Source organism: Sphingomonas phyllosphaerae (genome assembly GCA_036946405.1).
In the GTDB taxonomy this organism is placed as follows: Bacteria; Pseudomonadota; Alphaproteobacteria; order Sphingomonadales; family Sphingomonadaceae; genus Sphingomonas; species Sphingomonas phyllosphaerae_D.
The window spans coordinates 2,845,102-2,902,772 of record JAQIJC010000001.1 but is presented as its reverse complement, the minus strand read 5'-3'; the positions used below and the strand labels follow the sequence as shown (position 1 = coordinate 2,902,772).

The 57,671-nt window shown below is 67.0% G+C and carries 40 protein-coding genes (2 of these 40 only partly in view); 13 read left to right on the top strand and 27 right to left on the bottom strand.

The annotated features are described in order from the left end of the window. The 7 genes from PGN12_13700 to PGN12_13670 all read right to left on the bottom strand — a co-directional run. Positions 1-1,657: the 5' portion of a molybdopterin-dependent oxidoreductase gene (locus PGN12_13700; GenBank protein MEH3104946.1), read on the bottom strand. The gene continues 941 nt to the left of window position 1, outside the view; 1,657 of the gene's 2,598 nt are visible here — the first part of the coding sequence; its start codon is at positions 1,655-1,657; the stop codon falls past the left edge of the window. A 1-nt stretch (position 1,658) separates the two neighbouring features. Then, positions 1,659-1,991, bottom strand: coding sequence for a nitrite reductase small subunit NirD (gene nirD / locus PGN12_13695; GenBank protein MEH3104945.1), 333 nt, complete (start codon positions 1,989-1,991; stop codon positions 1,659-1,661). A gap of 11 nt (positions 1,992-2,002) precedes the next feature. Next, positions 2,003-4,534: a nitrite reductase large subunit NirB gene (gene nirB, locus PGN12_13690; protein ID MEH3104944.1), complete on the bottom strand. Its 2,532-nt coding sequence runs from the start codon at positions 4,532-4,534 to the stop codon at positions 2,003-2,005. Between the two features lie 297 nt (positions 4,535-4,831). Beyond that, positions 4,832-6,070 (bottom strand): NarK/NasA family nitrate transporter, encoded by a 1,239-nt coding sequence (locus tag PGN12_13685; protein ID MEH3104943.1) that lies wholly within the window; start codon positions 6,068-6,070, stop codon positions 4,832-4,834. Positions 6,071-6,276: 206 nt separating this feature from the next. Continuing rightward, entirely contained in the window at positions 6,277-7,497 is a 1,221-nt protein-coding gene (locus PGN12_13680; GenBank protein MEH3104942.1) for a CmpA/NrtA family ABC transporter substrate-binding protein, read from the bottom strand. Beyond that, a complete protein-coding gene (locus tag PGN12_13675) occupies positions 7,494-8,075 on the bottom strand; it encodes an ANTAR domain-containing protein (GenBank protein ID MEH3104941.1) in 582 nt (193 codons plus the stop codon). Before PGN12_13675 ends, PGN12_13680 begins: the two co-directional genes overlap by 4 nt. A gap of 163 nt (positions 8,076-8,238) precedes the next feature. Continuing rightward, positions 8,239-10,674 carry a prolyl oligopeptidase family serine peptidase gene (locus PGN12_13670; protein MEH3104940.1) on the bottom strand — a complete coding sequence of 812 codons (2,436 nt, stop codon included), beginning with the start codon at positions 10,672-10,674 and terminating at the stop codon, positions 8,239-8,241. A gap of 226 nt (positions 10,675-10,900) precedes the next feature. Between PGN12_13670 and PGN12_13665 the strand changes: the two genes are divergently transcribed. Then, complete coding sequence (locus PGN12_13665) at positions 10,901-11,485, top strand: cell wall hydrolase (GenBank protein ID MEH3104939.1); 585 nt, start codon at positions 10,901-10,903, stop codon at positions 11,483-11,485. Between the two features lie 39 nt (positions 11,486-11,524). Here PGN12_13665 and PGN12_13660 read toward each other — a convergent pair whose 3' ends face one another. Further along, the gene (locus PGN12_13660; protein MEH3104938.1) at positions 11,525-12,910 is read right to left on the bottom strand and encodes a M20/M25/M40 family metallo-hydrolase; all 1,386 of its coding nucleotides are present in this window, start codon (positions 12,908-12,910) and stop codon (positions 11,525-11,527) included. A 273-nt stretch (positions 12,911-13,183) separates the two neighbouring features. Between PGN12_13660 and PGN12_13655 the strand changes: the two genes are divergently transcribed. Beyond that, positions 13,184-14,245: an endo-1,4-beta-xylanase gene (locus PGN12_13655; protein ID MEH3104937.1), complete on the top strand. Its 1,062-nt coding sequence runs from the start codon at positions 13,184-13,186 to the stop codon at positions 14,243-14,245. A 74-nt stretch (positions 14,246-14,319) separates the two neighbouring features. Here PGN12_13655 and PGN12_13650 read toward each other — a convergent pair whose 3' ends face one another. Further along, entirely contained in the window at positions 14,320-17,856 is a 3,537-nt protein-coding gene (locus PGN12_13650; GenBank protein ID MEH3104936.1) for a TonB-dependent receptor, read from the bottom strand. Between the two features lie 226 nt (positions 17,857-18,082). Here PGN12_13650 and PGN12_13645 point away from each other — a divergent pair, with 226 nt between their 5' ends. The 6 genes from PGN12_13645 to PGN12_13620 all read left to right on the top strand — a co-directional run bounded on the left by PGN12_13645 (position 18,083) and on the right by PGN12_13620 (position 26,495). Beyond that, the gene (locus PGN12_13645; GenBank protein MEH3104935.1) at positions 18,083-19,597 is read left to right on the top strand and encodes a tryptophan 7-halogenase; all 1,515 of its coding nucleotides are present in this window, start codon (positions 18,083-18,085) and stop codon (positions 19,595-19,597) included. 2 nt (positions 19,598-19,599) lie between these two features. Further along, a complete protein-coding gene (locus PGN12_13640; GenBank protein MEH3104934.1) occupies positions 19,600-21,066 on the top strand; it encodes a tryptophan 7-halogenase in 1,467 nt (488 codons plus the stop codon). Further along, complete coding sequence (locus tag PGN12_13635; protein MEH3104933.1) at positions 21,063-22,658, top strand: tryptophan 7-halogenase; 1,596 nt, start codon at positions 21,063-21,065, stop codon at positions 22,656-22,658. Before PGN12_13640 ends, PGN12_13635 begins: the two co-directional genes overlap by 4 nt. Beyond that, positions 22,655-24,181 carry a tryptophan 7-halogenase gene (locus PGN12_13630; GenBank protein MEH3104932.1) on the top strand — a complete coding sequence of 509 codons (1,527 nt, stop codon included), beginning with the start codon at positions 22,655-22,657 and terminating at the stop codon, positions 24,179-24,181. The genes PGN12_13635 and PGN12_13630 overlap by 4 nt, the downstream gene beginning before the upstream one ends. After that, complete coding sequence (locus PGN12_13625; protein MEH3104931.1) at positions 24,178-25,194, top strand: cupin-like domain-containing protein; 1,017 nt, start codon at positions 24,178-24,180, stop codon at positions 25,192-25,194. Before PGN12_13630 ends, PGN12_13625 begins: the two co-directional genes overlap by 4 nt. Positions 25,195-25,523: 329 nt before the next feature. Further along, entirely contained in the window at positions 25,524-26,495 is a 972-nt protein-coding gene (locus PGN12_13620; GenBank protein ID MEH3104930.1) for an IS110 family transposase, read from the top strand. 28 nt (positions 26,496-26,523) lie between these two features. On the opposite strand, the gene PGN12_13615 is transcribed toward PGN12_13620, so the two are convergent. From PGN12_13615 to PGN12_13605, 3 genes are all read right to left on the bottom strand, one after another. Then, the gene (locus PGN12_13615) at positions 26,524-27,552 is read right to left on the bottom strand and encodes a cupin-like domain-containing protein (GenBank protein ID MEH3104929.1); all 1,029 of its coding nucleotides are present in this window, start codon (positions 27,550-27,552) and stop codon (positions 26,524-26,526) included. A gap of 74 nt (positions 27,553-27,626) precedes the next feature. Next, positions 27,627-28,640, bottom strand: a complete 1,014-nt coding sequence (locus tag PGN12_13610) for a glycoside hydrolase family 5 protein (GenBank protein ID MEH3104928.1) — start codon at positions 28,638-28,640, stop codon at positions 27,627-27,629. Positions 28,641-28,718: 78 nt separating this feature from the next. Next, a complete protein-coding gene (locus tag PGN12_13605) occupies positions 28,719-29,681 on the bottom strand; it encodes a formylglycine-generating enzyme family protein (GenBank protein ID MEH3104927.1) in 963 nt (320 codons plus the stop codon). 441 nt (positions 29,682-30,122) lie between these two features. On the opposite strand from PGN12_13605, the gene PGN12_13600 reads away from it, so the two are divergent. Both PGN12_13600 and uxuA read left to right on the top strand, forming a co-directional pair. Beyond that, positions 30,123-32,777: a malectin domain-containing carbohydrate-binding protein gene (locus tag PGN12_13600; GenBank protein ID MEH3104926.1), complete on the top strand. Its 2,655-nt coding sequence runs from the start codon at positions 30,123-30,125 to the stop codon at positions 32,775-32,777. A 45-nt stretch (positions 32,778-32,822) separates the two neighbouring features. Beyond that, positions 32,823-34,022: a mannonate dehydratase gene (uxuA, locus tag PGN12_13595; protein ID MEH3104925.1), complete on the top strand. Its 1,200-nt coding sequence runs from the start codon at positions 32,823-32,825 to the stop codon at positions 34,020-34,022. Here the strand turns inward: uxuA and PGN12_13590 are convergent. The 3 genes from PGN12_13590 to PGN12_13580 form a co-directional block, all read right to left on the bottom strand. Next, complete coding sequence (locus PGN12_13590) at positions 33,905-34,927, bottom strand: glycerophosphodiester phosphodiesterase family protein (GenBank protein MEH3104924.1); 1,023 nt, start codon at positions 34,925-34,927, stop codon at positions 33,905-33,907. The genes uxuA and PGN12_13590 overlap by 118 nt on opposite strands. Before the next feature lie 85 nt (positions 34,928-35,012). Continuing rightward, complete coding sequence (locus tag PGN12_13585) at positions 35,013-37,517, bottom strand: TonB-dependent receptor (protein MEH3104923.1); 2,505 nt, start codon at positions 37,515-37,517, stop codon at positions 35,013-35,015. Between the two features lie 72 nt (positions 37,518-37,589). Then, positions 37,590-38,699: an ROK family transcriptional regulator gene (locus PGN12_13580; protein ID MEH3104922.1), complete on the bottom strand. Its 1,110-nt coding sequence runs from the start codon at positions 38,697-38,699 to the stop codon at positions 37,590-37,592. A 93-nt stretch (positions 38,700-38,792) separates the two neighbouring features. Here PGN12_13580 and PGN12_13575 point away from each other — a divergent pair, with 93 nt between their 5' ends. Then, positions 38,793-40,097 carry an MFS transporter gene (locus PGN12_13575; protein MEH3104921.1) on the top strand — a complete coding sequence of 435 codons (1,305 nt, stop codon included), beginning with the start codon at positions 38,793-38,795 and terminating at the stop codon, positions 40,095-40,097. A gap of 107 nt (positions 40,098-40,204) precedes the next feature. Here the strand turns inward: PGN12_13575 and PGN12_13570 are convergent, their stop codons facing one another. The 7 genes from PGN12_13570 to PGN12_13540 form a co-directional block, all read right to left on the bottom strand. After that, on the bottom strand, positions 40,205-41,341 hold the full coding sequence (locus tag PGN12_13570) for a family 16 glycosylhydrolase (GenBank protein MEH3104920.1): 1,137 nt from the start codon (positions 41,339-41,341) through the stop codon (positions 40,205-40,207). 262 nt (positions 41,342-41,603) lie between these two features. After that, on the bottom strand, positions 41,604-42,995 hold the full coding sequence (locus PGN12_13565; protein MEH3104919.1) for a DUF1501 domain-containing protein: 1,392 nt from the start codon (positions 42,993-42,995) through the stop codon (positions 41,604-41,606). Between the two features lies 1 nt (position 42,996). Beyond that, positions 42,997-44,736, bottom strand: coding sequence for a DUF1800 family protein (locus tag PGN12_13560; GenBank protein MEH3104918.1), 1,740 nt, complete (start codon positions 44,734-44,736; stop codon positions 42,997-42,999). Between the two features lie 158 nt (positions 44,737-44,894). After that, a complete protein-coding gene (locus tag PGN12_13555) occupies positions 44,895-45,881 on the bottom strand; it encodes a glycosyltransferase family 2 protein (protein ID MEH3104917.1) in 987 nt (328 codons plus the stop codon). 74 nt (positions 45,882-45,955) lie between these two features. Beyond that, entirely contained in the window at positions 45,956-46,609 is a 654-nt protein-coding gene (locus tag PGN12_13550; protein ID MEH3104916.1) for a hypothetical protein, read from the bottom strand. A 127-nt stretch (positions 46,610-46,736) separates the two neighbouring features. Continuing rightward, the gene (locus PGN12_13545) at positions 46,737-48,122 is read right to left on the bottom strand and encodes a Wzz/FepE/Etk N-terminal domain-containing protein (GenBank protein MEH3104915.1); all 1,386 of its coding nucleotides are present in this window, start codon (positions 48,120-48,122) and stop codon (positions 46,737-46,739) included. A gap of 14 nt (positions 48,123-48,136) precedes the next feature. Further along, positions 48,137-48,943 carry a polysaccharide biosynthesis/export family protein gene (locus PGN12_13540; GenBank protein ID MEH3104914.1) on the bottom strand — a complete coding sequence of 269 codons (807 nt, stop codon included), beginning with the start codon at positions 48,941-48,943 and terminating at the stop codon, positions 48,137-48,139. Positions 48,944-49,588: 645 nt separating this feature from the next. On the opposite strand from PGN12_13540, the gene PGN12_13535 reads away from it, so the two are divergent. Together PGN12_13535 and PGN12_13530 are read left to right on the top strand one after the other, a co-directional pair. After that, positions 49,589-51,118 carry a lipopolysaccharide biosynthesis protein gene (locus PGN12_13535; GenBank protein MEH3104913.1) on the top strand — a complete coding sequence of 510 codons (1,530 nt, stop codon included), beginning with the start codon at positions 49,589-49,591 and terminating at the stop codon, positions 51,116-51,118. A gap of 83 nt (positions 51,119-51,201) precedes the next feature. Next, the gene (locus tag PGN12_13530) at positions 51,202-52,263 is read left to right on the top strand and encodes a hypothetical protein (protein MEH3104912.1); all 1,062 of its coding nucleotides are present in this window, start codon (positions 51,202-51,204) and stop codon (positions 52,261-52,263) included. Between the two features lie 272 nt (positions 52,264-52,535). Here the strand turns inward: PGN12_13530 and PGN12_13525 are convergent, their stop codons facing one another. The 5 genes from PGN12_13525 to PGN12_13505 all read right to left on the bottom strand — a co-directional run. After that, the gene (locus tag PGN12_13525) at positions 52,536-53,774 is read right to left on the bottom strand and encodes a hypothetical protein (GenBank protein ID MEH3104911.1); all 1,239 of its coding nucleotides are present in this window, start codon (positions 53,772-53,774) and stop codon (positions 52,536-52,538) included. Next, entirely contained in the window at positions 53,764-54,882 is a 1,119-nt protein-coding gene (locus PGN12_13520; GenBank protein ID MEH3104910.1) for a glycosyltransferase family 4 protein, read from the bottom strand. The genes PGN12_13525 and PGN12_13520 overlap by 11 nt, the downstream gene beginning before the upstream one ends. A gap of 29 nt (positions 54,883-54,911) precedes the next feature. Continuing rightward, positions 54,912-55,886 (bottom strand): glycosyltransferase family 2 protein, encoded by a 975-nt coding sequence (locus tag PGN12_13515; protein MEH3104909.1) that lies wholly within the window; start codon positions 55,884-55,886, stop codon positions 54,912-54,914. Positions 55,887-55,945: 59 nt separating this feature from the next. After that, the gene (locus PGN12_13510; GenBank protein ID MEH3104908.1) at positions 55,946-56,845 is read right to left on the bottom strand and encodes a family 16 glycosylhydrolase; all 900 of its coding nucleotides are present in this window, start codon (positions 56,843-56,845) and stop codon (positions 55,946-55,948) included. 116 nt (positions 56,846-56,961) lie between these two features. After that, positions 56,962-57,671, bottom strand: partial view of a glycosyltransferase gene (locus tag PGN12_13505; GenBank protein MEH3104907.1) — the 3' portion only. It continues 538 nt past the right edge of the window; 710 of the gene's 1,248 nt are visible here — the last part of the coding sequence; the start codon falls outside the window, past its right edge; it ends in the stop codon at positions 56,962-56,964.

The following is a 57,671-nucleotide window of genomic DNA, read 5'->3' as shown; positions in this document are numbered from 1 at the left end:
GCGTGACGAGGCGCGCACGGCCAGACGGGGTAGGATAACGACCGTCGGCGAATGGCGTGCCGCCCCAGCGGAACGGCGGCATCGCGTCATAGGCGGCGTTGCTCGTGCCGGCCTGTCCCGGCAGCGCGAACAGCCGCTCGCCGCCATTCTGATACAGCGACAGGCGGGCATGTTCGCGCCAGATATCGGCGGGGCGGTCGTAAGCGAAGTGCGACGCCCACCCCATGCGGCGCGCGACCTGGCTGACGATCCACCAATCGGGCTTCGCGTCGCCGGGCAGCGGCAGCACCGCGCGCTGGCGGCTGATCGTGCGATCGGAATTGGTGACGGTGCCGTCCTTCTCGCCCCAGCCGGCGGCGGGGAGGCGGACATGCGCGTGTTCGCTGGTGTCGGTCCGCGTGACCACGTCGGAGACGACGACGAACGGGCACGCTGCCAGCGCCTCGCGCACGCGCGTCGCGTCTGGCATCGAAACGGCCGGGTTGGTCGCCATAATCCACAGCGCCTTGATCCGCCCCTCGTCGACGGCGCGGAACAGGTCGACCGCCTTCAGCCCCGGCTTGGTCGCCATGGACGGCGCGGCCCAAAAGCGGCCGACGCGCGCGACATTGTCAGGGGCGAAATCCATATGCGCGGCCAGCGTCGTGGCGAGCCCGCCGACCTCGCGCCCGCCCATCGCATTGGGCTGACCGGTGATCGAGAACGGCGCGGCGCCCGGCTTGCCGATGCGCCCGGTCGCGAGATGGACGTTGAGGATCGCATTGACCTGATCGGTGCCGCGCGGCGACTGGTTGATGCCTTGGCTGAACAGGGTGACGGTGCGCGGCGTCGCGGCGAACAGATCGAAGAAGCGGTTGAGGTCGGCGGGCGGCACGTCGCAGGCGCGGGCGGTCGACCATAGATCGCCATCGCGCGCGATCGCGTCCCAGAAGCCGTCGGGCACGTCGAGTTGCGCATCGTCGGTCAGGCCGGCGCGGCGGCAGTGCGCGAGCAGCCCGTTCATCAGCGCCACGTCGCTGCCGGGGCGGATCGCGAGGTGCAGGTCGGCGCCCTCCGCGGTTTCGGTGCGGCGCGGGTCGATCACCACCAGTCGGGTGCCGCGCGCCTCGCGCGCCGCCATGATCCGCTGATAGACGATCGGGTGGCACCAGGCGGTGTTCGACCCGACCAGCACGATCAAGTCGGCCGCGTCGAGATCGTCGTAGGTGGCGGGGACCACGTCCTCGCCAAACGCGCGGAGGTGGCCGGCGACCGCGCTCGACATGCACAGCCGCGAATTGGTGTCGATGTTGGCCGAGCCGATGAAGCCCTTCATCAGCTTGTTGGCGACGTAATAATCCTCGGTCAGCAACTGGCCGGAGACGTAGAAGGCGACGCTGTTCGGCCCGTGCCGCGCGATCGTCTCGCGAAAGCGGCGCGCGACGAGATCGAGCGCCTTGTCCCAGCTCGCCGCCTTGTCGCCGATCATCGGGGTCAGCAGCCGCCCCTCCAGCCCGATCGTCTCGCCCAGATGGGTGCCCTTGGAACACAGCCGGCCGCGATTGGCGGGGTGATCGGGATCGCCCTGGATCGCGACCGATCGCTCGCCGGTCCGCGTCGCGAGGATGCCGCAGCCGACCCCGCAATAGGCGCAGGTGGTGCGGACCGGCGCCGACATCTCAGGCGGCGTCCGCGAGCGGGAGCGGGTGGGCGAGCAGGATACGCTCGCCATCGCGCCGCACCGTCAGCGTCGGGGTGCAGCCATGGTCGTCGCCCTGTGCCCGGCCGCTCGCCAGCGCGATCCGCCAATTGTGGAGCGGGCACGCCACCGCATGGCCGTGGACGATGCCCTGGCTGAGCGGTCCGCCCTTGTGCGGGCAGCGATCGACCAGCGCGAAAACGTGATCGTCGACGGTGCGGAAGACGGCGATCGGCGTGCCGTCCAGCGTCAGCGTGCGTGCGCCCTGCACGGGGATGTCGGCCAGCGTGCCGATGTCGAGCCAGTCCTGCATGATCGTCTCCGTCATTGCGCCGCGACCAGCAGCGGCTGGTGCAGATGCGCATCCTCGCCCGTGACGCGCTTCTCCCACGGATCGTCCTGCATGAAGCGCTGCGAGGAGCGGAAGCGCGCGGCGAGCGTCGGGATCGCTTCGGGATCGTCGAGCAGGCTGGATTTGATATGGTCCGTGCCGACGCGTTCGATCCACGGGGCGGTGCGTTCCAGATAGCGCGCTTGCTCGCGGTACAGCTGGACGAAGGCGGCGCAGACCTCCATCGCCTCTTCCTCGGTCGCGACCTTGCAGAGCAGGTCGGTGGCGCGGACCTTGATCCCGCCATTGCCGCCGACGTGAAGTTCGTAGCCGGAGTCGACGCAGACGATGCCGAAGTCCTTGATCGTCGCCTCCGCGCAATTGCGCGGGCAGCCCGATACCGCGATCTTGAACTTGTGCGGCATCCACGATCCCCAGGTCATCCGCTCGATCTTGACACCCAGGCCGGTCGAATCCTGTGTGCCGAAGCGGCACCATTCCGATCCGACGCAGGTCTTCACGGTGCGCAGCGACTTGCCATAGGCGTGGCCGGAGACCATCCCGGCGGCATTGAGGTCGGCCCAGACCGCGGGCAGATCCTCCTTCCTGATCCCGAAGATGTCGAGCCGCTGCCCACCGGTCACCTTCACCATCGGCGCGTTGAACTTCTCCACCACGTCGGCGATCGCGCGCAATTCGCGGGGGGACGTCAGGCCGCCCCACATGCGCGGCACGACCGAATAGGTGCCGTCCTTCTGGATGTTGGCGTGCATTCGCTCGTTGACGAAGCGGCTCTGCTGGTCGTCCTTGTAATCACCGGGCAGCGCGCAGAGCAGGTAATAATTGAGCGCCGGGCGGCAGGAGGAACAGCCGTCGGGGGTCGACCAATGCAGCTTCTGCATCACCTCCGGGATCGAGCGCATGGCCTGCGCAACGATTTCGCGGCGGACGTCGTCGTGGCCGAAGCTGGTGCATTTGCACATCGTCTTGACGGTGCGCTCGCCGCCGTAATCCTCGCCCAGCGTGATCGACAGCAATTGTTCGACCAGACCGGTGCAGGAGCCGCACGAGGCGGACGCCTTGCAGGTCGATCGCACCGCGTCGAGGCTGGTCGCGCCGTCGACGATCGATTGGCACACCTTGCCCTTGGTCACGCCGTTGCAGCCGCAGATCTCGGCATCGTCCGAGAGCGCCGCAACGGCCGCCTTAGGGTCCGCCTGCCCACCCCCGGAGGCAAAGGCTTGGCCGAAGATCAGCACGTCGCGGATGGCGGAGACGTCCTCGCCCTTCTTCAGCAGGTCGAAATACCAGCTGCCGTCTGCGGTATCGCCGTACAGCACCGCGCCGACGATCCGGTCGTCGCGGACCACGACGCGCTTGTAGATGCCGCGGCTGGCGTCGCGCAGCACGATGTCCTCCGCGCCGTCGCCACCCGCGAAATCGCCGGCCGAGAAGACGTCGATCCCGGACACCTTCAGCTTGGTCGAGGTGACCGAACCGCGATAGCCGCTATGCCGGTCGACCAGGCCGTTGGCGAGGCTGCGGCACATGTCCCACAACGGAGCGACCAGCCCATAGACCTGACCATCATGTTCGACGCATTCGCCGACCGCGAGCACGTCGGGGTCAGACGTGACCATATGGTCGTCGACCTTGATGCCGCGGCCAACCTCCAGCCCGGCGGTGCGAGCGAGCGCCGTGGCCGGGCGGATGCCGACCGCCATCACGACAAGGCTGGCGGGGATCAGCGTGCCATCGGCCAGCCGCACGCCCTCGACCCGCCAATCGCCGACGATCTCGGCGGTGTTCGCCTCGGTCAGGATCACCTGTCCGCGCGCCTCGAGCGCGGTCTTGAGCAGCCAGCCCGCCGATTCGTCCAGCTGCCGCTCCATCAGCGTCTTGGCGAGGTGGATCACCGTCACCTTCATGCCGCGCAACGACAGGCCGTGCGCCGCCTCCAGCCCGAGCAGCCCGCCGCCGATCACCACCGCAGCGCCGCCCCCCTTGGCACGACCGGCCTCGGCGGCGGCGAGCATCTGATCGACGTCGTTCATGTCGCGGAAGGTGATGACGCCGGGCAGATCCTTGCCCGGCACCGGGATGATGAACGGGTCGGACCCGGTGGCGAGCAGCAGCTTGTCATAGCCGACGCTGCGCCCCGACCGCGCCGTCACCGTCTTCGCCGCGCGGTCGATCGTTTCGACCGGATCGCCCGCGATCAGCTCGATGCCGTGGTCGGCGTACCAGTCGTGGCCGTTGATGACGATCTCGTCGAACGTCTTCTCGCCCGCCAGCACCGGGGAGAGCATGATGCGATTGTAGTTCACATGCGGCTCGGCGCCGAAGATCGTGACGCGGTAGCGCCCGGCGTCGCGCGCGATCAGTTCCTCGATCGCGCGGCAGCCAGCCATGCCGTTGCCGACGACCACCAGATGCTGGCGATCGGGGAGGGTGGGGCCGTCATCGAACGCGGAGGGCTCCAGCGCCTCCTCGAAATCGACCTTTGCGAAGCCTTCGAAATCCATGGGTCAATGCTCCGGAAACGAAAAAGGCCGCCATGCGGACGCTGGTGAACCCAGCGCCTGCATGGCGGCCTTGCCATCATCGTGAGCGGTAGCGGACGGGCCGCTGACCGAGCGATGCGCCGCCCGCATCCAGCATTGGAGCGGCCAGCCTGTGATCGACGGGCTTCGTCGCCCGATCGAGTGAGAAGATGCCGTGATTCGCTGCGGCCTGCAAGAGGCTTTTCGCAAGCGCAGCATCGTTACGGCGTGCAAGCGAAGACGGGCGGCGGCGTTGTCGCACGCCGCCCATCGATGCGATCAGATCCGGACGCCCGCGGCGGCGCCCCATGTCCGCCGCCACCTCGCCTTGACCAGCGTGAGCCCGGCGAGTGCGACCAGGGCCAGCGCGGCGAAGATCAGGAAGCCGGGCGCGAAGCTGCCCGTCCATTGCTTGGCGAGGCCAAGCGATGAAGCGAGATAAAAGCCGCCGACGCCGCCGGCCATGCCGACCAGCCCGGTCATCACGCCGATCTCCGCGGCGAAGCGCTGCGGCACGAGCTGGAAGACCGAACCATTGCCGGTGCCCAGTGCCAGCATCGCGACGACGAAGAACAGCAGCGCCACCGGCAGCGTCGGCGCGATGCTGACGCCGGCCAGTGCCAGCGCCGCGACGACGAACACACCGGTCAACGCCTTGACCCCGCCGATCGCGTCGGCGAGCGCGCCGCCCATCGGGCGCACCAGCGAGCCTGCGAAGACGCAGCCGGCGGTGCAATAACCTGCGGTGACCGTCGTTAGCCCGAAGCGTTCGGTGAAATAGATCGGCAGGCTTGCCGCGAGCCCGACGAAGCCGCCGAAGGTGACGGCGTAGAAGCCCATCAACCACCACGAATCGGCTTGCCGCAACGGCTGGAGATATTCGGTCAGGCTTTTCGGTGCCGGTCGCCCCGGCGCATCCTTCGCCATTACGAGATAGGCGATCAGGACGAGGAAGAGCGGCACGCAGGCGAGCCCGAGCACCGCATTCCAGCCGAACAGCTTGGCCAGTGTCGGCGCGAACAGCGCAGCGAGCACCGTGCCCGAATTGCCCATGCCGGCCAAGCCCATCGCCTTGCCCTGATGCTCGGGCGGATACCAGCGGCTGGCGAGCGGCAGCGCGATCGCGAAGCTAGCCCCGGCGAAGCCGAGGATCACGCCCAGCGCCACCGTTCCGCCGAAGCTGTTCACGCCCAGCGCCCAGGCGGACAGCAGCCCGGCGATGACGATGATCTGGCTGATCGCACCCGCCCGCTTCGGCCCGATCCTGTCAACCAGCAGGCCGTTGACGACGCGCAGTATCGCGCCCGCGAGCGTCGGGGTGGCGACCATGAACCCCTTCTGCGCCGGGGTCAGCGCCAGCGTCTTAGCGATGTCGGGCGCCAGCGGCCCGAGCAGCACCCACACCATGAAGGCGAGGTCGAAATACAGGAAGGCGGCGATCAGCGTCGGCGTGTGCCCGCTCGCCCAGAAGCCGGTGGCGGGCTTGGCGGGATCGTCTTCCCAATATGCGGTGGCCATCGGAAAACTCCATCGGAAAAGGGTTTGTCCTTGCACGGCAAACGCCACCGGCCGCCTCTCCCGTTCGGGAAGGCGGTCAGCGGCTTTGCTGGCGAAATCGATGGGGGTGCCCACCCGCGCTGGCGCGGCATCCCGGCTGAACCCGCTGCGTCGCGGGTCAAGGCCGAAAGCTGACCGAAACCGCGTTTCTTCGCAAGCGCAAAATGTCAGCCGTGGTCGCTACCGATGCGATAGCTGCGCAAATAGCCGGCGACGTCGGCCGGATCGAACACCGCCCCGTCGAAGAAGCGATCCGGACCGAGCGTCAGCGCGCCGCGATGCGCGCCGACCGGCATCGGCTGCGTCACCGCACCTTCCAGCTTCAGGCTGGCGCCCGGCATCGGTTCGCCCATGTCGACCAGCGCGCGGCGATAGATGTCGGAACGGAACACCTCGGCGGCCTGTCGCTCGTGATCCGGCGTGGCGGCGACCATCTTCCAGCGGACCAGTTGCGAATAGATCCACAGCGCCTGGCTTCGCCACGGAAAGCCCGCCGCCTCGCGGTGGAACAGCAGCGCGTCGGGTACATCAATCGCGCTCTGATCGGCGCGCAGCGTCAGCCGACCCGACAGCGCGGGCAGCAGCGCCGCGGCCGGCTGCCCGACATACTCGTCGCGGGCGAGCAGTTCGGCCAGCTCCTCGCGGTTCGAGGGATCGTCGCACCAGCCGGCCGCGGCGGTGAGCGCCTGAAGCAGCCGGTCGACGGTGTCGGCATTCGCCTCCATCCAGTCGCGGCGCATCGCCAGCACCTTTTCAACCCCGCGCTGCCAGATGCACGGGCCGAGCGCCACCGCTTCGGCAAGGCCGTCGGCGATCGCGATGCTGCCATAGGGTTCGCCCGCGATGAAGCCGTCGATCTCCCCGGTGCGCAGCGCCTCCGCCATCAGCGACGGGGGCAGCACGCGCAGTGTCACGTCGCGATCCGCGTCGATCCCGGCATAGCCAAGCCAGTAGCGCAGCATCAGCGCATGGCTGGAGAAACGATGGACCACGCCGATCACCGGCTTGCGATGGTACAGCCCGATCGCGGCGGCGAAATCGTGCGCGCTGCCGATCGGATCGGCGGTGCGCCGGATCACGTCGGGGTCGAGCGCGGCGGCGAAGCCGCTGGCCATCACCAGCATGTTGCCGTTGATGTTGAGCTTGAACGGCGCGGCGATCGGCGCGGGATGCTGACTGAGCCCCAGCGTCACCGCGATCGCAAGCGGCGCCAGCATGTGCGCGGCCTGCACCTGCCCGAACACCAACCGATCACGCACCGTCGCCCATGATGTGGTGCGCACCAGGGTCAAATCGATCCCGCGTTCGGCGGCGAAACCCTTTTCGCGCGCGCTGACCAGCACCGCGCTGTCGGTCAACGGCAGGAAGGCGATCGCCAGCGGGGTCAAGCGTCACCCCCCAGCAGCCCGGCGGCGGTGATCAGCGCCTCGGCCACGTCGACGATCCGCCGGTTCTGGTTCATCGCGGTCGAGCGTAGCAGCGCATAGGCATCGGGCTCCGTCAGATTGCGGCTGGTCATCAGGATGCTTTTCGCCTTGTCGATGGTCTTGCGGTCGGCGAGCGCGGTGGTCGCCTCGTCGAGCGCCGCCTGCATCCGCGCGAAGGCGTTGAAGCGGCGGATGGCCAGATCGATGATCGGTTTGACCCGCTCCTTGCGCAGCCCGTCGACAACATAGGCCGACACGCCGGCATCGATCGCCGCGCCGATCATCGTCTCGTCCGACCGGTCGACGAACATTGCGATCGGCCGGGCGAGCGCGCGGCTGACGACCAGCATTTCCTCGAGCGTGTCGCGGCTGGGATCGCCCAGGTCCATCAGTACGATGTCCGGGGCCATGCGTTCCAGACGCGCGACGAAGGCACCACGCGGCGGCACGACATGGATGTCGTCATAGCCCGCCTCGCGCAGCCCCTCTTCGAGCACGGTCGCGCGAAGGCCGGTATCGTCGATGATTACGATGCGCAGGATGTTCTCGAAGCCTCCCTGCACCTTTTTTGATTGCTGCGCCTGCGAACGTCAATTCGCGTTTGCTGAGTAGCGACGCAGACCCGCCCCGCTACGACCGCCAAAGAACCGCCGGCCACGTCCGCGCGACGGTCCGAAGCAGAGCCGATGAGGCAGGTTGCGGCTATTTGCTGACGGGTGGCGTCGTCGCCGAAGTCGCAGGCTTGACGTAGCGGTCCAGCCAGTCGGTCATCTGCCACAAGGTTTCCCCGGTCGATTCCAGCGCGCGGTAGCCATGCGGTTCATTGGGCAGGACGACATAACGGACCGTCGCGCCATTTCCCTTGAGCGCAGCATACATGCGTTCGGACTGGATCGGAAACGTCCCGCTATTGTCGTCGGCGGCGCCATGGATGAGCAGGATCGGCGCCTTGATCCGGTCGGCATAGGTGAAGGGGCTCATCTCGGTATAAGTCGGGGTTGCCTGCCAATAGGTCCGCTGCTCGGCCTGGAAGCCGAACGGGGTCAGCGTGCGGTTATACGCGCCCGAGCGCGCGATGCCGGCGCGGAACAGGTCGGTGTGGGCCAGCAGGTTCGCGGTCATGAACGCACCGTAGCTGTGCCCGCCGACCGCCATGCGCGTTCGGTCGCCGACGCCAAGCTTCACCACCGCGTCGACCGCCGCCTGCGCATCGTCGCGCAATTGCTTGACATAGGTATCGTTGGCCTCGGCATCGCCCTCGCCGATGATCGGCATCGCCGGATCGTCGAGGATCGCATAGCCCTGGGTCAGCAGGAACAGATGGCTGATGCCACGCGGGCGGGTGAAGCGATTTCCTTGATCGACCGTCTGCCCGGCGACCTTCGCATCGGTATATTCCGACGGATAGGCCCATAGCAGCGTCGGCAGCGGCCCGTCGCGCCGCGCGTCGTACCCGGCCGGAAGATAGAGCGTGCCGGACAGCGGAACGCCGTCCGCGCGCTTGTAGGTGATCGTACGCCGCGTGACGCCGGCGAACACCGGGCTTGGATCCGGGAACGCGGTGATAGGCTTGGCGCGGTCGCCCTTGATGCGACGGACCACGTAATTGGGGGCGAGCGCCGCGCTTTCCCGCCGCGTCAGGATGCGATCCCCGCGGTCATCGAGCATTGCGACGACCGGCTCGTAATAGGGGGCCTTAGCGTTCCAGATCCTTGTCTGCTTGCCACCGGCAAGCGGCAGGGTGGCGAGGAACGGGAACGCGCCTTCCTTGGTGGCGCCCTCACCGGTGACATAGATGGCGTCGTGCGCGGGCGTGAAGCGCATCACCGGCTTGCCCGCGTCGTTTTCGTCCATCAGCGGCTCGCCCGGATCGCCATATTGATCCTGGTAATTGAACGTCAGCAACGTGCGCGCCTGCCCAGGGCGTGAGGGGGCGACCGCCAGTCGATGTTCGGTTCGCGTGCGCCATTCGCGCGCGACGACCATCGCGAACCCGTCGTCGCCCCACATCGTCTCGGCAAAGCGTGACGGCGTTTGCGCCAGTTCGACGGGCGCCGCATCGAATGGCGCCGCCTGCATCATGATTTTGTCATGAAAGGCGACCTTCGTGCGCGGATTGCCGCCATCGAGCGCCTCTGCCCAGACAAGCGTCGCCGGCGTATCCGACCGCCACGTCGCGTCGCGCGGCCCCTTGACGGTCGCGTCGAAGTCGACGGGCAGGTCGTCCGCGAGCGGACGGTCGACCAGCGTCCTGACCGGGCTTCCCTCAATCGTCGACACTGCGATCTCGGTCGGGAAGAAGCGCGCGGGCAGCAGATAGGAATATGGACGCTTCAACCGCTCGGTCAGCAGGTAACGACCGTCGGGCGAGACACTGAAGTCGGTCACAAGGCCGGGCGTGCCGATCGGTCTGGCCGCGCCGTCGAGCCCGATACGAACCAGCTGTCCGGTGAAATAATGGTCGAACAGCGCCTCGTCATAGGCGTTACGAAGCAGATCCTCATAGGTGCGCGCGGCCGACGTGCGCCCGCTGCTCTCCTGCACGACCGGCCCGGCGGGCGTCGTGGCAGCGACAGGCGCCGCGCCGCGGTCGGCGGGGATCGTATAGGCGACGAGCGCCTTGCCGTCCGGCATCCACACGTACGGTGCGCCGAACGTCCCGTTCAATCCCTTCGCGATCGAACGGGCATTGCCCTCGCGATCGGCGATCCACAGCGACAGTCCTTCCGGCTCCTGCGCGTAGAAGGCGAGGCGACTGCCATCGGGGGACCAGCGCGGCGCGGCGAAGCGCAGTCCGGCCGGAAGCCCGACGTCGACGGTGCGGCCGCTGTCGATGTCCTTGAAGCTCAGGCGATTGAGCCATTGGACACGTACCTCGGCCTGGCCGTTGGTGGCGGGGTCGATACGGTAGCCGCCGAGCCGGAGGATCGGCTTGGACAGATTGGCGATCGTGGGCAGGTTTTCGCGTCCGAGGATCGCGAGGGTTCGATGGTCAGGGCTGAGCGCAACCACCGGCGTCGGCGGCATCTCGAGCGCCTTCGCGATGGGATCCGGCGCGCGATGGTAACTGGCGGCAGGCATCTGCGCGGTTGCAGCGGAGGCGAAGAGGATGGCGATCAGGCAGGCACGCGCGCGCATTCGTAACACCTTGTCGTTGAGGGTCAACGATGTGGCACGGCCGGATCGTACCGGCCAGCGACTTTCGTGAAGGCCGGCGTAGAAGGCGGTTGGTCTACCGGCGGCAAGCAGATAGGAACGCGGCCGATTGGCGCCCGGCGCTGGTATGCAGATGATGGCACGACGTCGACCCTCACGTAACGCGACCGGACGCAAGGCACGGCGAGACGTCGCCGCTGAGCGCTGGTTGCTGCTGATCTTCGTGGCCGCAGTTTTGGCCATCGTGGCGGGGCTGTTGGATACGCGCTCCTTCAAGGTGAGATCGAAACCGTCGCGGGCGATGACGATGGCGGAGGCCCGCGCGTCCAATGCCAAGGTCCCGATCGTCGCGCGGGCACGCGTCATCGCCGCACCCTATCGCTTTCGCGGCGGACCGGCCGAACGGGCGCAGGCCGTCGACTGCCTCGCCACTGCCGCGCTGTACGAAGTGGGTGACGATCCTCGCGGGCAACGCGCCGTCATTCAGGTCATCCTCAACCGGGCGCGCGCGGCCGGCTTTCCGGGCACGATCTGCGGCGTCGTCTATCAGGGGTTCGAGCGAACGACCGGTTGCCAGTTCTCGTTCACCTGTGACGGATCGATCGAACGGCGCACGCGGCATTACGGCTGGTCGGCGGCGCGGCGCGTGGCGAGACGCGCGCTTGCGGGGCGAGTCTTCGCCGACGTCGGGCGCGCGACCCATTATCATGCCGACTGGATGGTGCCGTACTGGCGCGACACGATGACCAAGGTAGCAAAGGTCGACACCCACCTCTTCTACGTGCGTCGGTGACGTCAAAGATGGACTGCTCGCCCTGAGCCTCACCGCACCCTATCGCGACAGGTCGGTGAAAAGCGACTGATAGTAAGCGATGCCGGGTGCGATATTGTCGATCGGGGTGCGCTCGTTCAGCCCGTGGCTGAAATCATCCGACTCCTTGATGAACGTCGGGCTCGCGCCGTAGCTGGGCACGTGGTGAAAGCGGAACCACATGCTGTCGCTCGCGCCGGCCGACATGCTGGGGAACACCGGCACACCGGGGCGGGTCTTGGCGATCGCCTTGCTCACCGCGGCGACGAAATCGGGGCGCATCGGCGACGCGTCGTTGGGGACCGAGCCCTCGCTGACGTCGCGGATCGTGAGCTTCGGCTCGGCGGCGACCTGCTTGAGCGTCGCCATCACATCGGCCGGTTTCACGCCGGGGAAGATGCGACAATTAATGTTGGCCGTTGCGCGCTGCGGCAGCGCGTTCAGCGCGTGGCCGCCACTCACCATCGTCGCGACGCAGGTGGTGCCGATCTGGCCGACATAGGCGGGATCGGCGGCAAGCGTGGCGATCGCCTGCTCATCCTTGGGATTGGCGGCGAAAGCGCGCATCGCGGCGGCGAGCGCGCCGGTCTTCTGTTTGGCTGCTTCCTCGAAGAATTTCTTCGTTAGGTCGGACACTTGCGGCGAAAAGCGGTAATTCTCGATCCGCACCAATGCGGCCGACAATTGGTTGATCGCGTTTTCGGGACGCGGTGCCGAACTGTGTCCACCGGGGTTGGTGACGGTCAGCTCGAAATCGGCATAGGTCTTCTCGGCGCCGTTCCAGGTGAAGAATTGCGGACGCCCATCCTCGCCCAGCCGCCCACCGCCGCCGTCGATGTTGATGACCAGCTCGGCGTTCTTGAGCTGCTCGGCGATCAGCGCGCTGGTCTTCATGCGCGTCTCCTCGTCGCCGGAAAATTCGAGCACGATGTCGCGGCGCGGACGATATCCTTGGCGCTTCATCTGCAAGAGCGCGGCGATCGTGACCGCAGCATCAAGCTTCATGTCGGTTGCGCCGCGGCCATAGAGATAGCCGTTCTCGATCACCGGGGTAAATGGATCGCGCTGCCAGTCGGCCGGCTTCGCCTCGACGACGTCGATATGACCGGAGATTACCAAAGGCTTGGCCGCGCGATCGCTGCCCGGCCAACGCGCGATCAGATAAGCGGTATCGTCGACGGGGGTGACGGTGACATCGGTGATTCCGCCCGCGACCAGCACCAATTTGAGATAGGCGGCGAGCTGCGGGGTCTGGTTGCCGGGGCCGGCGACGCTGCGGAACGCGATCGCGCGCTTGGCAATATCGAGCGCCTGCGTCTCCGCGGCGGGCTCGGCACGGAGGGCGGTGAGTGGCGTGGCGCACAGCAATGCGGCGCCAAACCCAAGACGAACCCATTCACGCTTCATGATATTGTCCCCGCCACGCGTTCGACGATGCTAGGCCGCCGAGGCAAAAAGGCAACCTGCTTGCCGCCGTGGCGCGCACCTACCGATCCGCAAGCCCGACGGCTCGCGTGACGGGGCGACACGCATTTCCGGGATATCTCTGGCGCTTGACGTCGTTACATCATCTACTGTGCGCACGGCGGAGCGCGAGGGACGGAAATGACTGAAAAGATCACGAGGCGCGCGAGCCTGGCTGGAGGGATGGCCCTTCCTTTTGCGTTATCCGGCAATGCCTTGGCCGACGACGCTGGGCTCGACGCGATGGCGCGGGGGAGGGGGTTGAGGTTTGGATCGGCGTTGTCGGCGCGTCCGCGTGGCGCATCGATGGACAACCCGGCCTATGCCGCGTTGCTACGCGCGGAGTGCGGGGTGCTGGTGGCCGAAAATGAGATGAAGTGGCAGCATCTTAGACCCGCCCCGGGCAAGTTCGACTTCGCCGCTTTCGACCGGATCATGGCGTGGGCGACGGCGAACCGGATGGCGGTAAGGGGTCACAATCTGCTGTGGCAGCGCCGCAAATGGATGCCGGTCTGGCTCGAAAAATACGACTTCGGCGCGCGCCCGTCCCACGCCGCGGCCAAGATTATCACCGATCATATCACGACGGTGACACAGCGATACGGCAAACGGATCGCCAGTTACGACGTGGTGAACGAAGCGGTGACACCGGAAACCGGCGCGCTGGAAGCGACCACGCTGAGCCAGGCGATGGGCGGAACGGAAGCGTTGCTCGACCTCGCTTTCCGCACCGCGCACGCGCAGGCGCCGCACGCTGAGCTTGTCTACAACGACTATATGAGCTGGGAGCCGGGCAATGCCGCACACCGCGCGGGTGTGTTGCGGTTGCTGGAAGGCTTTCGGCGGCGCGGGGTGCCGGTCCATGCGCTGGGCGTCCAGTCGCATATCGTGACCGCCGGACCCGATACGAGCGGAAGCGCGCGCGCCTATGAGCGCGACTGGCGGCAGTTCCTCGATGCGGTGACCGGCATGGGATACCGGCTGTTGATCACCGAGCTGGACGTGCGCGACAACGGCCTGCCGGTGGACCCGACGGTGCGTGACCGCGGTGTCGCGGATTACGCGCGCCGCTATCTCGACGTCATGTTCTCCTATCCGCAGCTTCGCGACGTGGTCGCATGGGGGCTGTGCGACCGGTTCAGCTGGATCGGCCCGTTCGAGCCTCGCGCCGACAAGGCGGCGCGGCGGCCATGCCCCTATGATGCCGACTATCGCGCCAAGCCGCTGCGCGCGACGATTGCTCAGGCAATAGCGGCTGCGCCGGCGCGGGTGGCATGACAAGGTGGGGGCTGGTCTCGGTGAGACACGGCCCCCACCCCCGGCCCCTCCCCCGAGAGGGAGGGGAGTTTGCCTTAGTAATTGGCGCGCAGGATGATCGAGAAGCGGCGGTCGTTGGTGAAGTACGAACGCGGCGCCAGATCGTCGGAGCCCCCCTTGTACGCCTGAAGCAGCTTGGTGGTCGTGTTGGTCAGGTTCACACCCTGCACGCCCAGCTTCACATAGCGATTGATGTTGATGAAGGCCGAGGCGTCGAGCTGCCCGGTCGCGTCGTTGAAGATCGACGTGTACGGGAAGATCACGTCCGCGGCGGTCAACAGGAACCGCGAGCGCCAGTTGTAGGCGGCGCGTAGCGAGATCGGTCCCTTTTCGTAGAAGGCGGTCGCATTGAAATTGTGCTTCGACAAGCCTTCCAGCGGCAGATTGCCCTTGGGGATCGTCGACCCCGACGACGGCGTGCCACCGTTCAGGAACGAGTTGGGAAGACCCGAACTGTCGATGAACGTGTAGTTGCCGTTGAAGCCGAGCCCGTTGAGGAAGCCGGGCAGGAAGTCGAAGGTCTGCTGATAGGCGACCTCGAACCCCTTGATCTTGCCCTTGCCGGCATAATTGGCGGGACCACGCGCCTGGATGTTCTGCGTGATGCCGTTGTTCGTGACCGAGCGGTTGACGAGCGACTGGTAGAAGAAGCCGTCGACGCTCTTATAGAAAGCGTCGATCGACAACTGCCCGACGCGCGCGAAATACCATTCGACGGTCGCGTCGAACTGCCACGCGGTGGCCGGCTTCAGATACGGATTGCCGGCGTTGATCGTGACGGTGCCCGAGCCGGGCTCCAGCGCATACGTCACATACGGACGGATGTTCGCGAAGTCGGGGCGGGTCAGCACCTTCGATCCCGCAAGACGCACGATCAGATCGCGGGTGACACCAAGCTTCAGGTTCGCGCTCGGCAGGAAATAGCCATAGCTGTTGCTGAAGAAGGCCGGTTGCGACGCATAGCCATCCGTCGCGAAGGTGCGCAGCCGCTCATATTCGGTCGCGCCGAGATTGCAGACGCCGCCGGGCTGGGTGACCTGAACGGTTCCATCGGGCAATTGCCGCGACGTGGCGACGCAGCGGGTGGAGAAGGGATCGACGACGCCAAGCTCGCTGCGGTTCGGAACGGCGGTTTCGGTGCGCGAATTCACCGTCGTGCGGACGTAGCGCACGCCGATGTTACCCGAGACGCGAATGTCGCCGAACACCGGCTCGTTGTTGCCGAACTGCAGCATCGCATAAGCGGCCGAGTCCATCTGGCGGACGTTCGACACTTCGGACGGCAGGAAGGCCGTGCCCGGGATCGCGCCGGCCCGCTGCCCCGCGCCGACGAAGCGGTTGGTCGCGGTGGCACCGTTGGTGTTGCGCCAGATATCGTTCTGCGTCTGGAAGAAGCTGACGGCGGAATTGTAGTCGTTGATGAGGTCGCCATTGTAATAATAGGCGCTGGGTGGCGCGGAGGTCTGGCCACGGTAGAAGTTATTGAACGTATAGAGCGACGATCGGCTGGTATCGCCCTGATTGAAGGTGACCGGCGCACCCGACCAGATCTCGCTGATCGCGCCCCAATTGTACGCGGTGTAGCGCACGTCCTGCGTTCGTTCGGCGTAGCGCGCGCCGAATTTGACGCGTTGCAGGAAGTCACCGTCGTCGAACTTGTAGGCGAAGTCACCCTTGACCTGATATTCCTCACCGACGCTGTGTTCGATGTGATCCATCGCCGCGCGCCAGAACTGGAAGTCACGGCTGGCGAAATATTCGCTGTCGGTGGCGGCGGCCATCGCCGGATTCGGCGTCGCCCAATTGGCGGCAAGCGTCAGCGGCTTGTGCGGGACGACGACGGGCAGCTTGCCGGTCAGGTCCAATTCGCTGTCCGCGAAGGTCGAGCCGAAGACGCTGAGATCGGTGACGTCGTGCTTGGCATAGGTATAGTCGACGTCGAGGCCGATCGACCAATGATCGTCCGGGTTGATCTTGAGGTTGAAACCGGCGTCCTTGACGAGATTCTCGTCATAGACCTGACGCCGCGACAGCGATTGCTGCGCACCGCCCGAGGGAACCGTCGTGGTGGGCGAGCCGCTCGAGGCCGTGCGCCACCCCGCGCCGGGGAGCGTGATGAAGCCGCTCTGGAACAGGCCGTTGCTGTCGTAGACGTAGTTCGGATAGGGGCCGCCGGCCGGGTTGTAGCCGTTGCCACGCTGGTTGTTGCCGAACACGAACTGGCCCGAGCCGTTCAGCTGGCATTCCGCGCGGGTGGTGGCGTTGTTGGCGCCGTTGACCGGGCCGTTGCTGTTCTGCTGACAGCCGGCGGGATAGGTGCTGTATTCCGAAAGATCGGGCGCGGTCTCGAACGTGTGCTCGCCCCACGCATTGCTGGAGTGCGTGCGCAGGAACTGCGCGGTGAAGGTCGTGCGCTCGTCGTTGCTCTGCCATTGCACCGCCAGCGCCTGTCCGTCGCGCTTGCGGTCATAGTCCTGACTGCGGAACTGGCCGCCGATCGGGGCATAAGCGATCGCGGTCGGATCGGCGAAACCGTCCGCGCCGGGCGTGCCGGTGTTGCCGCAGGTGTTGGCGGGATTGTTGAAATTCGCGCCGCCGACGCCGGTGATCGTGCCCGGCAGCAGCGTATTGGCATCGGTGGTGCCGGGCAGCTGGTTGCGGCAGGTGATCGTGGTGTTGGTGCCGGTGCCGGTCGCCGCCTGCACGCCGTCGCGGGTCTGGAAGTTGGTGACCTGAATACCGTCGGCGCGGCTCTTGAGCTGCGAATAGGAGGCGTTGGCGAGGAAGCCGAAGCGACCGATCGGCGTCTCCCACGTGTTCGAGACGAGCAGCGAGCCGGTAGGCGCCCACTTCTTGGCGAAGTCACCGTAATTGGCCTCGACGCCGCCACCGATGTGGAAGCCCTTGTTGTCGAAGGGCTTGCGCGTGTTGAGGTTGACGGTGCCGGCAAGGCCGCCCTCGATCAGATCGGCGGTGGCGTTCTTGTAGACCTCGACCGAGCCGAGCAATTCGGACGGCACGTCGGCGAAGTTGATCGCCTGACCGCCTATGCCCGCCGAGAAGGTGTCGCGGCCGTTGAACTCCGACCGAACGAAGTTGAGGCCGCGGACGTTGACGCCCGAGCCCTCGACCGAGAAGTGATCCGGATCGTTGTTGCCGGCGAAGCGGTTGATCGACACGCCGGGGACGCGTTGCAGCGCTTCGGTCACCGAACGATCGGGCAGCGCGCCGATATCCTGCGCGGTGATCGCGTCGACGACGGTGTCGGAATTGCGCTTGATCGTCTGCGCGTTGGCGAGGCTCTGCCGGATGCCGGTCACGACGACGTCGTCGGCACCCGTGGCGTCGCTGGCGGGAACGTCGCCGGTCGACTGGACGGCCGGATCACCGCCGGGCACGTTGACCGGGGCCGCGGCACCGGCAGTGTTCTGGCCGCTGGCTGCGCCGGTCTGTGCAAGGGCGGGAGCGCTCAACGCAAACACGCACATCGCGGTAGCGGACACGCCGGCAAGAATGGCCTTGTTCCGGCTTCGGGTACGGTCCCCGCGCGCGAGCGAAATCTCGTCAGCCATTATCAGATCCCCACCTAATTTCATACCTGAACGGATGTCTCATCACCAAGTTGGTGCGGCATCTTCTCCCCTTGGGTACGACCGTCACGGTACTAACGCAAGACAGTTTGTTTGCGCTAACAGCGATATTTCTCCGCCAGCCGAATGACGGTTTCCGGGAGCGGGAAACGGGGTATGACGACGGTCGCGGGAACACGTACGAGCGTGTCATTACGGGATAGGATGGATGGAGCGGGCAGCGAGGCAGCGGGTGGTGGTCGTCGGCGGGGGCACCTCCGGCTGGATGACCGCGGCGGCGCTGGCCCGGTTGCTGCCGACTCGCTGTTCGGTGGAGCTGGTCGAGTCGGAAGCGATCGGCATCATCGGCGTTGGCGAGGCGACCTTGCCGCACATCCGCGCCTTCAACGAACGGCTCGGCATCGTCGAGGCGGACTTCATGGCGGCGACTCGCGCCACGTTCAAACTGGGGATCGAGTTTCGCGATTGGGGGCGGATCGGCGATAGCTACATCCATCCGTTCGGTACGTTCGGGCGCGGCAGCGGCGCTGTACAATTCCATCATTATTATACGCGGTTGCTGCGCGCCGGGGTGGCGTTGCCGCCGATCGAGGCGTTCTCGATGGCCTGTTCGCTGGCGCGCGCCAATCGCTTCGGTCAGCCGTCGCGCGATGCGCAACAGATCGCCTCGACGTTCGGCTATGCCTATCAGTTCGATGCAGTGGCCTTTGCGCCCTACCTGCGACGCTTTGCCGAGCAGCTTGGCGCGCGGCGGACCGAAGGGCGGATCGTCTCCGCCGAGCGCGACGTGGAGAGCGGCGACGTCACCGCGCTCGTGCTCGATGACGGGCGGCGGGTCGAGGGCGATCTGTTCGTCGATTGCTCGGGCTTCGCCGCGCTGTTGATCGGGAAGGAACTGGGCGAGCCGTTCGAGGACTGGTCGCGCTGGTTGCCCGCCGATCGCGCGGTGGCGATGCCGTGCCGGACCGAAACCTCGGTGACGCCGTACACCAGCGCGGTGGCGATGCCGTCCGGATGGCGCTGGCGCATTCCGCTTCAGCACCGCACCGGCAATGGCTATGTGTTCGCGAGCGACTTCCTGTCTGAAACCGACGCCGCCGACGCGCTGATCGGGGCGGTCGAGGGGGAGCCATTGGTCGCGCCTCGCACCTTGCGGTTCAAGGCCGGGCGGCGGACGCGGAGCTGGTCGGGCAATGTCGTGGCGATCGGGCTCGCGTCCGGTTTCCTCGAGCCGCTCGAATCGACGAGCCTCTATCTGGTGCAGCAGGCGATCACCGCTTTGGTCGAGCTGTTCCCGGAACGCGCGATCTCGTCGGTCGATCGCGACGAGTTCAACCGGCTGATCAACATGGAATATGACCGGGTCCGCGACTTCCTGATCCTGCATTATCATGCGACCGAGCGCGATGACTCGCCATTCTGGAACTATGTCCGCACGATGCCGATCCCCGACAGCCTCGCCGAGAAGATGGCGCTGTTTCGCCGGCGCGGGCGGGTCGTGAAATACCGCGAGGGCGCGTTCCTCGATGCCAGCTGGGTGTCGGTCTATCTCGGGCAGCGCGTCGTGCCGGTCGGCACCGATCCGCGCGCGGAGGGGCCGTCGCTCGACCGTCTGGTGGCGGGGCTGGAGCGGATGCAGGGCGAGATCGCTGCGGCGGTCGGCGCGATGCCCGACCACGCTGCGTTCCTGTCGCGATACTGCCCGATGCCGGCGGCGGCGTGACGATGCTCGACGCGCCGATCCGGCATATCGCGGTCGTGGGCGGCGGGATCGTCGGCTGGTCGGCGGCGGCGGCGCTGCGACGGCGCGTGCCGGGCGTGGCGGTCACGATCGTGGCGACGCCGCCTGCGCCCGACGCGCTGGCGGACCTGATCCCGCAGACGCTGCCTTCAGCGATCGGTTTCCATGACGATCTCGGCCTGAGCGAAGGCGATGCGGTGCTGCGCGCGGGCGGCGGGTGGCGATTGGGGGCGCTGTTCGAGGGATGGGCGGACGGGCTGCCGCCCTATGTCCACGCTTATGGACCGTACGGGCAGCCGTTCGGGACCGCGTCTTTCCACCATCATTGGGTACGGGCGGCGCGGGCCGGGGCCGCCGCGCCGTTCGACCACCACGCACCCGCGGCGGTGCTGGCGCGGGCGGGGCGGATGGCGGCGCCGTCGTCGCCGATCCTTGCCGGTATTCAGCCCGCGCTGGTGCTGGATGTCGCACGCTATCGCGCGATGCTGGAGGCGTTCGCGCGGCATCTGGGAGTCCTGGTCGTTGTCGGGACGGTCGCGGGCGTGGAGCTACGCGGCGGCGACGGATTCGTCGAACGGCTGGTGCTGACCGATGGCGGCGCGGTGACCGCCGATCTGTTCGTCGATGCCAGCGGCCCGCGCGCGATGGTGCGCGGGGCGATCGACGCTACGTGGGAAGACTGGACGCGGTGGTTGCGGTGCGACCGGCTGATCATGGCGGAGAGCGCGCCGGAACCCGTGTCGCCGCTCGACCGGGTGACCGCCTTGCCGACCGGATGGCGGTGGCGGAGCGCGGCGCCGGGGCGGGTGCTGCACGGCCTGTGCTATGCCAGCGCGCTGTTGTCGGACGAGGCGGCACGTGATGCGCTGTCGGAAGAGGCAGGTCCGGCGGTCGCCTTCCGGCAGGGCACGCGACCGGCGCCATGGGCGCGCAATTGCGTCGCGATCGGCGATGCGGCGACGGTGATCGAACCGCTCGACTTCACCAATCTGCATCTGGCGCACAGCGCGATCGACCGGATCGTGGCGATGCTGCCCGGACGCGCCTGTCACCCGCTGGAGGTCGCCGATTACAATCGGCAGGCGCAGGCCGAAATCGCGCGGGTCCGCGATTTCGTGCTCTGCCATTACGCAACCGCGCGGCGTGGCGAGCCGTTCTGGCAGCCGCCGCGCGACCTTCCCGACAGCCTGGCGCGGACGCTGGCGCTGTTCACGGAGCGGGGACGGTTGCCGTTCTTCGAGGAAGAGACGTTCGCGCGCGACGACTGGCTGGCGGTGTTGCTGGGGCAGGGCGCGTTGCCGCGGCGGATCGACCCGCTGATCGACACGACGCCCGCCGCCGAGAGCGAACGGGCGATGGCGGCGTATCGGGCGGCGATCCAGCAGGCGGTGCTGCGCTGTCCGACAGCGGACGACTATTACAACAGGCAGCGGGAAATGCTGGTCCAATGAACGAACATACCATTCGCAGCGTCGTCATCCTGGGCGGCGGGACCGCGGGCTGGATGGCGGCGGCGGCACTTTCGCGCTTTCTGAACAATGGCGTGACGCGCGTGACGCTGATCGAGTCCGAAGAGATCGGCACCGTCGGCGTCGGCGAGGCGACGATCCCGCCGCTGCGCACCTTCAACCAGATGCTGGGAATCGACGAGCACGAGTTCGTTCGCGAAACCGGCGGGACGTACAAGCTGGGGATCGAGTTCGTCGGCTGGGGCGACATCGGCGAGCGGTATTTTCACCCGTTCGGCGCGCACGGGCACGATCTGGGTGGCGTCCACTTCCACCAATTGTACCTTCGCGAACGCCAGCGGCGTGTGCTCCCGGATATCTCGGCGTGGTCGATGAGCGCGGTCGCGGCGCAGGCGGGCAAGTTCGCGCCGCCCGCCGCAACGGCGCAGTCGGCGGTCAAGGACCTGTTCTACGCCTATCATTTCGACGCCGCGCGCTATGCGGGGTTCCTGCGCCGCTACGCCGAGCGGAACGGGGTGCAGCGGCTGGAAGGCAAGGTGACCGCGGTCGCGCAGCGCCCGGAGGACGGGCATGTCACGGCGCTGAAGCTGGAAGACGGGCGAGTGGTCGGTGGTGACCTGTTCATCGACTGCTCGGGCTTTCGCGGCGTGCTGATCGAGGAGACGCTCGAAAGCGGCTATGACGATTGGCGGCACTGGCTGCCATGCGACCGCGCGGTCGCGGTGCCCAGCGCCAACAATGGCGACCCGGCCCCGTTCACCCGTGCCACCGCGCGCGGGGCGGGGTGGCAATGGCGCATTCCCTTGCAGGAGCGGACCGGCAACGGCCTCGTCTATTGCAGTGACTTTCAGGCGCGGGACGCGGCGGAGCGCGAGCTGCTCGCCCATCTCGAGGGCGCGCCGCTCGCCGACCCTCGCCACCTGTCGTTCACCACCGGGCGGCGGAAGCTGGCGTGGAACCGCAACGTGGTCGCGCTCGGGCTGGCCTCGGGGTTCATCGAACCGCTCGAATCGACCTCGATCCACCTCGTCCAGTCGGGGATCGCGCGGCTGATCGCGCTGTTCCCCGACCGCCGCTTCGACCCCGTCGAGCGCGACGAATATAATGCGCAGATGCACGAGCTTTACGCCGATGTGCGGGACTTCGTGATCCTCCACTATAAAGCGACGCGTCGCGGCGACACGCCGTTCTGGGAACGGTGCCGCACGATGGACATTCCCGATAGCCTCGCGCGCAAGATCGACCTGTTCCGCGGCAAGGGCCGCGTGTTCCGCGAGGGGCGCGAGCTGTTCGCGACGACCAGCTGGGTCAGCGTGTGCATGGGGCAGCATATCGTTCCCGAGGACTACGAGCCGGCGGTCGATGCGCTCGACGAGGAGCGCGTGGCGGCGGCGCTGGACCAGATGCGCCGCGATTATCTGGACGTCACGGCACAGTTGCCCACGCACGGCGACTTCCTGCGGCATCTCGCGGGCGTCACACCCGCGGCACCACCCGCGCCGCCGCCGAAGGCCGCGCCGACCTTCTCGTTCGCATCGGAAAAGCCGTTCGACTTTCCGGCGGACCCGTTGTGAAAGTGGACGCGATCCGCCGGGTCGTGATCGTGGGCGGCGGCACCGCGGGATGGATGGCGGCGGCCGCGATCGCGCGGGTGCTGGGCGAGATGCCGGGGCTGACGATCGAGCTGATCGAGTCCGAGGCGATCGGCACGGTCGGGGTCGGCGAGGCGACGATCCCGCAGATCGTGCTGTTCAACAAGATGCTCGGCATCGACGAGGCCGAGTTCATGCGCGAAACCCGCGCGACCTACAAATTGGGGATCGAATTCGTCGACTGGCTGCGGCCGGGGCATCGCTACGTCCATCCGTTCGGCTCGTACGGGCTGGATATGAAGGGGATCGAGTTCCACCATTTCTGGCTGAAGGGACGGACGCTTGGCGACGACACCCCGCTCGATGCCTATTCGCTGGCGATCGTCGCCGGGTTGCAGCGGCGCTTCGCGCATCCGCGCCCCGACCAGCCCGGATCGCCGCTGTCGAAACTGGGCTACGCCTTTCAATTCGATGCCGGGCTGTACGCGCGCTTCCTGCGGCGGCTGGCGGAGGCGAACGGCGTGCGGCGTACCGAGGGGCGGATCGTCTCGGTCGAGCGCGACGGAGCGAACGGCCATGTCGCCGCGGTGGTGCTTGAATCCGGTGCGCGCGTCGAGGGTGATCTATTCATCGACTGTTCGGGGTTTCGCGGGCTGCTGATCGAGGGCGAGATGCAGGCGGGGTTCGAGGATTGGAGCGACTGGTTGCCATGCGATCGTGCGGTGGCGGTGCCGTGCGCGAACGGCGGCGATCGGCAGCCGCTGACCCGGTCGACCGCGCGCTCTGCGGGTTGGCAGTGGCGAATTCCGCTCCAGCATCGCATCGGCAACGGCTATGTCTATGCCTCGGCGCATCTGTCGGACGACGAGGCCGCGGCCACGTTGCTCGCCAATCTCGACGGGGCTGCGCTCGGCGAGCCGCGCTTCCTGCGCTTCACGGCCGGGCATCGTCGCCACGCGTGGGTGGGGAATGTCGTCGCGCTGGGGCTCGCGGGCGGGTTTCTCGAGCCGCTCGAGTCGACCAGCATCCATCTGGTCCAGTCGGCGATCGCGCGGCTGCTCACCTATTGGCCGACGCGCGCTTTCGATCAGCGCGAGATCGATCGTTTCAATCGCGCGCATGTCACCGATTATGTCGATATCCGTGACTTCCTCGTGCTGCACTACAAAGCGACCGAGCGGCGGGACAGCGCCTTCTGGGATTATTGCCGCGAGCTGGCACCGCCGGCGGGGCTGGCCGAAAAGCTGGCGATCTTCGCCGCGAACGGGCGCGTGTTCCGCGAGGGCGAGGAATTGTTCACCGAGACGAGCTGGCTGTCGGTGATGGTCGGGCAGGGCGCGGAGGCAGGCGGCTACCATCCGGCCGCCGACCTGTTGTCCGACGCCGAGACGCTGGCGCGGCTGGCGCACATCCGCGACGTGGTGGCGGAAACCGCCAAGCTGTTGCCCGAGCAGGACGAGTTATTGCGTCGGATGGGGTGCGACGTCATGGGCGTCGCCGCATGACACCCGCGCCGCTGCCCGAGATCGAAGGGGTCGACCGGCGTACCTTCGAGGCGGAGATCCGCCCCGCCGCGCGCCCGGTGGTGCTGCGCGGGGTCGCTCGCGACTGGCCGGCGGTGACGGCGGCGCGCGCATCAGCGGAAGGAGGGGTCGGCTATCTCAAGCGGTTCAGCCGGCCTGACCCGGTGTCGGCGATCCTCGGCGAACCGTCGATCGAAGGGCGGTTCTTCTACACGCCCGATCTGAGCGCGATGAACTTCGTGCGCGGGCAGACCCCGCTCGACCCGTTCCTCGACCGGCTGCTGCGCGACCGCGATCATGCGCGGCCCTATGCGATGGCGATCCAGTCGGTGCCGCTGCCCGAGCTGTTGCCGGGCTTCACCGCCGAGAATGCCTTGACCTTGGTTGCGGACGGGGTGGTGCCGCGGATGTGGCTGGGCAACGCGATCCGCGTCGCGACGCATTACGATCTGATGGAAAATATCGGCGTCGTCGTGATGGGGCGGCGGCGCTTCACGCTGTTCCCGCCGGATCAGGTCGCGAACCTCTATATGGGACCGCTGGAGCTGACCCCGGCGGGGACGCCGGTCAGCCTCGTCGATCCCGACGATCCTGATCATGCGCGCTTTCCGCGCTTTGCCGCGGCGGCGCGCGTCGCGCAGGCGGCGACGCTGGAGCCCGGCGATGGCATCTACATCCCGTTCCACTGGTGGCATGCGGTCAACTCGCTCGATCCGGTCAACGCCTTCGTGAATTACTGGTGGAATCCGGCCCCGGCTGGGCTCGGGAACCCGTATGATGCGCTGCTGCATGCGCTGGTGGCAATCGCGCCGCTGCCGGCGGATCAACGCGCCGCTTATCGCGCGATGTTCGAGCAATTGGTGTTTCGCGGCAATGGCGATCCCTCGGCGCATCTGCCGGAGCCGGCCAAAGGCGTGCTGGGAGCGATCGACGCGGCCACCGCGGCGCGCATCCGCGCGACGTTGCGGGAAAGTTTCGCGCGGCCAGAGCGCTAAATGATGATGACGTGAAGTCGAACGCACCAGCCGTCATTGCGAGCGCAGCGAAGCAATCCAGGGCCGGATCAGGACGCACTGGATTGCTTCGCTACGCTCGCAATTGTCTGTTGGAGATGACGTAGGGGGGTGGTGTCCTGCATGAGCGGGATGCCCGGCATCAGGTGGCCACCTGATGCCGGGCGCGGGCAACCGGGCCGTCTCGCAATAGGGCTTTTCGCCCGTCGTCATCCCGGTCGGTTGCCCGCTTCCCGTCACGCCTGGTGAGTTGCAGGGGCCGCTCGACGACGCCCGCAGACAATCGCAGGCTATCGCCGAGGATAACCGTCATGACCCGCTCCGCCAACCCCGCCACTGACGCCGCCGCCACCACGCCGACCGGGTTCGTCGGCTGCGACGTCGGCAAGGCCGGCATCGCCGTCTTCGACAGCGTCACCGGCCGCGCCACCACCATCGCCAACACGCCGCTTGCGCTCGACGCCTTTGCCGCCGCGCTGCCGCCCGGGCGCCTGCTGGTCTGCGAGGCGACCGGCGGCTACGAGGCCGCGCTGCTCGCGGCGGCGTCACGCGCCGGCCATGCCATCCACCGTGCCGATGCCCGCCGCGTCAAGGCGTTCATCCGCTCGCTGGGAACGCTGGCCAAGACCGATGCGCTCGATGCCCGTGCGCTCGCGCGCTACGGGCAGGAGCGCCACGAGCGCCTCGACCGCTGGCACCCGCGCGATGAACACCGCCAGGAGCTCGCGACGCTGGTCAACACCCGCAGCGATCTCGTCCGTGCCCGCACCGCGTGCACCAACCGCCTCAAGGCCCCCGGCGCCGGCCCGGTCGCCGCCGAGCTGCGCGCGCTGGTCGCCGCGCACGACCAGGCCATCGCCGCGCTCGAGGCCCGGATCGAGGCGCTGCTCGCCGGCTGCGCATCACTCGCCCGCACCGCCAGCGTCCTGCGCACCATCCCCGGCATCGGCGCGACCACCGCCGCGGCGCTCATCGCCCTCCTGCCCGAACTCGGCACGCTCGGACGGCGCCAGATCGCCAGCCTCGCCGGCCTTGCACCCCATCCCCGCCAAAGCGGCACCGTCGATGGCTATCGCCGCACCCGCGGCGGCCGCCCGGAGGTCAGGCGCGTCACCTTCATGGCTGCCCTCTCCGCCGTCCGCTTCGCGCCCGACATCAAGGCCTTCTACCAGCGCCTCCGTGACAGCGGCAAAAAACCCATCGTCGCCCTAACCGCCGCCATGCGAAAACTCATCACCATCGCCAACGCTAAAATCCGCGATGATGCCGCGCAACTGAGTTGATGACGGATCAAGTCGATGTCACCAATCTTTAAAGGCGTCCGCCCAGCAGGCGGATCAAGAAGCCGCGGAGCCGTTCGGTGCGCGCCGGGCTGGCTGCGGACAGGATGCCGCGCGCCGCCTGGGGCAGATGCGCGCCGGCGTCCGCCGCGTCGTCGGCGAAGACATAATGGTCGAACCACGTTCGCCATGCCGCGCGCGGTGCCGGCGGCAGGTCGCGGATCGCCATCAGCGCGTGGACGAGCGCGCCGAACGGCGATGCGGTTTCGTGATCGGTCCACCAATAGTTCACGAGCACGTTGAGCCGATCGAGCGCGGCGACATGGTGCCACCAGATCGCCGGGATGAAGATCGCGTCGCCCGGCTCCAGCTCCGCGACCTGCGCGTGCGCGTGCGCCGCCGCGAAGTGCGGATAGCGCGCGAGGTCGGGCTCGTCGGGGTCGACCATGCTCGAGGGCGGGCCGGCCAGCGTATTGTCGAGCGGGCCGATGTAGAGGTTGGCGAGCTGATCGGGCGGGAAGAGCGTGAAGCGACGCCGCCCGTGGACGACGCAGGCGATGTTGTCGGACTGATCGTAGTGCGTCGCGACGCGGGTCGCGTTGCCGATCCACAATCGTGCGGGGGCGTCGCCGGTCGGCAGGTCCAGCGCATTGTCGGCTTCCCAGCCGGGCAGATGCTCGGGCGCGGTCGCGGCATTGGCGTAGAGCGCGTGCGGCGCGGCGTCGTCGTCGGTGGCGTAGCTGAGCAACTGACCAAGCAATTGTCCCAGCGCGACCCTTTGCCGGTGGAAGTTGAAGCCGGTGAGGTCGTCGTTGTAGAAGAAGCGGCCACCGATTTCCGGCGCGCCGATCATCACGTCGAGCGGCTGCCCGCCGCCGAAGCCGGCGAGATAGGCGGCGATCGCGCGGTCTCCGCCTGCGCCAGCGCGCACCGCCGCCCAGTGGCGCACCTGTCCGCGCAGCACGACCGGTGCGTAGCCACTTGCTACCTCGGTCGCGAAGGTGGCGGCATCGACCGCGGCGCGTTCGGCGACGCGGCCGGGTGGTGGCAGCGTCGGCATCGCCCATCTCCCCTTACCGGTCCGGCGGTTCAGCGGGAGGGCATATATCCTTTCATGACAATGCGATACGTTGCTTAGCGGCGGTCGGGGATCAGCGCAGCGCGGATCGGTTCCACCCAGCGGTCACGATCGATGTCGTAGACGATGAAGTCGCTGTCGAACTGCCAATACGCCCAGGGGAAACCATGCGCCTCCGCCTCGCGTCGGACCGTCGCGGTGTAGCGCGCGCGTGCGGCGATTGGGGTGCCGCTTTTCTCGTATGCGCCGAACTCGCCCATCAGCACCGGACGATCGTTCGCCTTCGACCAGGCGGCGACCTTGTCATAGTCGGCGCGGATGCGTGCCTCGTCGGCGGCGGTGAAGGGGATGTTCTTGAGCTTGGCGGTGTCGCCCGCCCAGGATGCGCCCTGATGCGTGAAGCGGAACGGTTCGTAGGAGTGGAAGGTGACGACGATGTTGCGATCTTCCTTGGGGAGTTGCAGCGTCGGCAGCTCCTCGAGATTGTTCCAGCGCGTTGGGCCGATCACCAGCGTCCGGCGCGGGTTGCTGGCGCGGACGAGCGGGATCAGCTTCGCGAGCATCGCGTTCCAGCGCGCGGCGTCCAGTGGGGCATGCGGCTCGTTGAGCAATTCGAACAGCACCGTGTCGGGGGCGTCGCGGTAACGCTCGCCGATCTGTTGCCAGAAGGCGAGCAGCTTGGGCTCGCACGCGTCGGGATCCTTCGAGCAGACGTCGAAATCATGTTCGTCGAGGATGACGCCGAGACCGGCCGAGGAGGCTTCGCGGACGACCCAGTCGAGCGTTTCCAGCCATTTGGGGTCGAGGCGGTTCCGCGCATCCATGTGCCGGAACGATTGCAGCACGACGCGAACGAAGTCGAAGCCGCCCTTGCGGATGATCTGGAAATGGCGGGCCTTGAAGCGTGCCTTGGATCGGTCCTGCCAAAGCGGATCGTAGCCGATGATGTTGACGCCGCGCTTCAGCCGCGTGGCGCTGGCCCATGCCGGACCAGCCCCGGCAGCAGCCGGCGTATCGACGGGGGCGGCAAGGGAAATGGCGGCGCTCAGCAGAAGAAAACCCAGGGGCATCAAGCCGATCCTTCGCGAACAGAGACGATGGCCGTCACGATAGATTGCGTCGTCGGCCATGTCTTTCGACAAAATCCGTCAACGATGGCGAAAGCGCTTGCTGCCGCTTGCCTCGCGCATGACGCAGCGGAAGCCGATATGGGTGGTCGAGGAGTCGATCGCCTGCGGGTGGCGGGCGGCAGGGCGGTAGCGCTGGCAATAGTTCTCGGCACAGAGATGCGAACCGCCCTTGATGACCTTGCGGGCGATCCCCGGCAGGGCGGCATCGTGACTGTCCCGCTCGCGCGCGCCGCGCGGGTTCGCCGGGACGGCGCAACAATCGCCAGACGACCTCGCCTTCGACTTGCCCGCATCGACGGTGCGCGCGGGCAGGCCGTACCAGTCGTCGGTCCATTCCCAGACGTTGCCGATCATGTCGTAGAGCCCGAAGCCATTGGCCGGATAGGTGCGAATCGGCGAGGTGCGTTCGTAGCCGTCGAGCAACTGGTTGGCGTAGGGGAACAATCCTTGCCAGTAATTGGCGAGCATGGCGCCGCCGGGCGCAAGTTCGTCACCCCACGCATATTCCGCGCCGTCGAGCCCGCCGCGTGCCGCATATTCCCATTCGGCTTCGGTCGGGAGCGACTTGCCGGCCCAGGTGGCGTAGGCCAGCGCATCGACATGCGCGACGTGAACAACAGGGTGGTCGTCTAAACCGTCAAGATCGCTGTCGGGCCCGAGCGGATGATGCCAGTCCGCACCGTAGCGGAAGTGCCACCATTGGCCGTAGTCGCCGAGGTCGACCGGCCCGGCGGTGCGTTCGAAGACGAGCGAGCCGGGCTTCGCCATATCGGGCGCAAGGCCGGGATAGTCCCGCGGATCGGGCGCAATCTCCGCCAGGGTGACGTAGCCGGTCGCGTCGACGAACCGGCGAAAGGCCGCGTTGGTGACCGGGACTTCGTCGATCCAGAACGGATCGACGCTGACGAGGCGCGTCGGTGCCTCCTCCGGGTAGAAGGCCGAGGAACCCATCCGGAAGCGGCCGCCGTCCAGCCGACGCATACCGTCATATCGGCTGTCCCCGGCAATATCAGCCGCCATCTTCATATCGTTTCTCTCTTCCGCCTAGCGACACTTCGACCCCCGGCACGCAGGTCATCCCGTCACGGTGCGAACATCTTCGACGGGCGGCGGGGGCAGCGTCAATAGACCGCAGCGCCAGTAAGAACGCTATCGGTGGTCGTGGCCGAGCGGGTTATGTGCGCGCGGTGGCCAGACCGTTCTTGCTGGCCCGCTATCTGTTGCAAACTAAACCTGTCTTACCAAATTTGCCGCTCCGTAGCTAATGTCGATGGCGAAAATACTGGAACAGCAAAGGAAGGTATGCACGTTGATCGGCGATTAATTGGAACATCGAAGGTTCGGGCTGCGCCTGCGGAGGTCCAGCAATAAAAACTGGTCAGGCCGATTTGGTCGATCTAAGGTGGGGCGAGGGAGAGGGATATGAGGGTACGGCTCGGATCGGTCGCGCTTGCCATGCTGCTGGCTGCGCCCGCCTTCGCGCAGGCGGATCGCCAGATCGTGCCGCTGTCGCAAGGCTGGGAATTCAGCCGTGGCGGCGCGATGCCGGACGACGTCACCCGCGCTGCGGCCCGGCGCTGGGAGCAGGTTTCGGTTCCCCATACCTGGAATCGCGTCGGCTATTACGTTCCCGATCCACAGGATCATATCAACCGCGCCGCGACGATCGACAAATATCAGGGGGTCGGCTGGTATCGCCTGACTTTCATTCCGCCCCCCGGCTTCGACAAGCGACGGGCGTGGTTGCAGTTCGATGCGGCGAGCCGCACCGCCGAAGTGTGGCTCAACGGACGGCGACTGGGCGCGCACCGCGGCGGCTTCTCGCGGTTCCGTTTCGACGCGAGCAGCGCGCTGCGGGCCGGTCAGGCCAATGTTTTGCTGGTCAAGGTCGACAACACGCAGCCCGATGGAGACAGTTCCACCGCCGACGTGCTTCCGCTCGCCGGCGACTTCTTCGTCCACGGTGGTTTGTATCGCCCCGTCAGCCTGATCGGCACCGATGCCGTGCATATCGACATGCTCGATGCGGGCGGTAGCGGCATCCTTGCGACGACGCGGTCGATCGATGGAGGAAGGGCGCAGATCGACGTACGAGTGAGGGCACGCAACGACCGGAAGCGCCGGCAAGCCAGCCAGATCATCCTCAGGTTGCTCGATGCGAGCGGCAACATGGTGGCGACGGATGCGCGGCGTGTAATGCTGAACGGCGGCGCCACGGCAGAGACGACGCAGGTGCTGACGGTCGCGGACCCGCATCTGTGGAACGGTGTCGCCGATCCTTATCTGCACCGCCTCGTCGTGGAGATCGCCTCGCCATCGGGAACGGTGTTCGACCGGGTCGAGCAGCCGTTCGGCATCCGTACGATGCGTGCCGATCCGGTGCGTGGCTTCCTGCTCAACGGCCAACCGCTGCGGTTGCACGGTGTCGGTTACCATCAGGATCGCGAGGGCAAGGGCTGGGCGACCACGTCGGCCGACATCGAGCAGGATGTCGCGATGATGCGCGACATGGGCGTCAATTCGATCCGGCTGACGCATTACCAGCATGGGCAGACGATCCACGACCTCGCGGACCGCTATGGGCTCGTGCTGTGGGACGAGATCCCGCTGGTGTCGAAATGGACGCATGGCGAGGCGATGACCGCCAGCCCGGCGCTGCGCGAGAACGCGCGACAGCAATTGCGCGAGCTGATCCGGCAGAACGGCAACCATCCGTCGGTGGTGAGCTGGGGGATCGCCAACGAGGTCGATTTCGGCAAGTCGATCCCGGCGTTCATCACCGCCAGAAGCGGTGAAGCGCCCGATCCGCTGCCGTTACTGCATGAGCTGGACGCCTTCGCCAAGGCGGAGGATCCGTCGCGCCCGACCGCGCTCGCCACCTGCTGCGAACGCGATATCGATCCGACCTCCGACGTGCCGATTACCGCGGTCGCCGCCGATCTGGGCGGTGCGAACCGCTATTTCGGCTGGTATTTCGGCACGCCGGCCGATCTCGGGCCGCACCTCGACGACCTTCATGCCAGACGTCCCATGCAGCCGCTGTCGGTCACCGAATATGGCGCAGGCGGTGCGACGACGATCCACACCGACAATCCGCTGGGCGGGCGCGTCGACCAGCGCGGGCGCAACCAGCCCGAGGAATATGAGAGCTATATCCACGAACGCGCGTGGGAGACGCTGTCGGCCAAGCCGTACCTGTGGGGGACGTGGCTGTGGAATTCGTTCGATTTCGCCACGACCGTGCGGCGCGAGGGCGATGGAATCGACATCAACACCAAGGGGCTGGTGACCTACGACCGCAAGATCCGCAAGGACGCCTTCTACTTCTACAAGGCGAACTGGAACGCGGCGCCGACCGTGCACGTCAACGGCAGCCGCTATGTCGATCGCGCCTATCCCGCGACCGAGGTGCGCGTCTATTCGAACGCGCCGCGCACCGAATTGCGCATCAACGATCGTCTTGTCGGCACGCTGGCGGCCTGTCCGCAGATGACCTGCGTCTGGCCGAAGGTCGCGCTGACCGTAGGCGCCAATCGCGTCGTCGCGCGCGGTCTGTTCCCGGACGGCGTGCAGGAGGATGCGGCCGTGTGGCAACTGGCACCCGAGGCGCTGCGCTCGATCCACATCGACAGCGGCGCGCTGGTCGCCGGCGCCGTCGCCGGAAAGCGATACGGCTCCGACAACTTCTTCGACGGCGGCAAGGCGGGACAGCTCAACGCCTGGTCGGGCTATGGCCCGCGCCCGGCGCCGAAGGTGGTTCAGGGAACGAGCGAGGGCGCGGTGGTGGAAACCTATCGCGAAGGGCGCTTCTCCTATGAGGTGCCGGTCGCCGATGGTCGTTATGCCGTTGCGCTGACGTTCGTCGAACCGTCGCTGGCGGCAGGGGCGCGCCGCTTCGACGTGATCGCCAACGGCAAGCGCGTGCTGTCGGGCTTCGATGTCGCTCGGGCGGCGGGCGGGACGATGAAGGCGGTCACTCGCCGCATCCCGGTGCAGGTGGCCGACGGGACGTTGCGGCTGGCGTTCGTGCCCGTCGAAGGCGACGCGATCGTGTCGGCGATCGAGATCACGCGATGACACCGCCGTTCAGACGTACAATGCAGGAAGGTCAGTGACGTGTTGATGACGCAGACGATGCGCTGGTTCGGGCCCAACGATCCGGTCCGGCTGCATCATATCCGGCAGGCGGGTGCGACGGGGATCGTCACTGCGCTCCACGAGGTGCCGAACGGCGCGGTGTGGACGCGCGACGCGATCGCGGCGCGATCGGCCGAGATCGCAGCGGCGGGGCTCGAGTGGCGCGTGGTGGAGAGCCTGCCCGTCGACGAAGGGATCAAGACCCGATCGGCCGACTGGGATCGGCTGATCGATCATTACCGCCAGTCGCTGATCAATCTCGCGGCGTGCGGCATCGAGGTGGTGACGTACAATTTCATGCCGCTACTCGACTGGACGCGCACCGATCTGGCGTGGGAACTGCCCGATGGCGCCCGCGCGCTGCGGTTCGAGGCGGTCGCGGTCGCGGCATACGACATGTTCATCCTGCGGCGACCGGGTGCGGCCGACAGCTATGACGCGGCGACGCAGGCGGCGGCCGAAGCGCGCTACGCGGCGATGGATGCAGCGGCGCGCGACAGGCTGGAGCGCACGATCATCGCCGGGCTGCCGGGGAGCGAGGAAGGCTTTACCTCGGTGCAGTTCCTCGAGGCGATCGGCAGCTATGCCGGGATCGACGCAGGGCGGCTGCGCGACCATCATGTCGCCTTCCTCGAGGCGGTGTGCCCGGTGGCGGATGACCTCGGCCTTCGCCTCGTCGTGCATCCCGACGATCCGCCATTCCCGATCTTCGGGTTGCCGCGCGTCGTCAGTACCGAGGCGGATGTCGCCGACCTGTTCGCGCGCGTTCCCAACCGCTCGAACGGGCTGTGCATGTGCACGGGGTCTTTCGGCGTGCGCACCGACAACGATCTGCCGGGAATGGTCGACCGGCAGGGCAGCCGGATCGGATTCCTCCACCTGCGCTCGGTCCAGCGCGAGCCGGACGGCGCGTTCCACGAGGCGGAGCATCTGCGCGGCGACGCCGATATGGCGGCGGTGGTCGCGGCGGTGCATCGCCTGTCGGTGCGCGAGGGGCGGAGCATCCCGATGCGTCCTGACCACGGGCATCAGATGCTCGACGATCTGCACCGGCAGACCAACCCGGGCTATTCGCTGCTTGGCCGGATGCGCGGGTTGGCCGAACTGCGCGGGCTCGAACGCGGGATCGCCTTCGCCGCCGGACGGGCTTCGTCGCCGGTACGCGCTGGGCGCAGCGACCGGTAGCGGAGCAGCGCTTCGACGGCATCGGTCTGGATCAGGCGGACGCCCATGTCGGCGAGCCGTCCCCAGACGGCCTCGGGATGGTGGCGGGCTTCGGGATCGCCGCCCATGCCGGTGACGAAGCCCTTGAATAAGGTGTTGATCCAGACCGGCACGTGCAGCGCGTCGGCGCGCTGCACCACGGCAGGCAGGGTGGCGAGCGGAAGGACGGGCAGCTCGAAGGCGATCGGCTTGATGCGACCGCGCATCTGGTTGGCGACGATCTGCGGAACGTCGGCCGCGTCGGGAGCGGCGGTGATCGGGATGACGACGAACGGGGCCGCGTCATAGGGCGGGATCGACGCGAGCGGCACCGAGGCGATCCCCGCGAAGGTCTTGACGATCACCCGGTCCCGCGCGCCCGCGCGGCGGACCGCCTCGATGACCTCGCCGTAGATCATGTCCTTGACGTCGAGATTGAGGACGATCCGGTCCTTTGCGAGCGCAAGCAGTTCGTCGAGCGTCGGAATCGCCTGATCGGTGAGCGCCGCGCCCGCGCCACCTTCGTCCTGTCGCAGGCGCAGCGCCTTCAACTCGGCAAGGCTGAGGTCGGCGACCTTGCCGGTGCCGTTGGTGGTGCGATCGACGCTGTCGTCATGCATGATGACGAGATGACCGTCACGACTGCGCCGGACGTCGGTTTCCATGACGTCCGCGCCGAGCGTCACGCATTGGCGCAGCGCGGCAACCGAATTCTCCGGCGCGCTCGCGAGCCCGTGGAGCGGTGCCGCTTCGTGACAGCCGCGATGCGCGATCACGATCAGGCCGCCGTGGGGATCGGCGATCCGGCGCAGCGCATCGCCGGGAGCTGCGTGCGCGGCGGCGCAGGAGAGACAGACGCCGATGGCGGCGAGAAGCGCACGGTGCATGAAAGGCTTTCGTCCTGGAAGTTCGGAGCGGCGGGCGGCCGATATGGGCCACCCGCCGGTGATGGCATGGGGTGTCAGTCGCGCTTCACCACGTGCGGCTGACGATCAGGCGGACGTTGCGGCCGAACAGCGGGCGACCGAAGATCGCGGTCGGCACGCCCTGTCCGAAGCGGTCGCCCGCGGTGTTGCCCTCGCTGAAGCCATGCGCGTTGGTGACGTTGTCGCCGACCACCTGGAACTGCCACGGTCCGGTCGTGACGATCCCGCCGACGCCGAACGAGCCGTAGGCGGGCAGCGCGGTCGAGTTGAAGAAGTCGGTATAACGCTGGCTGACATAGTCGTAGCGGCCGTAGAGGCTGACGGTCGCAGCGCCGATGGCGAAATCGGCGGTCGGGCGGATGTTGAGGAACAGCTTGGGCTCGCGGACGATCTGCTTGCCGTTGGCGCGGCTGCCGTCGAGGCCGGTGTTGCTGCTAAAGTTGAGGTAGCGCGGCCTCTGGAAGGTCACCGATCCGGCGAGCGAGAACGGCCCCGGCAGCCGAAGACGACCGTCCGCCTCCATGCCCTTCGTCTCGGCAGTGCCGATGAAGGTGGTCGTCACGTCCGCGCGCCCGGTCGCCGGGTTGAAGCCCGCGAAGCTGGCGTTGAGCGGGTCGAACTTGGTGTAGAAGCCGGTGACGTAGAGGTACGAGCCGCCCGTCGCGAGCTTGACGCCCGCCTCGTACAGCTTCGCCTTCGTCGGGACGACGGTGGGGGTCGGGTAGTTGAAGGCGATCGTCGTGCCGACCGGCACGGCGAGCTGCGAGGCGCGCAGGTACATGCCGATATCGTGGCTCAGGTCGTAATTGGCGCCGACGGTCCAGTTGGTCGCCTGTTGCTTCAGCCGCAACGTTCCGATCATGCCGGTGAAGCCGCGCGTCTTGTCGTCGGCCAGCGTCGTCGGATCGCCGAGATTGTACGTCGCGCTCAGCCGGGCATAGCCGCTGTAGCTGTACCATTCGCGGCGGATGCCGCCGTCGAGGCGCAAGCGATCCGTGATGTCCCAGGTGTCGGTGCCGTAGAGCGCGATCAACTGCCCGTCGACATTGCCGGCGTTCAAGGAAACCGCATCGTTCAGCGATCCCTTGTCCGTCACGTAGCCGAGTACCGCGCCGGCCGCCGAATAAGCGGCGAGATCGAGCGTGCGTGGCTGCGATTTCACCTGAATGAGATAGTTTTGATAGGCGGTGAACATCTTCTGGCCCCAGAGCGAGCCGTAAGTGCCGATGCGCAGATCGTGCGTGCCGATGCCGGTGTCGAACTTGCGCGTGACCGACATATCGCCCTGCGTCGCGTAGAAGTCGGTCTGGATCGAGCGATATTGCGCCTGCATCACCAGACCTGAGTCACGCGACGGATCGTAGCGGTCGAGCCCGTTGCTGCCGGCGAAGCTGTAGCCGAGCCCGGCGACGTTCGCGCCGAACGCGGTGGTCGCGGCGGCGGCATAGCTGTTGGCGAAGGCGGTCGCGTCGACCGGGTTGGAGGTCGAGTAGAAGGCGTCGAAGTGGACGTTGCCGAACGTCATGCCGCCCTTCGCGGAGACGTGCCAGTCACCGTAATCGCCCTCATAGTCGAGCGCGGCATTGCCGAAGCGGATGTGGCGGCCATTGGCGAGATCGCCGCGCTGGGTGCGGATCGCGCCGCCGGGATCGCGGTAGCGAATGGCGACATCGCGCAGCGCGGGCGTGTTCAGCGTGCCGGTGAAATAGTCGATATATTTGTTCAGGCTGACCTTCGGATCGCGCGGATCGTTGGTCGGGATCGACAGATAGAAGACGTTGTGGTCGTCGGTATATTGCCCGGACAGCTTGATGAAGCCGTTCGACAGGTCGTGCCGGATGTTCGCCCGGATCTGACCGCCGCGATCGCTGGGAAAGCCTGAGTCGCGATAGCCGTCGTGACGGCGCAGGAAGCCGCCGATCGCGTAATAGGTGTCGCCGCCGAGCGGCCCGGCCTGATAGGCGTCGAGCCGGTAATAGCCCGTATCGCCGACCGTCGCCTGCACCTTGCCGCGCGTCGTCGGGGTGCCGGTGACGGTGATGACGTTGGCGATCGCGGCCGCGGTGCTGGCATAGATGGGTGCCGGGCCGCCGCGCACGACCTCGATCCGGTCGGTCATCAGGTCGAGGCGGTTCATGCCGTCGCCCTGGTTGAAGAACCAGCCGTCCAGTTCCTGGTACAGCGGCAGGCCGTCCTGCTGATAGTAAAGGAACCCGCGATCGGTCGGGATGCCGCGCACGCGGGTGATGTTCTGCACCTCGCCGCCGGTCGCCTCGACATGGATGCCGGGCAACGTACCGATCAGGTCGGTCGTGCTCTTCGGCGCGAGCTTCTGGATGTCGTTTTGCGACAAAGAGTTGACCGCATAGGAAACGTCGAAGCGCCGTTGCTGACGCGCCGAGCCGGTCACGATGATGTCGGACGGCACGTCGTTCTCGGTCGCGGCGGTCGTCGCGGCATCGGTGGTCGCGGTATCGGCCTGCGCAAATGCTGGCTGGTTCAGGAACGGCGTGGCGTACAGCGCGACGCTTATCAGCAATCTGGTCTTCATCTCGGCCCCCGGTGATCTCGATGCCGGGCGCGATGGCGATGAACGATGACAGTTTTATTTTCTTACATGTAATTAATTCGTCGCCCCCGCGGTGACCGCGTGGACAGGGATCATCGCCGCGCCGATGACAACCGCGCGGCTACCGATCGTCGAGGCATGGATCGCGGGCAGCGTCGATCGAAAGCCGTCGCTGCGACGCCGTGATCGCTCCGCCAAACCCTCCGCGATCTGCCGCAGCAGCGCTGGCGGCAGCGCCCCGGAGATGACGATCGCGCCGGGATCGAGCCAGACCGTCCCGCTGGTCACCGCCAGATCGAGCTGGGCGATGACACGATCGCGCCACGTGGCGATCAGCGGTGCCTGCGTGTCGAGGAGCGCCTCGATCTCCGCGAGCGAATCGATCGCGACGCCCGCCTCGTGGAGGACGCGGAGCAGGTCGATCCCCGAGGGACGCTCGCGGTCGCCGGGGAAGAGGCGCCCCACCTCGCCGGCATTGCCGTGTTCGCCAAGGAACAGGTCGCGTTCAGCGATCAGCCCGCCGCCGATCCCATGGCCGAGAAACAGCGTGAGGACCGAGCGGTAGCGACCGATGATGCCGTCCTGATAATATTCGGCGAGCGCCGCCGCGCTCGCGTCGTTCTCGATCCAGACTGGCATCCCCAAGGCGTCGCCGATCACCTCGGCGAGCGGCACCTCGTTCCACCCCGCGACGCGATCGACGACGATGCGCCGGTTGCGGTCACCGGGCAACGCATAGCCGGGAACGGCGACGCCCATCCCGAGAAACTTGCCGCGCATGAAGCCGTGCGTCGCGGCGAGCACCTGCAGCCGTTTCTCTACGGTCTGCGCGAAGACGCGCGGATCGGGGCTGTCGAACGGCGTGGTGTCGTGAACGATCGGCCGTCCGCGAAAATCGACGATCACGAGTTCCAGCCAGCCGGGATGCGGCGTCGCGCCGATCGCCCAGCCGCCATGTCCCGACACGGTCAGCGGCAGCATCGGCCGCCCGCGCCCGTGCGGATCGCAGGCGTCGAGTTCCTCGATCAGGTCGAGCGCAAGGAGCGACTGAGTCAGCCGCGTCATCGTCGCACCGTTCATCCCGAGCAACTGCGCGAGCCGGGTGCGCGGCGTGGCACCCTCGATCCGCAATTGCATCAGCACCCGGCGTTGCGGCTCGTTCAAGCGGATTTGCGGGTGGTGAGAAGGGGGCATGATGAGCGGATATATTTACGACGTGTCAAATAAATGAAAGCGGGTGGTAATAGGCGGTGTCCGATGACTCGCCTCGCATCCGCTTCAACATCGCGGCCGTCGCTGCGCCTGCCCATGCAGGTGAGCTATAGCGCCGCCAATCTGGGCAAGAGCGTGGTGTGGACGAGCTTCGAGAGCATGATGCTCTATTACCTCGTGTCGATCGCCGGGTTCGGGTCGCTTGCCGCGGGCGTGTCGTTGGCGGTCGCGCTGCTGGGGGACGCAGCGCTCGATCTCGCGATTGCGCGCTGGACCGACGCGCGTGGTGGCGCGCACGATCTCGCCAGACTGGTCGTGATCGGCGCGCCACTGTGCGGCGCTGGGTTCTGGTTGATCTTCGTCCTGCCGACGCCGGCTGCGGTGGCTGCGGCGATCCTGTTGTGCCGGATCGGTTACTCGCTGTGCGACGTCGGCCATAACACCTTGCTGATCCGCGTCGCGCATGGCCCCGGCGATGCCGCGCGGGTCTCGGGATTGCGGCTGTTGTTCAGCGCCGCCGGGGTCGCGTTGCTGGCGCTGGCGTCGGGATCGAGCCTGTCGCTCGCAGGAGCCGCCGCCCAGCGTCAGTCCTTCGCCAGCGGCGCGATGGTGGGCGGGGCGCTATATGTCGGGACGCTGTTGCTGGCCGTCTGGTCGACGCGCAGGCTCCCGCCACCGCCGGGCGGGGCCGGCAACGCTCGGGCGATGCTGCCGCTGCGCGCCTATTGGGCCAATCCGCCGTTCCGGCGCCTGCTGCTGCTGATCGCGGCGCAGGCGGCGTTGGTCCCGGTGTTCCAGCGCGCGTTGCCTTTTTACGGCGCGGCGGTGCGCGGTGATCCGGCATGGGCGGGGGCGGCGTTGCTGACGTTGACGATCGCGCAATCGCTCGCGCTGCCCGGCTGGATGGCGGTGGCACGCCGCTGCTCTTCGTCCGCGATCGCGATCGCGGCGCACGGGGTAACCGCGCTGGTGCTGCTGGCGCTGACGATCACGCCCGCCAGCCGTGGCGAAACCATGCTGCTGGCGTGTCTGGGGGTGGGTCTGGGCGGAATGAACCTCGCGATCTGGGCATTGCTGACCGCAACGGTCCGGGACGCGATGGCGGAGGGCGCGCAGCATGAGGCGACGCCGGTCGGATTGTTCCTGGCGGTGCTAAAGACCGCCGCGGCATTCGGCACGTTGCTGTTTGCCGCGATCGTCGCGCTCCGGCCGCTGCGATTGCCGCTGCCCAACGGTGCGTCGGTCGAACTGGTTTCGTTGATGGCGACGATCGTACCGATCGCAGGCAGCGTCATCGCGCTCGCGCTGCTGGCCGGCGGCGATCGACGCTGTGCTGTCGGCGCGAGATGATCGATGCGTGAGCGGGCCGCGACGGCGATCGTGCAGCGCGGATGCGGGTGAGACGGTCGCGCCACCCGCATCCATGATCGCCGCTCTTCACGCCACCGCTGCGACCGTCATCCGCGCGGTTTCCAGGCGGTGATGTAATCCACCTCCAGCGACTGCGGATAGGTGATCGCGCCGGTCTTCGGCGTCTTGGTCGCCAGATTGACCAGATAGTAGAAGGGCGAGGTGAAATAGTCGGCGTCCGCGACGAGGCGGTCGACTTCCTTGCCGTCCATGTAGATCACGATCGCGGGCTTGCCGTCGATCCTGGCGATGCCGCGCAGATCGATGCCATAGGTATGCCAATCGCCGTCACCGATCGTATCCGACAGGCTGTAGCCGCTGAAATTGCCGCTCGACTTCCCGCTCTGCCAGCGGTGGATGGCGTGGTGATGGCCGCGCTTGTTGCCGAGGCCGTAATATTCGATGCCGTCGACCTCGAGGTGGCCGCGGTTCTTGGGATCGTCGGGGCTGAGCAGCCAGAACGCCGCCCACGTGCCCCATGCGGTCGGCATCTTCATGCGCGCTTCCCAATAGCAACCCGCGCAGGTGTAGCCCGACTGGTTGGGCTGGATCATCGCGGCCTGATAGGCTTGCGTCGAGCTGACCGACTGGACCAGCCCGCTGCGCGCGTCCGACGCGTCCTGATACGCATTGAGCACCAGCTTGCCGTTCGCGAAGGTGTAGGCGGCACCGCCCGCAGCGTCGAACTTGGTGTTGCCGAAGTCGGAGTGGCCGCGGGCGAAGAGCATCGGGCCGGCGAGGCTGACCGACCCGTCGAACGTCTCGCAATGATCGATCCTGGCGTTGAGCAGGCTCAGCGGACGTCCGACATACCGCTCATCCCAGCCGTTGACGCCGCCGCTCTTGACGGTGATCTCGGGCAGCGATGACGTGTCGGTCTGCGCGTAATTGCCGGTGCAGGGCGAGGCCGCGCCGATCTCCGTCGGGGTCGGGAGCGCGAGGCTGCCGGAGGACTGGCCAGCGCCGCTGGTCGGTGCTTCGGAGGGCGACGATGCCGGTACGGCGGTTGGTGCGGGCGTGGGGCTCGGCGTCGGGGCGGGGGTGGCCTCTGCCGTTGCTGGCGGCGTCGCGACGACCGTGACGGGAGCGACGCTCCCGGTGGCGGAACCGGACGACTGGCCGCCGCCGCAAGCGGCAAGGCTGGTGAGCAGCAGGGAGGAGAGCGCAGCGCGATGGTAGGTCATGCCGATGCTTGTCGCATCGCGCGCTTAGCTTCTGGCTAATCAACAGGGTTACCGGCGATTAACCGTCAAGAATTCGATGGTTGTTGCGGAAGATCCTGGCGCGGTACCGCCCGATCGTTACGGATGTGGAAAGTCTCACAGGCACTTGTGACAATAAAGCAGCCGCCCGGACGCGATGTCGTGTCGCGGCCGGGCGGCTGATGATCTTCTATAGAAGTCCGCGAGATGCGACGTGGATGTTCGATAGGTTCGGTGTGACGTTTCAGCCGAGAAAGCCGACATCGCGGGTCGACGCGTCATAGTTGCCGATGTTCGGCAGCACCGTCGCCATCTCCCCGGCCGAAACGCCGAACCAGCTCGCGAGCGTGGCGGCATATTGATCGACCGCCATCGTCGGGAGCAGCCGGCCGTGCCCGACGTCGCTGGCGGTGCCGTTGCCGATCTCGGGTGGCGTGCCATAGAAGCGCCGTCCGCTCACTGCGCCGCCGACCGCGAAATGCATCGATCCCCAGCCGTGATCGGAGCCGTCGTCGTTCGACACCAGGGTGCGTCCGAAGTCCGAGGCGGTGAACGTCGTGACCTTCTCCGAGACGCCGAGCGCGACGGTGGTGTCGTGGAAGGCGCGGATCGCCTCGCTGACCCGCTGCATCAGCACGGGGTGATCGGTTGCGAGATTGTCGTGCACGTCGAAGCCGCCCATCGACACCATGAACACCTGTCGCCGCATGCCCAGATCGGCCGAGACCGAAATCATCCGCGCGACCATCTTGAGCTGGTCGGCAAGGGAGTTGGACGCCGGGAACAACGGGAATGCCGACGCGGGGGCCTGCGTCAGCGCGCCGGTCACCTGATCGTAGGTGTCCAGCGCGCGCCGGGAGATGGCCGCATGTTCGGTCGCCAGCAGGTTCGGCGACTGCGCCGTCATCATTGCTCTCAGCGCCTGCTGCGCGGCGGACGAGCTGTAGAGCGTCGAGGCACGGCCGAGCAGGGCGACCGGGCCGCTGGTGCCGACCGAATAGGACAGCGCGCTGCGGCCGCTTAAAAACACTGCATTGCCGCTGGCGTTCATGCAGGTGAGCGTCGCGGCGCCGTTGCCGTTCTGGAACACGTCGCCGATCCGGCCGCCCCACCCCGAAGGCGCGCCTTCCGGGTTCGAGGCCATGAAGAAGCTCTGCTGATCGTTATGGCTGAACAGTCGCGGCGGCAGCCGGACGGACTTGGCGGTGAACTGTGCCTTGGTCGTCGGCTGCGTCAGCGTGCCGACGTTGAGCATGACGGCCATGCGCCCGGCGTCGAACAGCGGCTTGAGCGCGGTCATGGTCGGCGCGAGCGCATATTGCCGGCCGCCGCCAAGATCGACCGATGGCGTCAGCGCCGTAGCGGCGAGCGCCTCGCGTTCGAGCGCGATGTTGCGGCGTGCGGCGTAATAGAGGCCGTGACCCGCCGTGTCATAGGGCACGACCGTATTGGCATAGTCCATGCCGCCATAAAGAAAGACGCAGACCAGAGCCTTATAGTCGTTGGCGGTCGCGGCCGCGGCCTCGCCGATCGCGCCGAGGCTGGTCAGGAAGGGGGCGGCAACGCCAGCCATGCCGAGCGCGCAGGAACGCTTGAGAAAGGCGCGGCGTGACTGATCGTGGACGAATCGGCTCATGTTACTTCACCACCAGGAATTCGGGAGCGGCCAGCGTCAGCAGGATCGCGATGCCGACACGGTTGATGAGGCCGTTGCTGGCCGACACGGAGACGCTGTCGACGGCAGCCTTGATCATGGCCGTACTCGCCGCGGAGAGCTGGCCGGCGGCGAGGAGCAGGTTCACCTCGGTGACCAGAGCCGAACTGTCCCCGGCGATCGCCAGCATGTCGGCATAGTCGGCGGTGACGTCGCCCATGCCCTTGCCGACCACCTTCTGCATGTAATTGACGTAGCCGATGACGGATTGTTCGTTGGTCAGCTGGAATTCGGGCGCGACCAGTCCCGCCTGTGCGACGGACGTCGCGGGCGGCGTGTAGCCGGGGCGATAGAAGTTGAAGACGCTCGGGCTGCGGCCGGGCGACTGGCCGAGCGCGTTCGGCACTGATGACGTGTCGCCGAAGCCCCAGGCGTCGGAGGGCGAACCGGCCTTGAAGGCGCGCGCCCAGGCGGTCAGCCGCAGGATCGGTGCCCGCAGCCTTCCGGTGGTCGTGCTGGCAAGCGTGGCGGCCGAGCGCGCGTCGGCATCGAGCAGGATCGCGGTGATCACCGCCTTCATGTCGCCGCGCACGCCGGTGCCGTTGTCGGTGAACACTGCCGAGACGCGCGCGACATAGGCGGGCGAGGGGTTCGAGGTCACCAATTTCTGGATCAACTGCCGCGAAACGAACGGCGGAAGGTTCGGATGCGCGAAGATGGTGTCGAGCGCAGCCTTGACGGCGGCCATGCCTTCGCCCGAAACGGTCGTCCCCAGGAAGCTGGATGCGCCGGTTTCATGCCAGGCGGCGTTCATCTGGAGCGGCAGGCGCGTACGTTCCGTGGTCGCCGAGACGTTCGATGCCCAGGTGAGGCCGGTGAACACGCGCGCCAGACCGGACACGTCGGCGACGGTGAAGGTTTCCGATGCCGCCAGATCGGCCGTTTTCGGCGTGCCGTCCGGTGCCAGCAATTGCGTGCCGAGCGTGAAGAGCTGCAACAATTCGCGCGCGTAATTCTCGTCGGGTTGCGCGCCGGTGCTCGGATTTGCCTTGCGGTTGCCCATGTAGGTCAGGAACATCGCCATCGCCGGGCTGAAGGTGACGGCGTTCAGGATGTCGCGGTAATTCCCGAACGCATTGTCGAGCAGTGCATCGACATAGGCAGCCATCGTGAACTGCCGGAAGCTGCTGACCAGCCCGCCGATGCCGACGACCAGAATGTCGAGCAACGCCATGCCGACGCGTTGGCGAAGCTGGCCGGGGTCGGTGATGAGCTGCCGCCACATCGTGTTGTCGAAGCCGGCGTGATTGCCCTCGTTTTCCGGGACGCCATAGCCGCGGGCCGTAAGCCAGTCCCAGTGCGACGTCGCACGAGGCATTGCGAACTGTTCCTTGAGCCACGCCGAATAGCCCGTCGCCACCAGCGCGTCGATCGACGCGCGCGTCGCGCCCATCGTGGCCTGTTGCAGAAAGCGGCTCGCCTCCGCGGCGGTCGGCTTCGCCTCGACCACGACGACCGGGGTGGTCGGGCCGGCGACCGACGGCGTCGACGCCGCGGGGGCCGGGGTCGCGTCGCTTCCCCCGCCGCCGCCACATGCTTCCAGCAACAGCATCGCAGCCAGTGCCGGTGCTGTTTTGGCAGCGCCCGACGTGCTGTCCGGCTGGACGCACGGCTGCTCTGCCTCGCTGCACAAGGGCAGCGACGCTCCGTCGTTTTCGAACAACGTCTTATTCCTGTAGATGGCGGCGCGGGCCGCTCGCTTCTGTCCCGCTGCCTCTAAACAGGCTTACTTAATAAGCAGTTGAAGGGGGTGACGGCGCGCGCCGTTCGTGGCGCGGCGTCGACCTGCGCAGGTCGGCGATGTCAGGCGGTAGAAATATTTCAACGTTTCGCGAACCGGGCCTTGATCTTGTGCGGCAGGCGGTGGCGGAAATAACGATCCGCCCCCTTGTAGAGGAAGTAGCTGAGGCCCGGATGCCGCGCGAAGCGGGTGATCGCGGCGGTCAGCCGGCCGCCCTTGACGTCCGACTTGAACTGGACGCTCTGATCCGAGGCGATGGTCGCGCGCATCGCGGTGCGCAACGCGGCGCTTTCCGCAGCATCGAGCTTCGCGCCGTAAAGGTCGCCGAAGAACGTGTAGATCGGGAAATGCTCGTCGAAGCGATATCGCGAGGTCGATGCTGCCGAAGCCTGACCGGAGATCTCACCACGGGCGGTGGTGTAGATGTACATCGGCTGCGCGACCACGCGCCCCTTCGCGCCATGCGCTAGCAGCTCCATGTAGAAGAGCGAATCCTCGCCCATGTGATATTCCGGGCGATATCGGACGCCGGTCTGCGTCAGGAACGCGCGCCGGATCACCGGCTTGAGCAGGCCCCATTTGAAGCTGCGCCCGATGCGTTCCTCAACGAGGTGCGTGGCGAGCGTCCATTCGCGATCGGGGGCATCCGGTCGCGACGAGGCGCGGGAGATCTGCTCGGCGGTGGCGTCGTAGAACAGCTGGTTGTCCGCCACGATGTCGAGCGCGTGTCGCTCGGCATAGCCGACCAGCGTGGCGAGGCGTTCCGGCGTGAAGGCATCGTCGGCGTCGAGCACCGCCACCCAGTCGCCGCGGGCTTCCTCGATGCCGCGGTTGCGCGCGACGCTCTGCCGGCTGTTCCGTTCGAGCGGTACGACCCGCACCCGCGCGTCACGCGCCGCCAGCGACCGCGCCATCTCCAGCGTGTCGTCGGGCGAGGCATCCTCGACGATGATCGCTTCCCAATCGGTCAGCGTCTGCGCGGCGAGGCTGTCGATCGCGCGTGTGAGCGTCGCGGCCGCCTTATAGGCGGCGATGACCACGCTGACCTTGACTGTCGATTCTGTCACCACGCCCCCAACTGACTGATCCGATGCGCAACTTGCCTGCGTTTAGGGCGGCAACCGCCGCGCGGGCAAGCGACTCAACCGGTGAGCATGATCCCGCCCACGACCGACAGCCCGGCATCATCGCAGCTGTCCAGCATCCGCGATGCCCGCCGCGCACGGGTGACCCCGTCACGGGTCACCAGCAGCGCACCCCCGGCGGCGAGCGCGGCGACCTGATAATCGTTGGACGTCGCCGCCGCGCCGGTGTCGATGAAGATCGCGCCGAATTCGGCGCGGCGCCGCTCGATGAGCGATTGAAGCGGGCTATGGATCAGCGGCGTCTGCTCCACCTTCAGCAGGTCCGCCGCGGGCACCACCGTCAGATTATCCAGCCCGCGGATACGCTGCCCGCCGATCGGCGTGGGCTGCGAGGTCATCGAGCCGAACTTCAGATGCAGGCTGGGGTTCTGCATGTCGGCGTCGATCAGCAGGGTAGGAACCCCGCCGGTCGCGAACAGGCAGGCGAGATTGGCGGCGACGGTCGACCGTCCTTCGTAGCGATCGGGGCTGATGACCGCGAGCGCGCGATGGCGGTCATCGCCACCGAACCAGCGGAGCGCGAGCGTTTGCGCAAGCCGGCGCAGGTCGGCGGCACGCGACGAATGCGGATTGCGGAGCACGACGATGTCGTCGCTCACCTCGGCGACATGGGCCGCGGGGTGCGGGTTGAAGGAAATGTTCGTGTCCACTGCTCACCTCGACTTGCGTGCGGCGGTCCCGTTCGAGCGGCTTGTCAGTCGCCAGGCTGTCGGGCCCATGTGTTCGTTGCGTCACCCCGGCTACCCACGATCGTCGCGAACAGCCGGACGCGGCTGACTAGGGCTTCGCTGACGGCAACAGGCCCGCGACGAACCGCGGCAGCTGCGTCTGGCGGTGCCCCTGCGGGCGGATGCTGCCCAGATCGGGGATGCCGAGCAGCGTTTCGAGCTGCGAGCTCAACCGGATGCGGCGGTCGAGGAACTCGAGTGCCAGCACGATCGCGACGCCGAGGCCGAGGCCGAGGATCAATCCCGCGAGCACGCTGCGCAGGCGACGCGGCGCGATCGGGGTCGGATCGACCGCGGCTTTCGACAGCAGCGAGATGTTGTTCTCGGCGTTGCTGCCAAGCGTCAGCAACTGTGCGCGACGCTGCGCGACCTGATCGTAGGACGTGCGCAGATTGGCGAGATCCTGCTCCAGCACCGACACTTCGTTCTGGTCGGCGCGGGCACGGATGACCTCGTCGCGTTGCCGCTTGACCGCCGAGTTGAGCCCGCCTTCGGCAGCCTTGGCCTGGGCGGCGGCAGCAGCGGCGCTTTGGCGGATCAGACGCTGTTGCGCCGCCAATTGCCCCCGCAGCCCTGCAAGCTGCGACACAAGCTGCTTATAATCGGGGTGGTTGGCACCCAGCGTCGTCTGGAGCAACTGCCGCTGCCCCTCGACCCGCGCGATCTCGGTCTGCAGAGACTGCACGACCGGGCTGGACAGCGCGTCGGGCAGCGCGGCGCCGCCAGCGCGCGATGCCGCCGCGGCCGATTGCGCCTGCGCACTCGCCAGCCCGGACGACAAGGCGGCGAGTTGCGCGGTATCGGGATCGCTGTCGCCCTTCGACGAGACGATGCCGAGCTGACGCTCCTTGGCGGCGAGCGCCTTCTGACGCTCGGTCATCTGCTTGGCGATCGCATCGAGCTGCTTGGTGTAGGCGGCGACCGTCCGTCGCGCCGGTTCGCCTTGCAGATCGACGTTCACGTCGATGAAGGCCGTGGCGAAGGCGTTCGCCATCTGGGCGGCGAAAACCGGATCGCCGCTTTGATAGCTGATCTCGATCACGCGCGAGTTGACCGCGCTGGACGCCACGTTGAGCCCGCCGCTGATCTGGCGCGCAATCTCTTCCTCGAGCGGGCCGCTGCTCGGATCCCATCCGAAGCGTTCGGCAGCGCCGGGCGCCTTGGCGAGCCCGGTGCGTGCGACGACCTGACGCGCCACGCGTTCGCTCTTCAGGATGTCTTCCTGCGTCAGCAGATAGTCGGACGAGAGCTGCTCGGCGATCGTCCGCGAGCCGAGCGTCTCGGGCGACTGCACGACCGCGACCACCGACGCGGTCGCCGAATAGGTCGACGGCCAAAACAGGGCGTACAAGACCGCCAGCGTCAGCCCGAGCGCACCGCACAAGGCGATCACCAGCCAGCGGAGCCGCAGGACCTTCAAGATATGCGCAATCACGGCGATGATCCTATTCAGAAGATGCGCGAACCGACGACGATCAGGTCGCGCGGCTTGACGGGCTCGCCGGACTTCGCCTTGAACGTCCGATCGGTGGCATTTTCGTTTCGCGTGACCTTCACGCGTCCGGCCGACCCGCGCGGGGTGAGGCCGCCGGCGATTGCGATCGCGCGGCCGACCGTCAGGTTGGGCTCGATCGGATAGGAGCCGCCCTTCTGGACCTCGCCGGAAATGTAGAAGGTCGCCGCATCGTTGACGATCAGCGTGTCGCTCGGTTGCAGCACCACGTCGGTCCGGCCGAGCAGCACGTCCTGGGCAGGGATGGTGCGCTTTTCCGCGCCGTTCCGAATCAGTTCGATCGTCCCGCCGCCCGCGCCGAGCACCGCTCCGGCGCGCGCAAGCACGTCGCTGATCCCGATCTGGCCGCGTTCGAGCGGATATTCGCCCGGCTTGGTGACGTTGCCGAGCACCGACACGGTGCGGCTGCGATAGGTCTGCACCAGCACGTTGACCACCGGCGCCTTGAAGATGTCCGCCGCGCGGAGGCGCCGTGCGATCTCGGCGCCGGCCTCGGGCGCGGTCATGCCCGAGACGCGGACGGTGCCCACCGAGCCGAGCGGGATCGTGCCGTCCGCACCGACCTCGACGACGGAACTGTAATCCGGGGCGCGATAGACCATGACCGACAGGATGTCGCCCGGGCCGATCTGATACGACCGGTTCTCGGTCGCGGCGGCCTGTCCGGCCAGCGCGGGCGTGAAGGTCGACGTGACGGCGACCGCACCCAGCGCCATCGCGCATGCGATTTTCGGCAGTAACATCGCGGAATGATCTCCTTGCCAGCGGCGGTGGGTCACGAGGGGAACAGTGTCATCGATGAGCAAGATAGCATGAGCTCTCCAGTACCGGCGGGTGTAACTCTTTACAATCAATGCGGCATCAGCCCGACGTCCGGCCGCCGACCTGCCGCCCCTCCGATCTCGATCTTGTGCTCCCCCGGGCGGCTGCCGATCAGCCGAGTGCCCGTGCAGACTTCGCCTGCCGCACTTGCCCGGCGTGTAAGGGTTTCGTGAAAAGGCGCAAAGGCCAATCGCTCGACCTCCTTCCGAAAAGCGTTCATTTCGAGACACAAGCACGTCGTTTCTTGATGCCGTCGTCCGGGTCTGCGCCTAAGCTGCGCACTTCTTGGCGTGGCAGGCGATGCCATGGCGGCAACCGCCGCTTGCGCAGTGCAGCATAAACGGGGTAATTCATTCAAATGCCCGCCATCCTTCGCCCAGGTGCGCTCGAGTGGAGGGCGCGAATCGCTCATGCGCGCGGCGTCGGCGCGCGCTCCTCGAGTCCAGGCGGACGCGCCGCTTCGGCGAGCGCCCGGCGCGGCGCGGGGCGGGCAACACTGACACCCGCGAGGGGGCGGCGATGCGGGAAGTTTCAAGCGCGATGAGCGTGCTCAGCGGAGGACAGGGGTGAGCGCAGACGCGTCGCAAACGGAGATCGGCATCGACGAGGCGCGGCGGCGCTCCCGCAAGGGGCCGCTTCTTCTGCTGATCCGGCGCGCGCTGATGCTGCTGATCACGCTCTTGTCGACGGTAACGGTGGCACGCCTCGTGGCGCCTCGCGAATATGGCCTTGCCAACATGGCAACGGTGATCCTCGCGTTCGGGCAGGTATTCCGCGATTTCGGCATGACGAATGCGGTCATGCGGAAAGAACAGATCGATCGCGACGAACTGTCGTTCATCTTCTGGTTCAATGTCGCAGCGACCTTGCTGATTTCCGCCATCATCGTCGTCGCAGCGCCGGCGATCAGCGATTTCTACAACGAGCCGGCGGTGCTGTGGGTCATCGAGTTTTCGGTGATCGGCTTCGTCGCGTCCGGGGTCGCGCTTCAGCATGTCGCGCTGCTCAATCGCGAGTTCCGCTTCGGCGTCGTCGCGGGGGTCGACATCTTCGCCCTGCTGATCGGCTTCATCACGACGCTGACGCTGGCGTTCATCCGGCACGACGTCTGGGCGATCGTCATCGGCACCGTCGTCCAGAGCGTCGTCGGATCGAGCCTGTTCCTGTACATTTCCAAGTGGCGGCCCGACCGGCCGAAGCGGCCCGAGAACCTCGGCGACCTGCTGAAATTCGGTGCCAACACCTCGATCTTCTCGATCTCGGTCTTCCTGTCGAGCAACGTATCCGTGGTGGCGATCGGCCATTATCTCGGGTCGGCCCTGCTCGGGCAGTTCAATCGTGCGCAAACCTTGTTTGCGCTGCCGAGCACCAATCTCGTCCAGCCGATCTCGCAGGCGACGATCCCGCTGCTGCGACGGCTGCGGTCGCAGCCCGAAGAATATCGCGCGACTTATGTCGGGCTCGTCCGCAACCTGTGCGCGATCCTGACCCCGGCCGCGGTGATCCTCGCGTTCGGCGGGCCGAGCATCGCCGTGTGGCTGCTCGGCCCCAAGTGGGTGATCGCGGGTCAGATCCTGTCCGCGCTCGCACCCGCGCTCGCCGGCGTGGGGCTGGGCTATGCGATCGCCGACCTGTTCATCACGCAGGACCGCTCGGCAGAGATGCGGACGCTCGGGCTGTTCGAGATGGTGCTCCGCGTCGGGGCGGTGCTGTTCGGCGTACAATTCGGCGTGATCGGCGTTGCGATCGCCTTTTCGACGGCGACGCTCGCGGTGGTGCTGCTGCGGCTGGTCGTCGCCGGTCGCCGCGGGCCGGTGACCGCGGCGGATCAGCTACGGGCGGTGATCCCCAGCATACCGCTGTTCCTGGGCGCGTTGCTCGGCTGCGTCGCCGTCATGCTGCTCACACGTGACAGGTCACTTTCCGCCACGATCCTGTCGCTCATCTATATCGCGGCTGGCAGTGCGGGCACCGTGGCGGTCGGTTGCTGCTTCGCAGGCTCGCGCCAGTCGCTGCTCGACCTGGCGCGTGTGTTCGGGCTGGCGCGGGCGGCGGGCGCGCTGACCAAGCGGCTTCGGCCACGATCGGCCGCATAGTGGTTCTGCGACAAACACCTCTTCCGAAGATCGATCCGGCGCGACGACGCGCGCGGGCGCTTCTTGCTTATTAAGGGCCGGACATGCGTACCCTCTATTATCGCGACAGCACCGGAAACTTCGGTGACGATCTTAACGAGTGGCTGTGGGAAACCGCATGGCCCGAGAAGCCGCGCGAGGAGTCCGACGACAATCTGGTGCTCGTCGGCATCGGGACGATCTTCGGCCTTCATCCGCCGCCCGCCCACGCCGAGAAGATCGTGATCGGCACCGGCGTCGGCTATGATCCGATCCCGCCGCTCGACGACAAGTGGCATATCCTCGCGGTACGCGGCCCGCTCAGCGCACGGGCGCTGGGCATCGACCCTGCGCTGGCGCAGACGGACGGGGCGGCCCTGCTGCGCGCGTTGCCGCAGTTCGGCAAGCCGGCCGGGGAGCGCACCGGCGGGATCGTGTTCATGCCGCATCTCTCTGCGCGGCTGGGCAAGTGGGAAGCGGCGTGCAAGCGTGCAGGGATCGAGTTCCTGAATCCGCAATGGGATAGCCACCTGTTGCTCAGCCGTATCGAGCAGGCCGACCTGGTGCTGGCCGACGCGATGCACGCGGCAATCTGCGCCGACGCATTGCGCGTGCCGTGGGTGCCGTGCGTGACCTCCGCCGAGATCAGCACCTTCAAGTGGACCGACTGGAGCTCCAGCGTCGGGCTGCCATACCGACCCAATTTCCTGCCGTTCAGCAGCGTGCTGGAGTATCTGCGCGACCGGATCGTCCGTCGCTTCGGCAAGCCGCATTGCGTCGAAGAGCAAGTGCTGGCCGAGATCGGTGACGATCGCGCGCGGTTGCAGCAGGTCCTGCTCGACAGCTTCACGCAGCGCTTCTCGCCCGAACATCGCCAGACCGAGCGACAGAAGCGCCAGTACAAGCGCGCGATGAACGTCATCAAGTTCCTGCGCAAGTCGCGGCTCGAATTGCTGTGGAGCCCGATCGACGCGATCATGGTCGCACGCGCGGCCAAGGCGCTCAAGGCGCTGACGAATCGGCCGCGCTATCTGAGCGAGGACAAGGACCTCGACCGTGCTGTCGCCGGCCTCAAGGACGCGCTGCGCCGCGCATCCGATCTGGCGCGGCGGCTGACGCACGGCTGACCTGCGGGCGATTGCGCACCTACCCTGTATCCGTCAACCGGGCGGTGCGGGGTAGATAACGGGATCTTCACGACGCGGGCGGTAATCGCGGTGGCGGAGGTGTCGATGTGGTATGAATGGCAGCTTGTACCGCGACCGGGCAGCACGCGCGCCTTGGTGATCGTGGATCATCAGGCGCGTCGGCGGACGTTCACCGGCCGGCGCCCGGCGGGCGGGATGATCGCGAGCGAAGGCGATCGACAGCCGTAGGAACGCCGTCGATCAACGCCCGTTCAATAACTCAGCTTCCGCGAGAGCGACAGCGTCACCGCGTCCGAGCCGAAGCTGTATTGGCCGAGCGTCGCCGAGCGGCCAATGTGATCGTAGGCGACCTGGACGATGAACCGCGAGCCGGTGACCAGCGAGACGTTCGCGTTGAATCGGGTCGTATTTTCCACACGAGCGAGATTGAGCGGGTCGTTCGCCTGCAGATCGTAGCGGAAGTTGCGGCGCACGTGGTTGAGGCGGCTGCCGACGTTCAGCCGGCCCAGCACGACCGCGGTCGCCGACACGCCATAGCTCGTGACTTCCACACCGTTGGAGAAGAGCCCGTTTTCGGTCGAAAACGCCCGGCGGAAGGCGGGCGTGACGAAGACAGTCGGCAACGGTGACCATTCGATCGCCGCATCGGCCGTGACGCCCTTGAAGTCCGCGTTGAGCGCCGAGCGATCGTTGTGCCATGTATAGCCGACGCTGCTCGTGATCTTCGTCAGCGCGGTCGGCGCGTAGAGCAGCCGCGAGACGATCGAATTCTCCACGAACTCGGGTCTGTAGCGCAAGAAGCCATCGCCGACCCGAACCTGGCTGTCGATGAAGGTCGTCGTCTGAAGGCGCGCGACCTCCAGCGTGATGCTGTTGCCGGTCGGCGAGAAATAGCCGAGCCCGCCGCCGTAGCCGAGGCGGGCGCTGTCGTTCCGTTGCAGCGTGTCGTCTGCGGCGCGGCTGCGGGTGTAATTCACGCGCCCGACCGCGCGAATGTCGCCGAGGACGTTTCGCGACGCATCGGTGCTCAGGCGCGTGAAGGATTGCAGGACGTTGCGCACCGAGCGGCTGTCCTCGAACGCGACCGGACGAAGACGATGTTCCGCATACAACGTCACGCCGGTCCGTGGTGCGGCATAATCGACCTGTGACGATGCCGAATACTGGAAGCGGTTCAGCGACGTGTTGTAGGCATAGAGCGACTGGCCGAGGCTGCCCGTCAATTCGGCCGACAGGTCGCCCCGTTGATCGCTGCCACGTCCTTCGACACTGATGAAGTTGAGCAAGTCCGCACCGTCGTGCGAATAGGTCTTCGCGACCGAATCCGGCACACGGAAGATGTTCGTGTCGGCACGGCTGGAGGCGTCGATCGTCACCTCATATTGCTGCGCGCACGCGATGCCGGGCAGCAGCAGCAGCGACAGGACCGCAACCGTCGCGCCGATCGCCAGCGGGGCGCGACGTGCTGGTGCTGCGGCATCATTCGGCATGGGCGACCTCGGGAAAGGTTTCGGCGAAGCAGCGCTTCCAGGTGAACGTCGACGCGCGCTCGCGCACCAGCGCACCCTGCCGCGCGCCCAGCGCGGCGTCCGATCCATAGGACGCGACCTGCGCGGCGAAACGGTCGATGTCGTCGGCGGGCACGACCGCGCCGGTGTCGCCCAGCACCTCCGGGATGCCGCCGACTGCCGTGGTGATCGACGGGCACCCCTGCGCTCCCGCCTCGATCAGCACGAGCCCGAAGCCCTCGATCTTGCCGGGCAATTCGCGCGCGAACAGCAGATGCGCGGCGGCGCGCCGGTAGAGCAATTTGATATCGGAGATCGACAGACGCCCGGGCAGCAGCGTTCGCACGCGATGCTGCGCGGCTTCAGCGACGATCGCACGCTCGTAGCTTTCGTCCTCGGTGCGACCGACGACGACATAGACGGGATCGGCGAGGCCATATCGGTCGCGCGCGCGTGCGAGTGCGCGGATCGTCTCGACCTGCCCCTTGCGCGCTTCGAGCCGGCCGACGCTGCAGAACACCGGGGCATCGGCGGGCAGCGCGGCAAGCTCGGGATGTTCGAACGTTTCGCTGTCCGCGGGATCGAACCATTGGCGGTCGACGCCGAGATAGGTGATCGCCTCGTGCTTCGGCGCGCCGAGTTGGGAGCGGAAGATGTCGCCGGTCGCACGCGAGTTGTACGCGACGAGATCGGCACCGAGATAGGCCTGTCGGATCAGCTTGAAGAGGATCGACCCCGGCTTGAACTTTGCCGCCTCGCTGCCGTGTACCATCACGCGGTACGCGCGGCGATGCAGCGGCTGGAGCAGCTTGAGCAGCAGGACGGTGCGCACGTCCGCCGCCAGCAGCAGCGTGTCGGCCGGGGCGCCACGCACCAGCCGCAGCACCTGCAGGATCGCGCGCGGCGGAATCTTGTGGTGGCGCAGGACGAGGTGATGCCGGACGCCGGCCGGCACGTCACCGGGAATGCCCTCGTAACGCGGCGCGATGACGCTGACCGCTGCGCCGGCCTCGACCCCGGCGCGTGCCATCTCGCCCGCATAGGTGCCGATGCCGCCCGGGAACGGCGGATATTCGCAGGTCACGATCATGACCGGCCGCGAAGCGGCACCGTTACGCGTCAACTTGCGACTCCCATGGCCATCTGGCGTTCCCGTCCCCGCGATCCCAGCATCTTCAAGGCAAGCCGGGGAAAGAACCGTACCGCGATCAACGATGTCCATGCGCGGCGGTTGAGCGGATGCGTGCGCACCGCGAACGACAGCAGCCCCAGCGCACCGTCGATGTCGTTCATCAGGAAACGATGGTTGCCGAGCTTGCGCGCGCGCTCGCTCAGCCGTTGCGGAACGAGGGTGAGCAGGGCGGGCGTTTCCGCCGCCGCCTTGAGCGCGACGAAGGCGTGATGCGCCATCAGGTCCTTTCGGCCGCCCGTGATGCTGGTGTTGCGGTTGCGCTTGTACAGCAGCGGCGCGTCGACCAGCGCGAAGCGGGTAACCCGCGCGATCCGCAGGTAGAAGTCGGTATCCTCGAAGATCCGCACCGCGGCATCGAAACCACCGCACGCATCATAAGCGGTGCGGCGGATCACCGTCGTCGACGGGATGATCGGCGGGTCGTTGAGGAAATATTGCCGGATCAGGTCCGGGGCGGCGGTGATGTCGATGACGCCCGCACGGCGTGCGCTGTCGATCGCGCCGTCGGCGAACGTGAAATAGTCCGAATAGACCATCCCGATCGCCGGATCGGCGAAGAGGGGCATCTCGCGCTCCAGCTTGTCCGCGCTCCACAGATCGTCGCCGTCGAGGATGGCGAGGAACGGCGCGTCGGTGCGGTCGATCGCCAGCCGGCGCTGGCCCGGCAGGCCGACGCCGCCGGGGCCGTAGATGATCGCGATACGATCGTCCCACGTCTCGATCTCGCGCAACACCGCGACCGTTTCCGGCGCCGAGCCGTCGTCGGCGATGACGATCCTGTCGATCAAATCGGCGCGCGATTGATCGAGGACACTGCGCACGGCGTCGCCGATATACGGCCCTTCGTTATAGCAGGTCATGATGACCGCCACGCGCGGCGCGGGTTCGTTGCTCGCCGTCATATCAGTCGTTCCACGGGGTCAAGGGAGGCGAGATCGAGGCCGGCGCGCACGATCGCCACCTATCGCCAGACACGAACATAATCGGCGAGCAGCGTCTGCGGGAGCGTCACGGCCTTTTCCTTGCCGTTGATGGTAAGGCTGACCAGATAGTAAAAGGGCTGGTCGAAGAAGTTGGCGGGCAAAGTGGCGCGCGCCACTTCCTGTCGGTCGACGTAGATCACCGCCACCTGTGGCTGGCCCGGCGGGCCGCGACGCCGGAGATCGACGCCGTAATCATGCCACTGCCCGTCGGAAAGCGCAGGCACCTTGCTGTAGCCACCGACGCCGCGTTGATCGGGCCGTCGCGGCCAGAGGTGGGTTGCGTGGTGGTGGCCGTTCTTGTCCCGGATGCCGTAATATTCGAGGACATCCAATTCGCTGTGTCCGCGGCTGAGAGGATCGTCCCGCGTCAGCAGCCAGAATGCCGCCCATGTGCCCTCGTCGACCGGCAAGCGCAGGCGCGCTTCCCAATAACAACCGGCGCAGGTGAAGCCGTTGCGGCCCGGATCGACCGGCGCACCGTGCGCCGCCTGATCGATGCTGACCGACTGAACGTTGCCGCCGCGGATCTCGTCGCCGGATTGATAGGCGGTCAGCGCGAGATAGCCGTCGCGGAACTCGTACGACTGCCCACCGGCGGGATCGAACTTGGCACGGCCGTAATTGGCGTGTTGCTTGGCCCATAGCGTCGGACCATCGAGGCTGAGCGGGCGATTGAATTCCTCCGCAAAGACGAGCCGGCTGCGTCCGAGGTCGAGCGGGGTACCGCGGTCGCTCTCGCTCCAGCGCTGCGGTTTGCCCGGCGGCGACGGGGGGGGCGGCATATGGTCGCGGGCTTGCGCGTCAGCGGGGGGCGGGGTTTGCGCGACCACGCCGCCCGCGGTGCCGAGCAGACACACGACGGCCAGCGCCCGCGTCACGCCTCGCAATGCGCTTCCAGCCACGTCGTCTCCGCTCATTACGCCCACGGTTTCATGCACCTACTCCCGACCCCGGCCAAAATCTAGGCTGCGGCCCCGTCCGATCCGGGACCGGTCTAGGCTGCGATCGAGGTCTGGCCGGCGTTCGACGCGCCATCCTTCCCGCGCATCCGCGCGCGTACTTCGGGACGTGCGAAGGTTTCGGCATAGGCGGTGTCGAGTTGCTCGAACATCGACTTGAACGACCATTCACTGACCGACATCTCGCCGGCCGCCGCGGTAAAATCGGCCAGCCGTTGCTCGTCGCGGACCAGCGCGACGCATTCCTTGGCGACGGCGGAGGCACTCGGGTCGCGGACGATGACGCCGGTGACCTGATCCGTCACGATCTCGTCGATGCCGGGTACGTAGCTGACGACCGCGGGGCGGCCTCCGCCCATGCTCTGCACGATCACGCGCGGCAGCCCCTCGCGCAGCGACGCGAGCGTGCAGACGTCGGCAAGCGCGATCAGCTTCTCCGGATCGCTGCGATGGCCGAGCAGTCGCACGCGATCCGCGACGTTCAGACTCTCCACCAGAGCGGCGACGTTTTCCGCCTCAGGACCGTTACCGGCGAGCAGCAAGCGGATGTTTTCGCCCGGCTTCGTCAGTGACACGAAGGCGCGGATGAACTCGTCGTGCCGCTTGCGCGCCTCCAGCGCCGCGAGCATCAGGATGACCTTCGGCTTCTCGCTACCCTCGTCCACGCCGACGATCTCGCGCCAGTCGTCGGGCCAGCTTGCACCGGGAAAGCGATCGACTTCCATGCCCGAGCGCACGATCGAGT

Bases quoted from the DNA above. Each gene is read 5' to 3' on its own strand.
- PGN12_13575 (MEH3104921.1), top strand. From the start codon at position 38,793: ATGACTCGCCTCGCATCCGCTTCAACATCGCGGCCGTCGCTGCGCCTG.
- PGN12_13645 (MEH3104935.1), top strand. From the start codon at position 18,083: ATGGAGCGGGCAGCGAGGCAGCGGGTGGTGGTCGTCGGCGGGGGCACC.
- PGN12_13605 (MEH3104927.1), bottom strand. From the start codon at position 29,681: ATGCGTCGGCTGGACGGCGGCCGCTTCCGGATGGGTTCCTCGGCCTTC.
- nirD (MEH3104945.1), bottom strand. From the start codon at position 1,991: ATGCAGGACTGGCTCGACATCGGCACGCTGGCCGACATCCCCGTGCAG.
- PGN12_13530 (MEH3104912.1), top strand. From the start codon at position 51,202: ATGCGTACCCTCTATTATCGCGACAGCACCGGAAACTTCGGTGACGAT.
- PGN12_13585 (MEH3104923.1), bottom strand. From the start codon at position 37,517: ATGAAGACCAGATTGCTGATAAGCGTCGCGCTGTACGCCACGCCGTTC.
- PGN12_13625 (MEH3104931.1), top strand. From the start codon at position 24,178: ATGACACCCGCGCCGCTGCCCGAGATCGAAGGGGTCGACCGGCGTACC.
- PGN12_13685 (MEH3104943.1), bottom strand. From the start codon at position 6,070: ATGGCCACCGCATATTGGGAAGACGATCCCGCCAAGCCCGCCACCGGC.
- PGN12_13570 (MEH3104920.1), bottom strand. From the start codon at position 41,341: ATGACCTACCATCGCGCTGCGCTCTCCTCCCTGCTGCTCACCAGCCTT.
- uxuA (MEH3104925.1), top strand. From the start codon at position 32,823: ATGACGCAGACGATGCGCTGGTTCGGGCCCAACGATCCGGTCCGGCTG.
- PGN12_13590 (MEH3104924.1), bottom strand. From the start codon at position 34,927: ATGCACCGTGCGCTTCTCGCCGCCATCGGCGTCTGTCTCTCCTGCGCC.
- PGN12_13635 (MEH3104933.1), top strand. From the start codon at position 21,063: ATGAACGAACATACCATTCGCAGCGTCGTCATCCTGGGCGGCGGGACC.
- PGN12_13520 (MEH3104910.1), bottom strand. From the start codon at position 54,882: ATGATCGTGACCTGCGAATATCCGCCGTTCCCGGGCGGCATCGGCACC.
- PGN12_13540 (MEH3104914.1), bottom strand. From the start codon at position 48,943: ATGTTACTGCCGAAAATCGCATGCGCGATGGCGCTGGGTGCGGTCGCC.
- PGN12_13660 (MEH3104938.1), bottom strand. From the start codon at position 12,910: ATGAAGCGTGAATGGGTTCGTCTTGGGTTTGGCGCCGCATTGCTGTGC.
- PGN12_13640 (MEH3104934.1), top strand. From the start codon at position 19,600: ATGCTCGACGCGCCGATCCGGCATATCGCGGTCGTGGGCGGCGGGATC.
- PGN12_13615 (MEH3104929.1), bottom strand. From the start codon at position 27,552: ATGCCGACGCTGCCACCACCCGGCCGCGTCGCCGAACGCGCCGCGGTC.
- PGN12_13565 (MEH3104919.1), bottom strand. From the start codon at position 42,995: ATGAGCCGATTCGTCCACGATCAGTCACGCCGCGCCTTTCTCAAGCGT.
- PGN12_13620 (MEH3104930.1), top strand. From the start codon at position 25,524: ATGACCCGCTCCGCCAACCCCGCCACTGACGCCGCCGCCACCACGCCG.
- nirB (MEH3104944.1), bottom strand. From the start codon at position 4,534: ATGGATTTCGAAGGCTTCGCAAAGGTCGATTTCGAGGAGGCGCTGGAG.
- PGN12_13610 (MEH3104928.1), bottom strand. From the start codon at position 28,640: ATGCCCCTGGGTTTTCTTCTGCTGAGCGCCGCCATTTCCCTTGCCGCC.
- PGN12_13525 (MEH3104911.1), bottom strand. From the start codon at position 53,774: ATGCCGAATGATGCCGCAGCACCAGCACGTCGCGCCCCGCTGGCGATC.
- PGN12_13515 (MEH3104909.1), bottom strand. From the start codon at position 55,886: ATGACGGCGAGCAACGAACCCGCGCCGCGCGTGGCGGTCATCATGACC.
- PGN12_13670 (MEH3104940.1), bottom strand. From the start codon at position 10,674: ATGCGCGCGCGTGCCTGCCTGATCGCCATCCTCTTCGCCTCCGCTGCA.
- PGN12_13600 (MEH3104926.1), top strand. From the start codon at position 30,123: ATGAGGGTACGGCTCGGATCGGTCGCGCTTGCCATGCTGCTGGCTGCG.
- PGN12_13650 (MEH3104936.1), bottom strand. From the start codon at position 17,856: ATGGCTGACGAGATTTCGCTCGCGCGCGGGGACCGTACCCGAAGCCGG.